The organism is Mycobacterium sp. DHQP2018-32-09, assembly GCF_058148405.1.
This window is the reverse complement of sequence record NZ_JBYVYK010000042.1, coordinates 1-52,784: the sequence shown is the minus strand read 5'-3', so window position 1 is coordinate 52,784 and position 52,784 is coordinate 1. Positions and strand designations below refer to the sequence as shown.

Below are 52,784 nucleotides of genomic sequence, written 5' to 3'. Positions count from 1 at the left end.
GCCGCGTGGTCAACTCCCGCGGATCCCGCCGCCCCGACGACGACAGACAATGCACACACGACAAATTGCACGCATACGTCAACTCCCACGTCAGACAGATCGGCGCGTCGAGACCACGCTCGAACTGCTCGACCAGGGTCATGACGCCCGCACCAGCATCGCGGAGTCGGCGAGCGTCGCCAGCGCGGTGACGTAGACCGCGGACGCTGCGCCGCAGCGGTCCAGCGCGGCCCTGGCCGAGGGCGCCTCGGGCAGGGCGCGCACCACGTCGACCACGGTGCGGTTCCGCAGGAACGACAGCTTGCGGGTACCGAAGTGATACAGCAGCGCTCCGAACGGTTCTGGGCGCAACTCGACCTGCGGGTGCAGGTGCCAGCGGGCGTCGAGGTCGAACACGTCAGTAGACCCCACACATCCCGTCGATCGACACCTCTTCGACGAGCGTCTCCTCGACGAGATCGGCGGCGGTGGACTGGTGCTGCTGATCGGACATGTGACTACCTCCTGGTGTGACGGACCCCACCCACGCTAATTCGCCGACGCCCGAGGGACACCCGCCGAATGGACGGTGACCGACCCGTCTGGACGGGTCGAAGGATGTGCCCGATCGGTGCGCGCGGCAGCGGTGTCACGCGTCCTAGCGTCGAGTCATGCTCGACCAGATCACCGTGCGGGTACGACGGCGCGAGGGCGCATGCGCCCACCACGGGTGTCGAGATCGACCGTGCACCAGCAGGTTCTGCGCCGCACGGATCGGCGGCGTCCTCGACGTCGTCCACGACGTCACCGCCGACGAGGTCTCCGACGACCTCGCCGAACTGCTCGTCGCCGAACTCGGTGGGATGCTGCGGGACCAGGACGAGTTCGAGGCCGCCTTCGTGGGTGTCGTGGAGTCGTTGGCCGGCGATCGCGAGACGGCCTGGTGGCAGTTCTACGCGAACTCGCTGCGCCGCCTCGAGTCCGGCACCGCGGCCTTCGCGCCGGTGCACGCGCATGCCGCGGCGCTGGTGGTGGGCCGCGAGATCCTGGACCTCGGATCGTGTTTCGGCTTCTTCCCGTTGCGGCTGACCGCGGCCGGCCACGACGTCACCGCCACCGACCTGTGCGCCGCCACCATGACGCTGTTGGAACGCACCGCCGTCCTCGTCGGCCGGCCGCTGCGCACGCTGGCGTGCGACGCCGCCGACACGCGGCTACCCGACGGCAGCGCCGACACGGTGACGGTGCTGCACCTGCTGGAACACCTCGACCCCGCGACGGGCGCCGCCGTGATCGGCGAGGCGGTGCGACTGGCCCGCCGTCGCGTCGTCGTCGCGGTGCCCTTCGAGGACGTCGCATGCGCGCACTACGGGCACGTGCAGCGCTTCGACGCGGCCGCGCTCACCGTCATCGCCGACGAGTGGCGCCGTCGCGGCGTCACCGCCACCGTCGGCGAGTTCCACGGCGGCTGGCTGATCCTCGACCACCAACCGCCCCGCGACCAGACGTGAATGTCCGTCGCCACCTGGCACTTTCGGGACATTTGCGGCTGCTCGCGGTCAGATGAGGCCGCGCTTGGAGGCGGCGTAGACCGCCTCGGCACGCCGCGTGACCTCGAGCTTGCGCATGATGTTGCTGACGTGGAACTTGGCGGTGGTGGCGGAGATGAACAGCGCTTCCCCGATCTGGATGTTCGACGCGCCGGTGGCCAGCAGCCGTAGCACCTCCACCTCGCGGTCGGTGAGCTGCTGACGGGGTTCGGTGCGGCCGTTGAGCGAGCGGACCACGGCTGCCGCACTGCGGGCGTCGAAGGCGCTCTCGCCCGCCGAGATCGCGCGGATGGCGCGCACCAGCTCGGTGGTGTCGACGTCCTTGACGACGTAGCCGCGGGCACCGGCGTGCACGGCCCGCACCACCAGGTCCTCGTCGAGGAAGGTGGTGAGCACCAGCAGCCCGATACCGGGATGGGCGGCAGACAGCTTGGCGCACAGCGAGAGTCCCTCGAAGTCCGAGCCCGCGGACAACTTGAGGTCCAGCAGGACGACGTCGGGGGTCGCCATCCGCACTACCGCCTCGGCCTCGCCCTCCGAGGAGGCCTCGCCGACGACCACCAGGTCCGCCTCGCGTTCCAGCAGCGAGCGCAGCCCCTGCCGCAAGATGGCGTGATCGTCCACCAGGACCAGGCGGATGGTGCGCGTGCCGACGTCAGCACCCATGACCGTGCCCGCCTTGCCCGCCGCGGTCGTGGTCGTCGGATTCATCGCGGTCATCGGGGTCATCGGGGTCATCGCGGCCTTCCCGGCTGATCGGAATGGTGGTGACGACGCGGACGCCACCGATGCGCGACCGCGTCACCTCGAACGTGCCGCCGTGTTCGCGGGCCCTGGCCCGCATGTTGGCCAGCCCGCGGTGGTGCCCGTCGACGTCGGTGGCCTCGGCGACCCGCAGCGCGATGCGCAACTCGTCGGGGTTGCCGATGCCGTCGTCGGAGATCGCTAGGCTGACCGCGCGTGGCCGATAGGTCAGCCGCACCAGCGCCCGGTTCGCCCGCCCGTGCATCGCGGTGTTGAACAACGCCTCCCCCGCGATGCGCAGCAACGCATGCTCCACCTCGCTGGGCAGTTCGACCACCGTCCCCGTCACGCGCAGCGACACCCGTAGGTCCTCCGGCATGTGCACGGTCGCCAGCTGGTCGAGCATCTCGGGCAGTCCCGAACGGCCCGACCGGTCGGGATGGTCGAGGGCGTAGATCGCCGAGCGCAACTGCTCGACGGCCGACCGCGTCAACTGCTTGGCCAGGTCCAGCCGCGCCGCGAGCCCATCGCCTGTGTTCCCGCCAGTGTTCCCGCCTGTGGTCGCGCCGGCGCTCCCCAGCTCGCTGCGCGCCACCTCGATCTGCATGCCCGCCGACAGCACGCACTGGGTCACGCTGTCGTGCAGTTCGCGGGCGATGCGGTGACGTTCGGAGTCCAGCACCTGATGCCGTTGCGCGGCATCGAGTTCCCGCTGCGTGGCCAACAGTTCGGCATACCGCAACCGCGACTCGGCCAGCAGCGCCTGGGACGCCTGGAATAGCGCACAGTTCTGCAGCGCGACCGCGGTTTGGCTGCTCAGGATCCGCATCACGGTCTCGTCGGTGCCGTCGAGCGTGCGATGCGGCGGCGTCCACGCCGCGAACGCCCCGATGACGCCGCCGTCCAGTTCGATCGGGACGTGCGCGTGGTGGCTCTCGATGACGGGCAGCCGGAACTGCGCCAGCTGACCGCGCAGCACGTCGTTGAGCCGGTTCAGCACGGCGTCGGGCAGATGCGGTCCCGGACTCCTCGCCCCCGCGAGGCCTTCGAACGAGTACGCCACGCCCGCGGCGTCCAGGATGAGGTGTCGCGGCCGCGCCTCGGGCAGGGCGCCGTCGGCGAGGGCCAGCAGCACCCAATCGGCGCCGAGATGGGTGCGGGCGGCCTCGGCGACCGCGCGCACCAGCGGTTCTGGACCGTGCGTCGTCTGGACCAGCGCCCGCGATATCGCGTCGAGTGCGGCCACGACGCGTTCGGTGCGCTGCGCGGCCACCCGGAACTCGGGATAGAACGTGCCCTTGCCAGAGCGCACGCCGGTGAGCCGCTCCAGGTCGGGTGCGCTGACGCGGCGGGAGGCGCCGATCTCACTGGTCACATCGCCGCCCGGAACACGGCTTCCAGCTGGGCCGCGTCGGCCGGGCGGGGATTGGTGGTGATGCAGGCGTCTTGCAGCGCGTTGGCCGCCAGCACCGGGAGGTCCTCGTCCCCCACGCCGAGTTCGCGCAGCCCGCGGGGACCGCCGACGTCGGCGGCGAGCCGCTGCACGCGGTCGGCAAGGGCGCCCGCGGCCTCCGCGGCGGGGACGCGGTCGTCCGCCAGTCGCAGACAGCGGGCGATCGTCGCGTACGGAGCGGGATCGGCCTCGGCGTTGAACCGGATGACGTGGGGCAGCAGCACACCGTTGATGACGCCGTGCGGCAGGTCCAACAGCCCGCCGACCTGATGGCTCATGGCATGCGCCGCGCCCAGGATTGCGTTGGTGAACGCCAGCCCGGCCTCGAGGCTGGCCTGTGCCATCAGCACGCGGGCACTCATCTCGGTGGGGCGCTCGATGGTGCGCACCAGGTTGTCGGTGACCATGACGACGGCCCGCAGTGCATGGTGGTCGGTCAGCTGGTTGTGCCCCAGGGACACGAAGGCCTCGATGCCGTGGGTCAACGCATCCAAACCGGTTGCGGCATTGAGCCATTCGGGCATGGTGGTGAGCACGCGTGGATCGATGACCGTGATGTCGGGCACCAGTGCCCGCCCGAGGATGGTGATCTTGGTGTTGCGCGTCGTGTCGGTGACGATGCAGAACTGCGACACGTCGGCGCCGGTGCCGCTGGTGGTGGGCACCACGACCAACGGGGGGATGGGCATGGCGGCGCGGTCGACGCCCGCGTAGTCCAGGATGTCGCCACCGTTGGCGGCCAGGATCGCCACGCCCTTGGCCGCGTCGATCACCGATCCGCCGCCCAGCGCGACGAGCACGTCGCACCCGTGCTCCCGGTAGTACGCGTGGCCGGCGGCGATCTCGTGGTCCTTCGGGTTGGGGGTCAACCCGCTCCACACCACCGCATCGACGGCCTCGGCCCGCAGATGACCGACGAGTTCGTCGACCCAGCCGGCCTCGATCAGACCCGGATCGGTGACCAGCATCGGCCGCAGAGCGCCGAGCCGCAGCGCGGCGTGGGCCGCCTCTGCCATCGACTCGATGCCGAACACGATCTCGGGGGCGTGGAACTTGAGTAGTCGGGTGGGCGGCGCCGAATGCCCACATCGGTCCCCCGCCGCACCTGCCGGGCGCCCCCGGTCGTACTCCGGGACCAGCGCCGCGGTCAGCGCGGTGTCCATCGCGCGCCCGGTCGTCGCCTGATCGATCACTGTGACCCACCTAACATCCGCTCCCACGATACTGGGCGTGGGGTGGGCCACAACGTGCGATCGGACGGGGGGACCACCTACCCGACCGGGCAGGTGGGTGGGCTCACGACAGCGCCCGCGCCAGCTGCGCGGCCCGGGCGGCGAGCTGGTCGGCGTCGCGGGCCACGATCACCTCGTCGCAGACCTCGGCGTACTGCGGCATCGCGCACGTGGCCTGTGTCCAGTAGCGCTGCGGCTCTGGCGTGATCCACGCCAGCCGATGCACCCGGCGACGCAAGGCCCGCAGCCGCTCCACGTTGGGCGGCAACCCGCCGGAGCGGCCGTCGCCGACGATCAGCACCGCCGTGCGCCCGTCCAACGCATCGGCGTGGCCCGTCACCATGTCGTCCAGCATCCGCCCGTAGTCGCTGCTGGCCTCCAGATCCAGACCACCGTCGGCGAGCACGGCGGCCAACGCGTCGTCGCCACTGCCCCGCAGCAGCACCTCGGTGACGTCGACGGCGCGGTCCACGAACGCCATCACCCGGCAGCGGTCGGCCCGGCGGTGCATCGCCTGGGCGAGCCGCAACGTGAAGGCGGTCACCGGCCGCACCGACAGCGAGACGTCGGCGATCACCAACAGTCGCACCCGGTCCGGCAGCGGCGTGCGCACCACCAGGCGGAACGGCACCCCGTCGGTGCGCAGGCTCGCGCGGATGGTGCGGCGCATGTCGAGCCTGCCCCGTCCGGTGTCGCGCGAACGCACCCGCGGGGCGCCCCGCATGCGGCGCAGCACCTCGTGGCACGCCAGGTCGACGTCGGCGGTGACCGGGGTCGCCACCTCCGTCGGCGCGTCGGCCGCCGCCGTCAACCCGGCACGCTCGGCGAGCACGCCCACGAAGTCCTCGACGGCCTTGGTCAGCCGCGCCAGCTGCTCGGCGGACAGGGGCACGCCCGTGCCGTCGTCACCGTACGTCCGGTCCGGGTCGTAGGCGTCCAGCCACGCCAGGATGGCGGCGGGATCGTCGAACCGCAGGGCGCCCGCGACGACGGGGCTCACCGCATCGGCCAGGTCACCGACCGTCGTCGAGGCGGCGCGGTCCACCTCGAGCGTGTAGCGCACCCCGCGCCTGCCCTCGTCGGCCTCGGCGGACACCGACAGTTCCGAGTCCGCGCCGCCGACGCTCACGTCGTCGTCGTCCTTGTGGGGGTTGAAGCCGCGCTCGGCGTCCGGGGTGTCGAAGAACTCCCCCACCTCGGCGGCGCGTTCGTTGTACTCCGCGTACCGGCCCACCTCTTGGTCCTCGGACACCTCGAGGTCCTCCGGTAATCCGGCGGCCGCGTGCGCGCGCGTCGCGTCGCGCGGGGCCGCAGCGGCGACGGCGAGGTGGTCGCCGAACACGACGTCGAAGGCACGGTCGAAACCGGCCTGCTCCCTGGCGTACTTCGCGCACGTCGCCCGCAACGCCGCCCGCAGCCGGGTGCGGTCGCGGGCGCCCAGCAGGCCGAGGACCCGGCGCACCTCGATCATCTCGGCGGGCGAGGCGCCGACCCCCGCGGTGCGCAGCACCCTGCCGAACGCGGCCGAGACCACGTCCAGCAGGTCGCCGGGGTCACGCACCTCGGGCACTGCGCCGTCCGCCGCGGCCGTGGAACACCGCCGTCGTCGTGTTGGCCGGCCGCGACGCCACCGTCACGGGCTCGGCGTCCCGTTGCTCCCGAACGCCGGCAGGTGGTGGGGCGCCGAAGTGACCCGCCACCACCTCGCGGTCGCTGGTGAACTTCACCAGCGCCGACATCAGCACGTCGCGCTCGACCGTACTTCCGATTCCGTTGCGCCGCAGGATGTCCGCGGCCCGAGCCGCGTCCACCACCTCGGAGATCGACGGGCTCTTGCGCAGCGGCAGCTCGCGCAAGGTGCGGGCCAGGTCCACGACGTCGGCCACCACCTCCACCTCGACGTGCGGGGCACGCCGCGCCACGATCTCGCGCTCGCGCTCCGCCGACGGGAACCCGAGGTGGTAGTGCAGGCAGCGCCGCTTCAACGCGGCCGACAACTCGCGAGTGTCGTTGGAGGTCAACACCACCCACGGCACCGAACGCGCCGTGAACGTCCCGATCTCGGGGATGGTCACCTGCCGTTCGGCGAGCACCTCGAGCAGCAGCGCCTCCATCGCCTCCTCGGTCCGGTCGACCTCGTCGATCAGCAGCACGACGGGTTCCTCGGACCGCACGGCGTCCAACAGGGGCCGTGCGGACAGGAATTCCTCGGTGTACAAGCCGAAGTCGCGCGACGCCAGATACCGCGACGCCTCGTCGATGTCGGTCAGGTGCGCCGTCGACGCGGTGATGCGGTCACGCAGCATCTGCACGTGCAGCAGCTGCTTGGCGTAGTCCCACTCGTAGAGCACTCGGTTGTCGTCGAGACCCTCGTAACACTGCAGCCGGATCAGGCGGCGGCCCGATGCCGCCGCCAGCGACTTGGCCAGCTCGGTCTTGCCCACCCCGGCCGGCCCCTCCAGGAGGAGGGGCCGGTCGAGGGCGGTGGCCAGGTGCACCACGGTGGCCAGGTCGGCATCGGCGACGTAGTCCCATGCCGCCAGGCGGGCGACGAGGTCGTCGGCGTCGGCGAAGCCGCCGGTGTCAGTACTTCTCGTTGATGGCATGCCCCACGACCGGAATCATCGATGCGACGGTCACCTCGCGCGGATTGCCCGGGGTGCACCAGTCGTCCTGGATGTGCTCCGAGATGGCGAGCACGGTCTTGTCGTCGCCCTTGATGGTCTCGCCACGACCGGAGTACTTGCCGGTGTTCATCCGGTTCTTGTCGTAGGAGTCGGTGCGCACCTGCCCGAAGTTGTCCGGGATGCCCACGTCCTGCGACAGCCGGATCGCGGCCTCCACGGCGGCGTCGGCGGCCTGCACCGTGGTCATGTTGCGGGTGTCGACGCCCAGCGCCGTCGCCAGCTGGGCGTAGCGTTCGTAGCGGGCGGGCAGGTTGTACTCCCACACCCGCGGCAGCGCGATGGCGTTGTTCAGGCCGTGGTGGCTGTCGAAGAACGCGCTGACGGCGTGGCTGATCGAGTGCACGATGCCGAGGCCGCCGGAGTTGAACGCCTGCCCGGCGATGTACTGGGCGTTCATCATGCCCTCGCGCGCCTTGAGGTTGTTGGGCTCGAACACCGCCTCCCGCAGGTGCTTGGCAACGAGTTCGACGGAGTACAGCGCATTTCCGAGCGACGGCGCGAAGTCGAGACGTGACACGAACGGCTCGCTGCCGTGCGCCAGGACGTCGAAGCCGCAGTAGGCCGTGAAGTGCTGCGGGCAGCTGTAGTACAGCAGCGGGTCGTCGATGGCGAGCGTGACGATGGTGGCCTCGTCGAAGCCCACCCACTTGTGCGGGTGCTCCATGTCGGAGGTGTCGGTGATGACGTAGGCCCAGGAGGTCTCCGAACCCGTTCCCGCCGTGGTGGATACGGCGATATGGGGAGGGTTTTGCTTGTTGGTCGACTTGGCGAAGCCCTCGAACTCGTTGATGTTGCGGCCATCGTGCGCGATGACGACGCGGGCACCCTTGGCGGCGTCGTGGCTGGAACCACCGCCCACGGAGATGATGCTGTCGCACTTCTCCTGCTGGTAGAGCGCGGCGGCCTCCATGACGTTGTAGTCCTTGGGGTTGGACTCCACCTTGTCGTAGAGCACCACCTCGACGCCCTGGTACTCGATCTTGCCGGTGAGTTCCTCGATGATGCCGGAACCGCGCAGGCCGGTGGTGATCAGCAGGGCGCGCTTGAAGCCGAGGTTCTTTGCCTCGACCCCGATGATGTCGTGCGCGCCGACGCCGAGCAGGGCGCGCGGGAACGGATGGAATTCCTTGATCGGGAACTCCCAGATCTGGTTCAGCTCAATGGCCATGGGATCGGTCTTTCGTGGTCGGTGGTCAACGAGACCACCGTGGACCGCCTGTGGTGGTGGTCACAATGGTTCCCGGGGCCAACCGACCGTCCGGAACCGCAGAACCGTCCGATCGGGCAGGAGCCGGAACTAGCCGGTCAGGGTGGACAGTGCCCGCACGGCTGCCTGCAGGTCGGCGTCGGTGACGTCGACGTGCGGCGACAACCGCAGCACCGGCGCCGTCAGTTCGCCGGGCGCCCTGGCGACGCCGGCGCACGTCGTCACCACCTGGTGTTCGGCGATGAGGCGGGCCCGGATCTCGAACGGGTCGACGCCCTCGGGTGGCGCCAGCGTGGTGATGGCGCTGGGTTCGTCGACGGCCTCCACGACGCGCCAACCCGCGACGTCCGCCAGCGCCGTGCGCGTGCGCGCGCCGACCTCCACCAGGCGGGCCACAACCGCGGCGGGCCCCTCGGCGACGTATGCGCCGAGCGCCACCGAAAGCGCCACGTGCAGGCCCACGTTCGCCTCGGCGTTCGCCAGGCGCGTGACGCACTGCTCGGACAGCACCCCCGGCCGGGTGGCCAGGATGCCGACCCCGCGCGGGCCGGTGGTCCACTTCCGGCCCGCCGTGTAGAGCGCATCGGCGCCGAAGTCGGCACAGTCCAGGTGCGCGAAGCCCTGCGCCGCGTCGACGTAGAGCGGGATGCCGAGGTCGCGGCACGCACCCGCCAGCGTCGTCACGGGGTGCACGGTGCCGCGGTGACTGCCCAGCACCGTCAGGTGCACGAGGCCGGGTGGGTCGGCGGCCAGCGCCGCCGCGGCGGCATCCGGGTCCAGCCTGCCGTCACCGTCGACGGGGAGGTGACGCACCTGGAAACCGCGGCGCGCCATGGTCTCCAGGTTGTTTCCGAACTCACCGGGCAGGCATGCCAGGGTGCGGTCACCCGACCAGTCGTCGAGCAGGACGTCCAGCGCGTGTCCGGCGCCGGTGGTGAACGTGACGTCGGACAGACCCGTCAGTGCGTGCACCGCGGCCCGGCCCGCCGCCAGCGTCGGTGCCGCCGCCTCGGCGGCGACGTAGCCGCCCAGTTCGGCCTCGTGCCGCGCGTGCTGGGCCGCGGCATCGATGACCGCGTGGCTCTGGCGCGAACATGCGGCACTGTCGAGGTGCACTCCCGCCACCGGCGGGCGTGCCGCTCGCCAGCGGTCGGCGAGGGTCACGCGAGCGTGGACAGGGACAGGCCGAAGTCGCCGGCCTCGTCGGTCCACCAGTGGGTGCGGCGCAGGCCTGCCGCGGCAAGTTCCTCGACGACGCCGTCGGGGCGGAACTTGCACGACACCTCGGTGAGCATCTCCTCGCCCGCCGCGAAGTCCACGTCCATGTCGAGCGCTCCGATCCGGATGCGCTGCGCCACGGTCGATCTGAGCCACATCTCGATGCGCTCCTGTTCGGCGTTCCACCTGGCCACGTGCTCGAAGGCGGTGACGTCGGCGTTCGCGTCCAGCTCGCGGTTCACCACGCGCAGGACGTTGAGGTTGAACCGCGCCGTGACGCCTGCCGCGTCGTCGTAGGCTCGCTGCAACCTGCCGACGTCCTTGACCAAGTCGGTGCCGAGCAGCAGGGTGTCGCCCGGGGCCAACGTCTCGGCCAGCGCGGCGAGGAACGCGGCGCGCGGCTGCGGGGTCAGGTTGCCGATGGTCGAGCCCAGGAACACGACCAGCCGTCGACCACCGGTCGGGATCTTGCCCAGGTGTTCCTCGAAGTCGCCGCACACCGCGTCGACGTCGACTCCGGGGTATTCGGCGGCCACGGCCTCGCCCGCCGAGGTGAGCACGCTCGCGTCGACGTCGAATGGGACGAAGCGGCGCAGGCTGCCGGCATCGCGCATGGCGTTCAACAGGATCCGGGTCTTCTCCGACGTCCCGCTGCCGAGTTCGACGAGCGTGTCCGCACCCGCGGCCGCCGCGATCTCGGCCGCGCGCGAGCGCAGGATCGCGGCCTCGGCGCGGGTGGGGTAGTACTCCGGCAACCGGGTGATCTGGTCGAACAGATCGCTCCCGGCGGCGTCGTAGAACCACTTGGGCGGCAACGACTTCGGCGTTCCCGCCAACCCGGCGCGGACGTCGCTGCGCAACGCCTGGGCGGCGGCGTCGGCGGCGAGGTAGTTGGACAGCGTGATCGACATCAGCTTCCCTTCAGTTCGGTGAGGCGCACGTCCCCGTCGACCACCTCGACGAGGTGCCGATCGGGGACGTCGCGCCAGCCGGGATCATCGTCGTAGGGCTCGCTGGCCACCACGACGCCGTCGGGCCGGCGCAAGGTCGCCAGCGTATCCCCCCACGTGGTGGCGAGCAGACGCTTCCCGTTGCCCGCCAGCACGTTCAGGCGCGCCTTCGGATCTCGGCCGCCGATCTCGGCGACCGTGTCCCCCAGCACGTCGAGCCCCCGCTCGAAGATCAGGGCGGCCAGCAGCGCGCTGTCGACGGTGGATTCGGCCGCCGCCGACGGGGGCAGCACCGCACGGTCCACCACGCCGTTGTGCGACAGCAGCCACGTGCCGTCGGTGAAGGGCGCCGACGCCGACGCCTCGATGGGCATGCCGACGGTCGCCGAGCGCACGGCAGCCACCACGCTCGGACTGCGCAGCGCGGGCGCCACCGAGGCGAACGACGCGTCACCCCACAGGGGTGCGGCACTGCGCCACCGGCGAGGCTCCCCGGTGAGTTCGTCGAAGAAGCCGACGCCCCAGCCGTCGGCGTTCATCAACCCGTTGCGCTGCCTACGCGGTCGGTAGGACTGCACCAGCAGCGCGTGCGGTGGCTCCGTCACCAGCGAGGCCACCGACACCGGTGCGCCCAGCCAGCCCAGGTGTCTACACATCCCACGCCAGTCGGACGCCGGAGAAGATCTGACGGCGGATGGGGTGATCCCAGTTGCGGAAGCTGGGCCGGATGATGCTGGGGGCCACCGCCCACGAGCCACCGCGCAGCACCCGGTAGTCCCCGTCGAAGAACGGCTGTGAGTACTGCTCGTACAGCATGGGCGTGAAACCCGGCCACGGCCGCAGCGGCGACGTGGTCCACTCCCACACGTCGCCGAGCATCTGTTCGGCGCCGTAGGCCGACGCCCCGGCCGGGTAGGCGCCCACCGGCGCCGGGCGCAGCGCCTCGCCGCCCAGGTTGGCCAGCGCCGAGGTGGGTTCGCTGGCCCCCCAGGGGAAGCGCCGCCGGGCCCCGGCGGCCGGATCCCATGCGCACGCCTTCTCCCACTCCTGCTCGGTGGGCAGGCGGGCACCCGCCCAGGCGGCGTAGGCCTCGGCCTCGAAGAACGTGACGTGCTGGACGGGCTCGTCGTCGGGGATGGCCTCGACGTGGCCAAACCGCGTGCGGCCGTCCGCCCGCACGTCCCAGAACCCGGGCGCGCGCAGATCGGCCGCTTCGCGGTGCGCCCAGCCGCGATCGGACCACCATCGCCGCTCCCGGTACCCGCCGTCGTCGACGAAGCGGCGCCACTCGGCGTTGGTGACCGGGACGCGCCCGATCCGGAACGGCGGCAGCTCCACCACGTGCGCGCGGCGCTCGTTGTCGAGCGACATCGGCTCGGTCGCGGCGTCGACCCCCAGGACGAACTCGCCGCCGGGCACCAGCACCGAGGTCCCCGCCACGCCCGTCCGCCCCGACGGCAGCGGTGCGCCGCGGTCCAGCAGCGCGGGGCCCGATCGCAGGTTCAACGCCTGCAGCATGGTCTCGTCGTGCTGGTTCTCGTGGCTGACCACCAACCCGAAGGTGAAGTCGTCGGCGTCCTCGGGCAGGGCGGCCAGGAGGGCGAACACCTCGTCGCGCACGTTCGCGCAGTAGGCGCGGGCATCGTTGGGCGGCAACAGGGGCAGGTCGACGCGACTGGCCCGGGTGTTGAGGAACGCGTCGTAGCAGCGTTCCACGGTGGGATCGAGCATGCCGGGCCTGCGCGGGTCGTTGCCGCGCAGCAGCCACATCTCCTCCTGCCACCCGATGTGGGCCAGGTCCCACACCAGCGGGCTCATCAACGGGTCGTACTGACGGTGCAGCTCGGCGTCGTCGTGGTCGACGAGCGCCAGGGTGCGCGCCCTGGCGGTCTCGAGGTCGCGAACCATCGCGGCTCGGGTGTTCACGCGTCCTCCTTGGCGAATTCGACGACGGCCGCGGCGATGCCGTGTTCGACGGCCAGGTCGGAGACGTCGTCGGCCGCACACCGACCCTCCTGCACCCGGTCCACCAGCCAGCCCATGGCCGACGCCAGTTCCGCGGGCGCACGCTCGGCGGCGGCCCGCACGCACGTGATGGCCGCCTTCTGGACGCCCCGATCGGCGAGCCCGTGCTGCGCGGCGCGGTCCCACGCCGTGGCGACGGGTCGGGTGGCCTCGGCCGCGACGGCCGCCGCCTCCGGATCGTCGAGCAGCGTGACGAGGGTGAACACCACGGCCGGCCACAGCACGTCGGGAAGGCTGTCCAGGTAGCGGATCTCGAGGAAGCCGCGGGGGCGCACCGGCGGGAACAGCGTGGTGAGGTGATAGTCGGCGTCGGCCGCGGTGGGGCGGCGGCCTGCCAGCAGCGTCGTCCCGTCGGCCCAATCGGCGAACGGCACCCACTCGGTGACGGCGCGGGGTTCGGGACCGTGCACCAGCATCACCGGCGCCTTGAGCGCGTACCGGGCCCAGTCGTTGGCCGGTTCGTCGTCGCTGGCGCCCAGGATGGGGCCGCAGCGGCGCTCGTCGAGGCGGCTCCACACGCGTTGCCGCGCACTGCGCCACCCGGTGAACTCGCCGCCCAGCAGCGGTGAGTTGGCGGCGATCGCGATCATCACCGGACCCAGCGCATGCGCCAGGCGCACGCGCTCGCCCCATCCGCTCTGCGGTCCGGCGTCGACGTTGACCTGGATCGAGGCCGTCGACGTCATCATGGCCGCGCCCGCGTCGCCGGTGCCGCTGGCCGCGAAGAAGCGTTCCATGGCCTCGTACCGGCCTCCCGGGTTCACCCGCCGGGGCGGGCGCAACGGGTCCGCGCCCAACAGCACCAGCCCCAGGCCGCGGTCGTGGAACGCCCGACCCAACACCAGGCGGTCGGTGAGCATGGCGTCGGTGGCGGCCGCCGCACCGGCCAGCGGCGGGCCCGACAGTTCCACCGCACCGCCGGGTTCGAGGGTGATCCTGCTGCCGCCGGGAAGCGGCGGCACGGACTCGACGGCCTCGGTCAGCTCCGCCCACGACGGCCGGCGGGTGGGATCGGTGACGTCGAAGCAGTGCGCCTCGATCTCCAGCCCCACCATCCCCACCGGACCGTCCCGCAGACAGGCCTCGGCGACGTGGCGCGCCGCGTCTTCGGCGTCGGCGAACTCCCGGTCCTGCTGCTGCGCCGGGTCGGCATGCGTCACGGTCACGTCCCCCATCCCCTCCACGACACCATGGCGTCCATCTTGGAGTGCGACACCGACAACGTCGCCGGAATTCCCGTCGCGCGGAGTCCGTCGCCCGCTGGCCGCGCGTCGACGGTTACTGGCCCAACGCGTTCTGCATGGCTCCCGCCAGCACGTTCACCGCCGGACCTCCGTTGCCCGGCTGACACACTTTCGCCTGTAGCAGAACGTTCTCCCGCAGCCGGGTCTGGACGAAGCATCGGCGGTCTGTACCCGCTTCCTGCTTCACCCACACCGCGTCGGTGGCCGTCGGCGCATCGCCGCTGAAGGTCCAGACCTGGGTGCGCAGGTCTTCGAGGTGCATCGCGGTGGTCTGGCCGGCGCAGCCGCGGGTGCGATCGGTCAGACGGTGGAACGCCCGGGTCGCGGCGTCGGTGGTGGCGAACACGCCGACGGCCTGTTTCACCAGGTTCGTGTCGTCGTCGGCCGCACGCTGCGCCACGGCGCCGGCGAAGGACGCCAGATCGGGGTCGGCGTAGACGTCGGGCAGGCCGACGTCGGCCCAGTCGTTGCACTCCGCGGCGTCGACCCAGAAGCCCTGGAACGGCGCGGTGAACCGCGATTCCCATCCCATGGGTGCGCCGACGACGTTGCCCACCGATCCCTTGCCGAGGACCGCGTAGTTGACGACGCCGGGATCCGACGGCCGCGCCGCCGCGGGGGCGGCCAGAGCCAGAGCCAGCGCCAGCACGCTCGCCACGGCCATGCCGGCACCGCGGGTGGCGCGCACGCCTAGACCTTCGCCGTCAGCTTGACGTCGACGTTGCCACGGGTGGCCTTGGAGTAGGGGCACACCTGGTGCGCCTTCTCCATCAGATCGTCGGCCGCGTCCTGCTCCAATCCGGGCAGGTAGCCGACGAGGTGCGCGGTGAACCCGAACCCGCCGTCGGAGTCCTTGCCGAACCCGATCTGGGCGGTGATGCCGCTGGCGTCGTCGATCGCGACCTTCTCGTTGCGGGCGACGAGGCGCAGGGCGCCGAGGAAACACGCCGACCACCCGGCCGAGAACAACAGCTCCGGGTTGATGCCCTCGCCGCTACCACCCATCTCCTTGGGCGGGCGCGTGTCCAGGTCGATCTTGCCGTCGGTGGACTTGACGTGGCCGTCGCGACCTCCGCCGGTCGCCGTGGATTCTGCGGTGTAGACGACGTCGATGCTCATGTCGGCCATCCTGCCAGGGGCGGCCGGACGCTAGAAGACCGTGAGCGTGCAGTACGTCCGGGCCGGCGACGGATACGGCCACGCGAAGTGCCCCGCCGCCGACGGGCAGGCCTGCTGGTCCCGCTTGTCGAGCCGCTGGGTGACCTGCACCAGCAGGCCGTCCTGGCCGCGTGCGGCGCAGTCGGCGCTCTGCATCACGCCGATGGGCATGTCCAGGACGTAGCAGTGCTGGGCCACCAGGTTGGGGACCAGGCACAGCCGCGACGTGGTCGGGTCCACGAAGGTGGCGGAGACCTGCTGGTACTCCTTGGACGGGCAGACACCGGAGTCGTCGGCGGTGGCACCCACGGTGTAGCTGGCGTCCACGCTGCACGGCGCCTTCTGCGCGCGCATCGACCCCGGGTCGTCCGCCTGGCCGACGGGAATGGTGACGCAATCGCCCACCTGGAACACGTCCATGCTGGCCCGTGGGGACGGTTCGGTTCGCAGGCCACAACCCGCGGTGGTGGCCATCAGCGCCGCCGCCACGGCCAGGATCAGCCATCGTGCTCGCGTCATGGGTAGAGAGAGTGTCACGAACCGGGCTAGATCGCCACACGATCACCAAAGTTCTCAATAGTCCCACAGACCCCACGCGAATTACAAGAGTGCGATTCCTCGGCGTGTCGCGAGTGGGATGCACCTGCCCTCGCGGGGCTCGTGCGGTGTCGCGGGGCCGTCGCGGGCGGTGCCGTCGGCGAATGGCGAGGAGTACGTCCCCGGCGGTGAGGGCCGACGCGCCGTCCAACCACGAGTCGCCATGCCCACCCCTTAGCGACAACGAGCGACAACGCGCCGTAGCGAGCCTTGACCCCCCACGCACCACTCGACGCCACCGACTTCTGCGCCAGGGCCGCGATCCGCCGCACGCCCACGCCCTCACGCAGAACTGGGGATCCGTGCGCCGAAAGCTGGGCAGGGTCGTCGCCCCGGGGTGGGCACGGCTACCCGCACACCGCCGCCGGCGTCCACGCTCAGACCCCGCGCGCAGCACCAACCCGACGCCATGTCCGCGACTTCTGCGCCAGGGCTGCGATCCGCCGCACGCTCGCGCCCTCACGCAGAACTGGGCGAGGCGGGCCCCAGCTCGTTGGCTGGGACCCACCCCGTCGCGTCACGTGGTCACTGCTGCGAGCGCACGCCCTCTTCGACCTTCTTGCCGAGGTCGGGGTCGACGTTGCGCCAGTACTCGAAGACCCGCGACAGCACGGGCTCCTTCACGCCATCGGATACGTGACCGATGATGTTGTGCGCCAACCGCTCTCGCTGCGCGTCGTCGAGGACGTCGCGCACCAGCGTGCCGGCCTGGCTCCAGTCGTCGTCCTCGGGGCGCAGCGTGTAGGCCGTGCGCACCATGTCGCCGTCGGACGCCCAGTGCGCCTCGGCGACGCGCCGGGGATCGTCGGCGACCGGACCGCCCATCGAGTTGGGCGCGTACACCGGGTCGGTGGACAGCCGCATCCGCATGGCACCGTCCTTGGCGTATGCGTTGACCTCCACCTTCGGCTCGTTGACCGGGATCTGCTTGTAGTTCACGCCCAGCCGCGCCCGGTGGGCGTCGCTGTAGGAGAAGCCCCTCGCCAGCAGCATCTTGTCGGGGCTCAGCCCCGTGCCCGGCACCACGTTGTTCGGTTCGAAGGCCGCCTGCTCGATCTGCGAGTGATAGTCGACGACGTTGCGGTTGAGCGTCATGGTGCCGACGTCGACGAGCGGGTAGTCGGCGTGCGGCCACACCTTGGTCAGGTCGAACGGGTTGATCCGGTAGGTCTTGGCATCCTCGAACGGCATGATCTGCATCTTCAGCGACCAACTCGGGAAGTCGCCGTTCTCGATGGAGTCGAACAGGTCGCGCTGGTGATAGTCGGCGTCCTGACCGGCGATCCGATCGGCGTCCTCCTGGGTGAGGAAGTCGATGCCCTGGTCGGTCTTGAAGTGGTACTTCACCCAGAACAGCTCACCCGCCTCGTTGATCCAGCTGTAGGTGTGGCTGGAGTAGCCGTTCATGTGCCGCCACGACTTCGGGATGCCGCGATCGCCCATCAGCCACGTGACCTGGTGGGCCGATTCGGGCACCAGCGTCCAGAAGTCCCACTGCATGTTGTGGTCGCGCAGGTTGTTGGCCGCCATCCGCTTCTGGCTGCGGATGAAGTGCTGGAACTTCATCGGGTCGCGCACGAAGAACACCGGGGTGTTGTTGCCGACCATGTCGAAGTTGCCCTCGGACGTGTAGAACTTCAGCGAGAACCCACGCGGGTCGCGCCACGTGTCCGGGCTGCCGCGCTCGCCGGCGACCGTGGAGAACCGCGCGAGCATCTCGGTCTTGACGCCGGGTTGCAGGAACGCCGCCTTGGTGTACCGGCTGACGTCCCCGGTCACCTCGAAGGTGCCGAAGGCGCCACCGCCCTTGGCGTGCGGTTGCCGCTCCGGGATGCGCTCCCGGTTGAAGTTGGCCATCTGCTCGATCAGGTAGGAGTCCTGCAGCAGCAATGGGCCGTCGGGTCCGACGGAGAGCGAGTGTTCGAGGCTCGGCGCCGGGGCGCCACTGTCGGTGGTCGCGATCTTGTCTGTCATGTTTCCCTCCTGTTGCGGTGCAGGGGCTGCCGCGCCGCGAACCTGGCATACCCGCCGCGCCTCGCAGGTAAGCCGAGATCGCGGGGTCAGCGGGGCATCTGGCCCGGACTCTGCTGGCCGGGCGCTCCCGGGTTGTCGCCGCCACCGGGACCGAACGGGTTGCCGGGGCCGAACGGGTTGCCGGGGCCGAACCCGCCGCCGGGGCCGCTCGGGAAGACGAAGCCGGGGCCGGGCCGCACCATGGGACCCATGGGGAACACCGCGGCGGGCGGACCGTCGCGGTGGTCGAACCCGGCACCGCGATCGGGACCACCGCGCCATCCGTTGGAGTGCGCGCCCACCATGAACCCGGTGCCGAAGATGACGGCGACGATGAAGACCGCGCCCGCGGCGATGCCGACCCAGGCCGCGGCCAACGTCACCCGACTGCGTTTCCGATCACGTTGCTCACCCGGGTACGTGCCCGGGTACACCGGCGCGGCCACCGGCTGCCCCTGCGGCGGCAGGTAGCCGATCGGCCCGGTCGCCGGCTCGGATGACGGCGGCTGATGCTGCTGCGGGGGTATCGGAGCGGTCTGGCCTGCGGGCTCCGTCAGCGGGGAGGGCTGTGGGGAGGGCTGCGCGGACGACTGCGCGGACGACTGCTCCGATGACGCTGGGTTGTCACTCATGGATTCGATGGTCGTCGCGATGTCCAAGTCGGGGTTCTGAACGCCCTTTGAATCTGCTGTGAGAACGCTCAGGCCGCGGGTCCGCCCGGTTTCAGGGGTGGACGGACCGGGCATCCGACTCGCGAGGCGGCACTGGGTCGCCGCATCGGAGGTGAATGGCATGAGCTTCGCGGACAAGGCCAAGAACAAGGTCGAGGACCTGGGCGGTCAGGCCAAGGAAGCAGCTGGCAAGGCCAGTGGCGACAAGGACACCGAGAACGAGGGCAAGGTCGACCAGGTGAAGGCGAACCTGAAGGACGCGGGCGAGAAGGTCAAGGACGCGTTCAAGTAACCAGCCTGACGCAGCGGCCCGCCAATTCTTGGCGGGCCGCTGTCGTGTTCGGGCTCGATGGTGCTCTCAGGAGACTCCCCTCGCGCACCCGCGCTGCTTAGATTCTCACTTCTCGCTCGACTTCCCACCTGAGGTTCCGGAGCCGCCCTTGGCACCCGAATCGGACTTCTCCGGCCCCTTCGAGGAACCACCCTCGGAGGAACCACCCTTCGGGGACGCCGCCTGCGCGCCGCTGCCGGCGCTCTTTGCCGTACCAGCTCGACTCACCGACGACGCCTCGCTGGACGAGGACCCTGTCGCACCACCGGCACCGGCACCCTTGGTCGTCGACGCCGGCGAAGCACCCGCCGTCGAACCTCCCGACGTCGTCGTGCCCGTCGCCGACGACGTCGTCGAGGAAGACGAAGAGGACGACGACGACGAGGACGAGGAGGACGGCGAGGACGAGGACGGCTTCACGGCGTCGGCCGGCTTGGTCTCCTCCGATGGCGTGCCGGCCGCCGTGGCGGTTGCGGCGTTCGTCGTCGTCGCAGCCTGCTCGGAGGTCGGCTCGGCCTCCGGCGACGTGGCTGCCGACGTGCCCGCGGTTTCCGCGGACGCGGTCCGTGCCGAGATCGCCTTCGAGACCTCGGTGGCGCCGGCGGTTCCCTCTCCGGCGGTTCCCTCTGAGGAAGCCGTGTCCGTAGCCGGCACGGATTCGACGGACGCCGCCAAGGCCGTTGCGGTAGGGGCGGATTCGGCCGTATCGCTGATGACCGGGAAGTGCAGTCCGGCCAGCGGGGGCAGCTGAGAGGCGCCCTTGCCATCCCAACCGCTACCGAGCAAGACGCCAATGGTCTGCGACAGACCCTCCAGCGCGCCGAGCGGGCCGACGGCCTGACCAGGGATGGGCAGGGTGACCGTGGCGCCGCCGATGGTGGCAGTCACGTTCATCCCGACGCTGTTCAGGATGGAGCCGCCGGGAACGTTGATCGAGGTGTCGCCGGGCCCCTTGTAGGGGCCGGCCTGGACGCCACCGGTCGAGAGCAGACCTCCGAACGAGACGTCGAGTGAGTTCAGGGTCGTGTTCTGGAATATCCCCGAGGAGTTCAGCAGCGGGGTCAGTCCCGAGATGTCCAATGTCGCACCGTTGAAGAACGAACCCACGATGTGCGCGGGTGCGTCGACGAGATCCTGGATCGCCGTGGTCATGTCACCCACGCGGAGCGCACTGACGATGGCCGTCACGCTGTTGACGAGGGCCACCACGGGACTGATGACGGGACCGGCGACGCCGACCAGCACCCCGGTGAGCGGCGACGCAGCGACCTTCAGGAGGTTGCTCACCACGGTGGGGTCGATGCTTGGGTTCAAGAACTGCGGGAGCAGGTTGATCATCAACCCATGCAGGCCGTCGATCGTGTGTGCGGTCGCCGCACTGAAGGTCGGGTCGTCGGCGTTGAACAGGGTGAGCCCGGAGCCGACCGTCCCGACGTTACTGGCGATCTTCCCCAGCACCTCACCGATGGTCGACGGATCGTTCAAGATTTCGCTGAGATAGCCCACTTGATTCTTGATGGCTTGCTGCAGTCCCACCCCGGGCGCCAAGAAGAAGTTGTTTGCCAGAGTCGATGCATTCGTCGAGGAGGTGTTGAACGCCTCCCGCCACGCCGACAGCGGATCCCATCCGGCGCTCAGACGCACCGCGGCGGTCTCCACCGTGCGGTCGAGTCCCGAGACGACCTCGGGAACCCCGGGCGCGGCTACGAGCGCTCCAACGGTGGCCGCGGCGATGCCCGCTCCCAGCCATGGGCGGATGGCTGACGACAACCGTTGGTCAGCATTGACGAACGACTCCCCGACTAATGGCACGACGACTCCTTGACACGACGGAAAATTTTGCGGATGCCGAGATCGTATCCACCAAGCGACGTTCTTCGACGCACTTTGACGAACCTCCCAGCGACATACCTGCACGTCAAAGCCACTAGTTACATCTGGAAACAACTTTCCCGCTGTTCAGCCCGACGATAGCCAGGTGCGAGCAAAGCAAAGCTGATCGGCGCCACGGCACGCGTTGCCGGCATTCTCCTTACTCGCGAGTCAGTTGTGACTTACTCTGGAGTCAGGTGGAGGACTCGCCGAGACCCGTTCGAGAGGTCCCGGCCGCCGCCTGCTCGGCCCAGGCGGCTCTGATCCTCTCGGCGGCGACCATCGCCACCTCCAAGGTTCGTGCTCGAGCCAAGTCATCGGGCGCCGTCGGCTCATCCCACACGAACACGGGGTCCAGCTGACCAGCCAGGAAGCGTTCTCGACACAATCCGCGCTGAACTTTGCCGCTCGACGTGGTGGGCAGCGTCGAGCGGTCGACGATCACCACCGAGTGGACCGCCAGTGCGTAGTGCTTGGAGATTGCCGTGCGGATGCCCGACGTCACGCCCTCGAAGTCTGAGTCGAGAATTCGGCTACGGTCCACCTCTTGCAGCACGACGAGCCGTTCGAGTTCGCCCTGCCCAGGCGTGAATGCGAACGCCGCACCGCGACCGAGTACCAGAGCCGGATGACACGCCTGGACGACGGCCTCGATGTCGTTGGGATAGTGATTGACGCCTCCGATGACCACGAGGTCCTTGCATCGCCCCGTGATGAACAGGTCACCCGACCGCAGGAAGCCCAGGTCTCCGGTTCGCAGGAATGGCCCTCGTGACCCGTCGGCGAGAAACGCGGCGAAGGTCTCGGCGCTCTGTTCGGGACGCGCCCAAAAACCTTGCGCAACCGACGGTCCGGCCACCCAGACCTCCCCGACCTCGTCTGCGGCGCACGGTTGCCGCGTGACGGGGTTGACGATCGCCACGCGTTGACCACCTCGAACGCGGCCGCAACCAACCACTTCGACCGCTGCCGGGTCGTCCGGTGCGATGTCGACGACACGCCCTTCACCGAGTTCGTGCCGATCGAGGCGGTGCACGACGGGTAGGGGACCGTCGGATCCGCCGGACACCAGCAACGTGGCCTCGGCAAGCCCATACACCGGCATGAACGCGTCGGGGCGAAACCCCGCCGATGCAAACGCCGCCGAGAAGGCACGCATCGTTGCCGCCAGCACTGGCTCTGCACCGTTCATCGCCGTCGTCAGACTCGACAAGTCCAGGGCCGCACGCTCTTCGGGGACGCTGCGTTGCACACAGGCGTCGTACGCGAAGTTGGGGGCGACGGTGTAGGTGGCACGGTGCCGCGAGATGGCCTGCAACCATCGCATCGGATTCCTGATGAACGCCGTGGGCGACATGAGGTGGGTCGTACATCCGATGTCGATCATCGACAGGTTGGCGCCGATGAGGCCCATGTCGTGATGTGATGGCAACCAGAAGACGCCGACGGACGTGTCGTCCCCAGGCCAAGAGGTCCGAATCGCGGCCAGGTTGTGCAGCAGATTGCGGTGCGACACCATCACCCCCTTGGGTGCTGCAGTCGAGCCGGAGGTGTACTGGATCATCGCGATGGCCTCCGGGTCACCGGCTCCCGGGGCCCAGGCAGTGGCTCGGTCGTCGTCGATCTCGTCGGTGAGCAGCCAGTGCAGCCCTCGCCCCTCGTTCACGGAGTCGAGCGCGGCGACGATCTCGTGGTGGGTTGCGCTGATACCCAGGGCAAATCGCGCATTCGCATCGGGCACCACCGACGACAATCGCGGGGCCAGGCGCTCGTGAACGGGAACGGCGACGGCACCTGCATACAGACACCCGAAGTATCCGGCGATGTGGTCCAACCCGGGCCGGCACAGCACCAGTACGCGCTCTCCCGCAGCGCCACGACTCTGCAGTTCCGCAGCGATGCTGCGAGCCTTGAGGTCGAGATCTCGATATGACACCTGAGTCCGGTTCGCGTCATCACCTTCGTAGGAGAAGCTGAACGCGATCTTGTCCTGATACGTCTGCGCCCGTCGACGCAGCATGTCGACCAGCGTGGCGGCGGCCGAGAGTTCGCTATGTGGCATGCGCTGACAACTTTCGTCGATGGTCGGCATGGCTGATGAGCTTCGACCACGCCATGATTGGGCCTCGCTGCACCCGGGCACAGCCGACTGGCGAGGTTACCGAAAGCCGGGGGGACCCGACGCGAGATCGGCCGATGCCGTGGCGATGCCCCAGGGTCCCCGGCGCGGTCACCGAGGCTTGACGGGATTCACCGCGAACTGGATGACGCGGTAGGGCGCGTTGTCACCGCCGGGCCCGGTGTTCCACTGGCTGACGAACACCCGGACCTCGTCGCTGGTGGATCCCGGCGAGATGTAGCCGCCGTAGGGCTGGGCCATTCGGTTGTCGCCGGGCGCGGGCAGCTCGTCGGCCACGTCGGGCCACGGTGCGGCCACCACCACCGTGGTCACCGGCGCGGTACCCAGCTGCGTCGGGTCGCGGGCCACCCGCATCTCCATGTTGCCGGTGGTGGCGTTGAAGTAGGACAGCACCACCAGGCCGTCGATCTCCCGGATGCTCATCTCCCCCACCGCGTCGGGCCACAGCGGCGTGGGGGGCCGCCCCCAGCCGCCGTCGGCGGACCAGGCCTGCCAGGAACCGCGATCGGTGAAGTCCTGCGGTGTCGCCCGGTACAGCTCCACGGGGCTGCTGCGGTCGAAGTCGTTGGCCACCACGTAGACCCAACCCCGCTCGGAATCCGGTCGCGGGATCGGATCGTAGTATCCGCTGATCTGCGACTGTCGGCCCCTGGCCCACGCGTCGTCGCGCACCGAGCCGGGCACGGTCTGCCAATTTCCTTGAGCAGCAACGGCTTTCACCAGCCGTGACGACTGAGGCACCAGATTCTTCGTCGTGGTGACCAGCAGGTAGTTCTCCCGGTTGATCGACACGATGCCCGCAGGAAGCTGCGACGTACCCGGCGCCGCCCGGTCGGCCAGCAGCGGCCGGTCCACACCCGTCACGCCGTCGTAGCGAACACCGCCCGGGTCGTCGATGGAATCGGTCTCGACGTGCAGGGCGATGGGCGAGTACCACCCGCCGAAGCCGACGCCCTGACCGGCGAAGCTGTCCCCACAGACCTGCAGGATCCCACTGGGGAACTCCATGAACTCGCAGAGATCCGTGGCACCGATGCCGTAATCCCTGGTCGGCGTCCCCGTCCCGGCCGTCGGTCCGATGCGCACCACCTGCCCGGGCGCCAGCGGACCCAGCACGGGCGCGGGCTCGGGAGCCGGGTCGGCCACCGCGGAGGGGGCCAGCGCCAGCAGTACGCCCATGACCGCCGGCCATGGTCGTCCGCGCATCGGTGCGCCTAGAGCTGAGCGGCCAGCAGTTCGGCGATCTGGATGGTGTTCAGTGCGGCACCCTTGCGCAGGTTGTCACCGGAGACGAAGAGCGCGAGCCCGCGACCGTCGGGTACCCCCGGGTCCTGCCGGATGCGCCCCACCAGCGAGTCGTCGGTACCCGCGGCCGCCAGCGGCGTCGGGACGTCGACGTAGGTGACACCCGGCGCACCCGTGAGCAGTGCACGCGCCCGCTCCGGTGAGATGGGCTGGGCGAACTCCACGTTGAGCGACAGTGAGTGGCCCGTGTACACGGGGACGCGCACGCACGTACCGCTGACCGCGAGATCCGGGATGCCGAGGATCTTGCGGCTCTCGTTGCGCAGCTTCTGGTCCTCGTCGGTCTCGCCCGAGCCGTCGTCCACCAGCGATCCGGCGAGCGGGACGACGTTGAACGCGATGGGCGCGACGTACTTGACCGGGGCGGGGAAGTCCGCCGCCCCGCCGTCGTGCACCAGGTCGCGGCTGCCGGACACGACCGCGCTGGCCTGGCCGTACAGCTCGTCGACACCGGCCAGCCCGCTACCGGAGACGGCCTGGTACGTCGAGGCGATCATGCGGGTCAGCCCGGCCTCGTCGTGCAGCACCTTGAGCACCGGCATGGCGGCCATGGTGGTGCAGTTTGGGTTGGCGATGATGCCCTTCGGACGGTTGCCCGCGTCGCGGTCGAAGTTCACCTCGGAGACCACCAGCGGGACGTCGGGGTCCTTGCGCCACGCCGACGAGTTGTCGACCACCACCGCGCCCGCTGCGGCGAACCGCGGCGCCTGCACGCGCGACATCGTCGCGCCCGCCGAGAACAGCGCGATGTCGATGCCGGAGGGATCGGCGGTCTCGGAGTCCTCGACCTCGATCTCCTGGCCGCGGAAGCTCAGCTTCTTGCCCGCCGAGCGCGCCGACGCGAAGAAGCGCACGTCGGTGGTGGGAAAGTCGCGTTCTTCCAACAACCTTCGCATGACCTGGCCGACCTGGCCGGTGGCACCGACCACACCAATCGAGACCATCACGCACCCCGTCGCTTCGCTCGCCCCGGCACTAGATCCCACTCCCCGCGTAGACGACCGCCTCTTCGTCGCCACCGAGTTCGAACGCCTCGTGCAGCGCGGCCACGGCCTTGTCGAGTTCGGTGTCCTTGACCAGCACCGAGATCCGGATCTCGGAGGTGGAGATCAAGTCGATGTTGACGCCGACGGCGGCCAGCGCCTCGCAGAACGTCGCCGTCACGCCGGGATGGCTGCGCATGCCCGCGCCGATCAGCGACACCTTGCCGATGTGGTCGTCGTACAGCACGGCCGAGAAGCCGATCTCGTCCTTGAGCGCGGTGAGCTTCTCCACTGCACCGGGCCCGCTCTCGCGCGAGCAGGTGAACGTGATGTCGGTCTTGCCGTCCTCGACCTTCGAGATGTTCTGCAGCACCATGTCGATGTTGACGTCGGCGTCGGCGACGGCGCGGAACACCTTGGCGGCGTAGCCGGGCACGTCGGGCAGCCCCACCACGGTCACCTTCGCCTCGCTGCGGTCGTGGGCTACCCCGGTGAGAATGGCGTCTTCCATCGCGATGTCCTCCATCGATCCCTTGACGAGCGTGCCCGGCTTGTCGGAGTACGACGAGCGGACGTGAATCGGAACGTCGTAGCGGCGGGCGTATTCCACGCAGCGCAGCATCAGCACCTTGGCGCCCGCGGCCGCCATCTCCAGCATCTCCTCGAAGCTGACGGTGTCGAGGTGGCGCGCGTTGGGCACGATGCGCGGGTCGGCGGTGAAGATGCCGTCGACGTCGGTGTAGATCTCGCAGACGTCGGCGCCGAGCGCGGCGGCCAGCGCCACCGCGGTGGTGTCCGATCCGCCGCGACCGAGCGTGGTGACGTCCTTGCTGTCCTGGCTGACGCCCTGGAATCCGGCGACCAGCACGATGAGCCCCTCGGCCAGCGCGTCCTGCAGCCTGCCGGGCGTGACGTCGATGATCTTGGCGTTGCCGTGCGTCCCGGTGGTGATCACGCCGGCTTGCGAGCCGGTGAACGAGCGGGCCTGGGCCCCCAGGGAGTGGATGGCCATCGCGACCAGCGCGTTGGAGATGCGCTCCCCCGAGGTCAGCAGCATGTCCATCTCGCGCGGTGGCGGGGCGGGGCTCACCTGGCGGGCCAGGTCCAACAGGTCGTCGGTGGTGTCGCCCATGGCGGACACGACCACGACGACGTCGTTGCCGGCCTTCTTGGTCTCGACGATCCGCTCGGCAACGCGCCGGATGCGGTCGGCGTCGGACACCGAGGATCCGCCGTACTTCTGGACGACGAGCGCCACTTGTCAGCCCTTTCTGGGGTCACACCAAAATCCCACCAAGGATAAGGGGTCCGAGCACCTGAGTTTCCCCCTCGTCGCCCGCCACCGCCCGACGGTAGGTTGGGCACCCATGAACGAGGTTCGGAGGACGCCGTGACCGAGCGCCTGACCAACCGGTTGGCCACCACCGCGGTGCCCATCCATCCCGACATCGCCGCACGCTGGAGTCCGCGCGCCTTCGATCCCGCGGCCACGATCTCGGCGACCGCGGTGACGGCACTGCTGGAGGCCGCCCGCTGGTCGGCGACGTGGGGGCGACGGCAGCCGGTGCGCTTCGTGGTGGGGTGCCGTTCCCGCAGCTCAGACTTGGGGGATCAGGCCGACGACACCTTCGCCGGGCTGTCGGCCACGCTGGCGCGCGGTAACGCCTACGCCACGTCGGCGGCGGCCCTGATCCTGGTGTGCGCCGACGAGGGAGACGACGAGAACGTCGCCCGCTATGCGGCGCTGGACGCCGGGGCCGCCATCGCGAACCTCAGCGTGGAGGCGGTGTCGCGGGGTCTGGTGACGCATCCGATGGCAGGCTTCGACGCCGACGCCGCCCGCACGACGTTCGGCATCCCGGAGGGCGTGCGACCGCTGGCGATCGTCGCGGTCGGCCGCCTCGGCGACTACGCCGACGCGGATGCCGCGATCATCGAGCGCGACTCCGCGCCGCGCGAGCGCAAGCCGCTGACCGACGTCGCCTTCGCGGGCACCTGGGGCACGCCGTTCAGGCCGGACACTCCTTCGCCAACTGACTGACCTGCGCCTCGAACTGGCTGTTGAAGGCCGAGACCACCATCGCCAGTGCGGGCGGTTGCGCCCCGGGCGCGACGGTCTCGTGCTGTGCGTCGTAGTCGATCTTCGCGTCGACGAGGTGCTCGACGGTCTTGCTGAGATCGCTCGCCTTGTCCTTGAGCCCCTCCCCGGTCACCCGCGCGGCCCGGTCCTCGATGCCCTGTTCCCACGCGCGGTAGTCCAGCGCGCTCGGCTGCGAGGCGGTCTCGCCGGAGCCGGGCTCGGGGATCTTGGTCTTGGCGTTGAGCGCGTCGATCTGCGCCTTGTTGAACGCCAGCAACTCCTTGACCGGCGCGCAGTCGGCCGACGAATGACCGTTGCCGAAGAACGCCCACCAGATGCCGCCGCCGATCAGCACCACGGCCAACGCCACGATGGTGCCCACGGGCCTCACTCGTCTCACCCTTCGATGCTGACACACTCCCCGGCCATCCCGTTACGTGCGCGCAACGCACCGACACCTCCGGCGTAACAGAAACATCGGTTACTGCCAGTGAACGGCTGGACTGACCGGCCGCGGCACTTTCAGGAGAAGCAAGCGATGGACGTAGTGGATACGGGCACCACGGCTTTCATGCTGTGTTGCATCATCGGGCTCACGTTGATGATCCCCGGCCTGGCGCTGTTCTACGGCGGCATGGTCTCGGTCAAGAGTTCGACCAACATGATGATGATGACGTTCGGCGCGGTCGCCGTCGTCGGATTGCTGTGGGTGTTGTTCGGGTTCTCGATGGTGTTCGGCACCAGCTACGGCGGCTTCGTCGGCGACCTGTTCGAGTTCGCGGGCATGAAGGATCTGCTCGAGACGCAGACCACGATCTCGGGGCTGCCGGTCAGCCTGTTCGCGTTGTTCCAGGCACTGTTCGCGGCGATCACGGTGGCGCTCATCTCCGGCGCGGTGGCCGATCGCATGAAGTTCGGCGCCTGGATGCTGTTCGCGACGCTGTGGGCCGTGCTGGTGTACTTCCCCGTCGCGCACTGGGTGTTCGCGTTCGACGGCGTGGTCACCGAGAACTCGGTGGGCGGCTGGATCGCGAACTCGCTGCACGCCATCGACTTCGCGGGCGGCACCGCGGTGCACATCAACGCCGGCGCGGCGGCGCTGGCGGTCGCGATCGTGCTGGGCAAGTCGGCGATGTTCGGGCAACTGCGCAAGCCGCACAACGTGCCGCTGACGCTGCTGGGCGCCGGCCTGCTGTGGGCCGGCTGGTACGCCTTCAACGGCGGATCGGCTCTGGCGGCGGGTAATTCGGCGTCGATCGTCATGGTGACCACGTTCGTCGCGACGTGCGCGGCGACGCTGGCGTGGCTGGGGGTGGAGAAGCTGAAGGACGGTCACGTCACCGGCGTGGGCGCGGCATCGGGTGCCATCACGGGCCTGGTGGCCATCACCCCGGCATGTGGCGCGGTGACGCCCGTGGGCGCGATCTTCGTGGGCGGCATCGCCGGGGCGATCTGCGTGTACGCCGTGGGTCTGAAGTCCCGCTTCGGCTACGACGACTCGCTCGACGTGGTGGGCGTGCACCTGGTCGGCGGTGTCGTCGGCACGCTGCTCATCGGCTTCTTCGCCAGCGCGGGCATGCCGAACGCGGTCGACGGCCTGTTCTACGGCGGCGGCCTGGATCAGCTGTGGCGGCAGGCCGTCGCCGCGGCGGCGGTGATGGCGTACTCGTTCGTCGTCGCCTACGTCATCGCGTTCGCGTTGAAGAAGACGATGGGCATCCGCATCTCGCCCGACGAGGAGGAGGCGGGCATCGACGCCACGGTCCACCGTGAGTCGTCCTACGACATGGTCTCGGCCTAGTTCGACGATCCCCGGCCGGCGCGACGCACACGTGCCGGCCGGGGATTTTCGCGCTGCGCGCTGTTTCCTATCGTGATACTTTGATTCACATCAAGAGACAAGGATTCGTGATGACCCCCGATCTCCGCACCCTCGCCGAGGATTCGAACACGTCGTTCCTGCTCGCCCTGTTCGTCGACCTCCGCGGAAAGCCCTGCGCCAAGCTGGTTCCCGTCGAGGCCGTCGACCAACTCGCCACCGAGGGCGTCGGCTTCGCCGGCTATGCCGTCGGCGCCATGGGCCAGGAACCCAAGGACCCCGACCTCATCGCCATGCCCGATCCGGCGTCGTTCACCCCCGTGCCCTTCGTCAAGGACGGCCTGGCGATCGTGCACTGCGACCCGCACGTCGACGGGACGCCGTGGCCGTTCGCGCCGCGCGTCATCCTCAAGAACCTGATCGCGCTCGCCGGCGACGCCGGGTTCGAGCCATGGGTGGGCGCCGAGGTCGAGTACTTCCTGCTCAAGCGTTCCGCCGACGGCAGCCTGGTCACGGCCGACGACGACGACACCGCCGCCCAACCGTGTTACGACGCCCGCGGCGTGACGCGCATGTACGACCACCTCACCACGGTGTCGACGGCGATGAACTCCCTGGGCTGGGCCAACTACGCCAACGACCACGAGGACGGCAACGGCCAGTTCGAGCAGAACTTCCAGTTCTCCGACGCACTGACCACCGCCGACCGCGTGGTGACGCTGCGGTACCTGCTCTCGGTGCTGGCCGCCCAGCGGGGCATGATCGCCACGTTCATGCCCAAGCCGTTCGGCGATCGCACGGGAAGTGGCCTGCACCTGCACATCTCGCTCACCAGCGCCGGACGCCCGGTGTTTCCCGACGCGGGAGACGAGCGCGGCCTCGGCCTGTCGCCCACCGCCTACGCGTTCATCGGCGGAATCCTCGACCATGCGTGCGCGCTGCAGGCGCTGGTGGGGCCAACGGTCAACTCCTACAAGCGAACCGGGGCACTGACCACCGCCTCGGGTGCGTCCTGGGCGCCGCGCACGCCGACCTAAGGCGGCAACGACCGCACGCACTACATCCGAGTCCCCGACGATCAGCGCGTCGAGATGCGCGGCGGCGACGGTTCGGCCAACCCCTACCTGGCCATCGCCGCGGCGCTGGGCGCGGGCATCGACGGCGTCAAGCGCAGCCTGGACCCCGGTGCGCTGGGCAGCGGATCGGGACGCACGCTGCCGCCGACGCTGCTGCACGCCGTCGAGGACTTCGAGGCCGATCCCGTGATCACCGGCGTGCTCGACACCGCAGGCGAGGGCGTGGCCGCCTACTTCGCCAAGCTCAAGCGCGACGAGTTCTTCGCCTACCACAGCGCCGTCAGCGCGTGGGAGGTCGAGCAGTACCTCACCGCTTTCTAGCTATTCAGCCACGTTGGTCCGCGCTCGGCGCGGGTGCCGATCACCGAACCGAAGGAGACATCAGCCATGTGCGGGATCATCGGCCTGCATCTGCGACACCCCGACCTGTACCCCAGGCTCGGCGAACTGCTCACCGGCATGCTGTGCGAGATGGCCGACCGCGGCAGCGACTCGGCGGGCGTGGCGGTCTACGGCGATCCGACGTGGACGCCGCCGGGGCGCGCGGCGGTCTCGGTGCTGGGCGTCGACGCACCGCCCGCCGAGGTCGCCACGACGCTGGGCGCCGACGTCAGGGCCCTCGGCGACACCCTGCTGGTGACGGCCGACCGGCCCGTCGACGACCTGCGCGCCGCCGTACTCGCCGCCCATCCCGACGCCCTCATCGCCGGGTTCGGCAACGATCTCGCCGTCCTCAAGGGCGTGGGACATCCGCGCGCGCTTGCCGATTCGTGGAACTTGTCGGCGGCCACCGGGTGGCAGGGCGTCGGCCACACCCGCATGGCCACCGAGTCGGCGGTGACGCCGGCGGGGGCGCACCCGTACGCCGTGGGACCCGAGCAGTGCCTGGTGCACAACGGGTCCTTCGCCAACCACGCGACCATCCGGCGGGACCTGCGCGCCAAGGGCGTGCACTTCGACAGCGAGAACGACACCGAGGTGGGTGCTCGCTTCGTCGCCGATCAACTGGCCGCGGGCCGCGACGTCGAGACCGCCCTCAAGGAGTTGTGCGCGACGTTCGACGGCTTCTACACGCTGCTGGTGTCCCACCGCGATTCGTTCGCCGTGGTGCGCGACGCCATCGCCTGCAAGCCCGCGGTCATCGCCGAGACCCCCGACTGGGTGGCGATGGCCAGCGAGTACCGGGCGCTGGCCGGGCTGCCCGGCGTCGAGCGCGCCGCCATCTGGGAACCCGAACCCGAGAGGATCTACGCATGGACGCGGTGACCACGTTCGACCTGTCCGCCACGCCGCTGCGCGACGTCAACGCCGCACTGCACGCACCGGACGTCATGGGCCACTTCGTGATCCAGCATCCCGCAGGTGCGCACAACGTGGCCGTCGGCGTCAACGCCCCGGTCAAGGTGACCGTCGAGGGACACGTCGGCTACTACGCCGCGGGCATGAACCAGCGCGCCGAGGTGACCATCGAGGGCAATGCCGGCACCGGCGTCGCCGAGAACATGATGAGCGGCACGGTGTGGGTGCGGGGCAACGCCTCCCAGTCCGCAGGCGCCACCGCCCACGGTGGGCTGCTCGTCATCGAGGGCGACGCCGCCGCCCGGTGCGGCATCTCCATGAAGGGCGTCGACATCGTGGTGGGCGGCAACGTGGGGCACAACAGCGCGTTCATGGCGCAGGCCGGCACGCTGGTGATCCGCGGCGATGCCGGTGAGGCACTGGGTGACTCGATCTACGAGGCCCGCCTCTACGTCCGCGGTGAGATCGCGTCGCTGGGAGCCGACTGCGTCGCCAAACCCATGACCGACGAACACCACGAGGAGTTGGGCCGCCTGCTCAAGGCCGCCGGCTTCGGCGACGACGACACCGCCGCCTACACCCGCTACGGCTCCGCCAGGAACCTCTATCACTTCCACGTCGACCATGCGAGCGCCTACTGATGACCACCCCAGAAGACCGGGCCCGCCTGGGCCTGCGCGAATCCGCCACCTTCGACCGCGGCACCATCGCGGCCATCCAACGGGCCGCCGAGACCGGCATCTACGACATCCGCGGGTGGGGCGCCAAGCGCGCGCTGCCACACTTCGACGACCTGCTGTTCCTGGGCGCGTCGATGTCGCGCTATCCGCTGGAGGGCTACCGCGAACGCTGCGGCACCGACGTGGTGCTGGGAGGCAGGCACGCCAAACACCCGCTGCACCTCGACATCCCGGTGACCATCGCGGGGATGAGCTTCGGCGCACTGTCCGGGCCCGCCAAGGAGGCCCTGGGCCGCGGCGCCAGCGAGGTGGGGACGTCGACCACCACGGGTGACGGCGGCATGACGCCCGAGGAGCGCGGCCAGAGCAAGTACCTGGTGTACCAGTACCTGCCGTCGCGCTACGGCATGAACCCCGACGACCTGCGCAAGGCCGACGCCATCGAGGTGGTGCTGGGCCAGGGCGCCAAACCCGGCGGTGGCGGGATGCTGCTGGGGCAGAAGATCTCCGACCGCGTGGCGGGCATGCGGACGCTGCCCGCGGGCATCGACCAGCGCAGCGCGTGCCGTCATCCCGACTGGACCGGACCCGACGACCTCACCATCAAGATCGCCGAGCTGCGGGAGATCACCGACTGGGAGAAGCCCATCTACGTCAAGGTCGGTGCCACGCGCACCTACTACGACGTCAAGCTCGCCGTCCACGCGGGCGCCGACGTCGTGGTGGTCGACGGCATGCAGGGCGGTACCGCCGCCACCCAGGAGGTGTTCATCGAGCACGTCGGGGTGCCGACGCTGGCCGCGGTGCCGCAGGCCGCCCAGGCGCTGCGCGAACTCGGCGTGCACCGCAAGGGCGGTGCCGACGGCGTCCAGCTGATCGTGTCCGGCGGCATCCGCTCCGGGGCCGACGTCGCCAAGGCGATGGCCCTGGGCGCCGACGCCGTCGCGATCGGCACCGCAGCGCTCATCGCGCTGGGCGACAACCACCCGCGGTACGCCGCACAGTACGAGAAGCTCGGCAGCGCAGCGGGTTTCTACGACGACTTCCAGGATGGCCGCGACCCCGCGGGCATCACCACCCAGGATCCGGAGCTGGCGGCGCGCTTCGATCCCGTCGAGGGCGGACGCCGCCTGGCCAACTACCTGCGCGTGCTCACCATGGAGGCCCAGACCATCGCGCGGGCGTGCGGCAAGGCCCATGTACGCCACCTCGAGCCCGAGGACCTGGTGGCCGTCAGCATCGAGGCCGCCGCGATGGCCCGGGTGCCGCTGGCGGGAACCGAGTGGATCCCCGGGAGCCGGCCGTGACCGAGACCGCGGACGTCGTGATCGTCGGTGGTGGCCTCGAGGGCACGGCGGCCGCCTGGGCGCTGGCCGAGCGCGGCGTCACGAACGTCGTGGTGGCCGAACGGCATACGGTCGGTTCCGGGATGACCGGCAAGTCGTCGGGCATCGTGCGCTGTCACTACGGCGTCAGCTCCCTGGCCGCCATGGCCACCGTGGGCCTGGAGGTGTTCGAGCACGCCGCGGACGTGTTCGGTGACGACATCGGATTCCGCCAACCCGGCTACGTCGTGGGCGTCGGCGAACCCAACGTCGACGCGCTGCGCCGCAGCCTGGCCGCCCAGCGGGCCGTCGGCGTCCAGACCGAGGAGATCGACGCGAGCGACGTCGCCGCCATGTGGCCCACCGCCGACCTGACACCGTTCGCCGCGTTCGCGTGGGAGGCCAGGGGCGGCTACGGCGACGCCTACCAGACCGCGCAGGCGTTCGCGGCGACGGCGCGACGCGCCGGGGTGCGCGTGCGGCAGGGGTGCGCCGTGGCCGAGTTGCTCGTCGACGGTGATCGCGTCCGCGGTGTGCGGACGGTCGACGGCACCGAGATCGCCACCCCCACCGTCGTCGTCGCCACGGGGGTGTGGACGGCACCGCTGCTGGCGCGCCACGGCGTCGACGTGCCCATCGCGGTACACCGCGAGCAGATCGTGCTGATCAAGCCCGGCGTCGACGTGGCGGGCGCCCCGGTGTTCTCCGACCTGGTGTCGCTGCAGTACGTCCGCACCGAACCCACCGGCGAGCTGCTGTTCGGCAACTCCGATCTGCTGGAGTTGGAGATCGCCGACCCGGATCGCTACCTCAACCGTGCCGACGACGCGTTCGTCGACCTCGTCGTCGACAAGACGAGCACCCGGTTCCCGGGCCTGGCCGACGCCGCGATCGCCAGCAGCTACGCCGGCTGCTACGACGTCACCCCGGACTGGAACCCCGTGATCTCGGCCACCGGCATCGACGGGCTGCTGGTGGCCGCCGGGTTCAGCGGACACGGGTTCAAGATCGCCCCGGCCGTGGGCCGCCTGGTCGCCGACCTGGTGATCGACGGTGCCAGCCGGGATCCGCGCATCCCCGCGCGCGACTTCCGGCTGTCCCGCTTCGCCGAGGACGACCTGCTGCGGAGTCCCTTTCCGTACGTCGGCGCGGGAGAGATGCGCTAGACGGTGCTAGACACTGGGGTCGTGAGCCCCGACGATCAGGTTCCGCTTCTCCGCAACAAGTCCGGAAGCGCCCGCGACCGCTCCCCCGACGTCTCGGTCGACGAACTCGAACTCGAGACCGCCATCGGGCAGAACGTGCGGCAGCTGCGCCAGCAGCACGGTCTGACCGTGGCCGACATGGCGACGCGCGTCGGCATCTCCAAGGCCATGCTGTCGAAGATCGAGAACGCGCAGACGTCCTGCAGCCTGTCGACGCTGGCGCTGCTGGCGAAGGGCTTCGACGTGCCGGTGACCAGCTTGTTCCGCGGCGCCGACGTGGAACGGCCCGCCGCGTTCACCAAGGCGGGCACGGGCGCGCAGATCGTGCGCGAGGGCACCCGCGAAGGGCACGAATACCAGCTCCTGGGGTCGTTGCGCGGCGAACACAAGCGCCTGGAGTGCCTGCACGTCACGCTGTCGGAGAAGAGCCAGACCTACCCCCTGTTCCAGCACCCCGGCACCGAGTTCATCTACGTGCTCGAAGGCGTCATGGACTACGGCCACAGCCGGTCGGTCTACCGGCTGCACCCCGGGGACTCGCTGCAGCTCGACGGCGAGGGCGCCCACGGCCCCGTCGACCTGGTCGAGGTGCCCATCCGGTTCCTCTCGGTCATCGCGTTCCCCGACACCCAGGTGTAGTCGCCGGGCCGCTTCGGCCCCGGCCGCGGCCGGGGCGCTTTCGCCGCTGCCGCGGCCGGGGGCGCTTTCGCCGCTGCCGCGGCCGGGGGCGCTTTTGCCGCTGCCGCGGCCGGGGGCGCTTTTGCCGCTGCCGCGGCCGGGAGTATCGTGTCCAGCGTGCAGCGGGTGCTCCTCCTCGGACGCCGCGACGGAGTCTGATCCAGACTGGCTCTCCGTCGCGGGTGTTCGCGATGCGCCGGTCTGAAGTCACACCAGACGAAACCGGGAGCCACCCATCATGACCACGTTCACGTCATCCTTCTCCGCCCAAGAGCCGTCCAAGGACGCCTTCACCTCCGGGCGCGCGATCTCCACCCCCGCCGGTCCGCCGCATCCCGGCCAGCCGGCATGGAACACCCAGCGCACCACCCAGATGCCGGTGAACCGGTATCGCAGCTTCGCCGACGAGGTGGAGCCCATCCGCCTGCCCGACCGCACCTGGCCCGACAAGGTCATCGACACCGCCCCCATGTGGTGTGCCGTCGACCTGCGCGACGGCAACCAGGCGCTGATCGACCCGATGAGCCCGCAGCGCAAGCGACGCATGTTCGACCTGCTGGTCCGCATGGGCTACAAGGAGATCGAGGTCGGCTTCCCGTCGGCCAGCCAGACCGACTTCGACTTCGTCCGCGAGATCATCACCGAGGGCGCCATCCCCGACGACGTCACCATCCAGGTGCTGACGCAGTGCCGCCGCGAGCTGATCGAGCGCACGTTCCTGGCGTGTGAGGGTGCGCCGCGGGTCATCGTGCACTTCTACAACTCGACGTCGATCCTGCAGCGGCGCGTGGTGTTCCGCGCCGACCGCGACGCCGTCAAGAAGATCGCCACCGACGGCGCCCGCATGTGCGTCGAGGAGGCGAAGAAGTACCCGGGGACGCACTGGCGCTTCGAGTACTCCCCCGAGTCCTACACCGGCACCGAGCTGGAGTACGCCGTCGAGGTGTGCAACGCGGTCGCCGAGATCGTGGCGCCCACCGTCGACGCGCCGCTGATCGTGAACCTGCCCGCCACCGTCGAGATGGCCACGCCCAACGTCTACGCCGACTCCATCGAGTGGATGCACCGCCACCTGGTGCCGCGCGAGGGCATCATCCTGAGCCTGCACCCGCACAACGATCGCGGAACCGCCGTCGCCGCAGCCGAATTGGGCTATGCCGCCGGAGCCGACCGCATCGAGGGCTGCCTGTTCGGCAACGGCGAGCGCACCGGCAACGTCTGCCTGGTGACACTGGGACTCAACATGTTCACCCGCGGCGTCGACCCGCAGATCGACTTCTCCAACATCGACGAGATCCGCCGCACCGTCGAATACTGCAACCAGCTGCCCGTACACGAGCGCCACCCCTACGGCGGGGACCTGGTGTACACCGCGTTCTCCGGCAGCCACCAGGACGCCATCAACAAGGGTCTGGACGCGATGAAGATCGCTGCCGACGAGGCGGATTCGGACGTGGACGACATCCTGTGGCAGGTGCCGTACCTGCCGATCGACCCCAAGGACGTCGGCCGCACCTACGAGGCCGTGATCCGCGTCAACTCGCAGTCCGGCAAGGGCGGCGTGGCCTACATCATGAAGGCCGACCACGGCCTGGTGCTGCCGCGCCGGCTGCAGATCGAGTTCAGCCAGGCCATCCAGGCCATCACCGACGGTGAGGGCGGCGAGGTGTCGCCCAAGGAGATCTGGGACGTCTTCGCCGAGGAGTACCTGACGCCCATCAGCCCGCTGGAGCGCATCCGGCAGAAGGTCGACGCGGCCGAGGTCGACGGCGGCACCGACACCATCACCGCGGTGGTGAAGGTCAACGGCGAGGAACGCGAGATCGTCGGCGCGGGCAACGGCCCGCTGGCCGCGTTCGTCGACGCCGTCGGCGCCATCGGGTTCGACGTCTCGGTGCTGGACTACTCCGAGCACGCGCTGTCGGCGGGCGAGGAGGCGCAGGCCGCGGCCTACGTGGAGGCGTCGATCGGCGGCAAGACGGTGTGGGGCGTGGGCATCGCGACGTCGATCACCACGGCGTCGCTGCGCGCGGTCGTCTCGGCCGTCAACCGCGCGGCCCGCATCCGCTGACGCCGCTTTAGAACAGCGCGTACTGGTCGCCCGCGGGCGTGGCGTCGGTGAAGGGTTCGACGTCACGTCCGCCGACCACCCGGTCCAGCAGCGCCAGGAAGTCGGCGGTCGACACCAGCGGGATGCCCATCTCGCCGGCCTGATAGCCCTTGCCCTGCTCGGGTTCGGGGTCGTCGCACAGCACCAGCGACGTCTGCTGGTCGACGGTCTCGGTGAACGCCAGCCCGGCGGCCAGGACTCGTTCGATCAGTTCCTCGTAGGTGCGCCCCACCCGGTCCGAGAGCGCCACGCGCATGCCCTGCACCAGGGGACGTCCCGGCACGAAGCGCCCCGGGTTCTGGTACTCGCACGGCAGCCGGGCGGCCACCGTCTTCAGCGGCAGCAACTCGTCGTGGGTGACCCGGCCGCTGGGCCACGTCCGCCGCGACACCGACCGGACCGGCAGCCAGGCGCCACGCTCGCGGGCGCCCGCCAGCGTGGGCTTGAGGATCTGGGCCAGCACCAGCGCATCGTCCAGCGCATCGTGGGGACGCAATTGGGTGACGCCCCAGTGCGCCGCCAGCGTCTCCAGCCGCAGGTTCGCCGTGCCCAGCCCCAGCCGCCGCGACAGCTCGACGGTGCACATCACGGTCTCGACGGGCAGCTGCGCGCGGACCATCTCGGCCTCGGCCGCCAGGAACGAGTAGTCGAAGCCGACGTTGTGGGCGACCAGCGTGCGGCCGTGCAGGATCGCGGCGACGTCGGCCAGGACGTCGCCGAACGTCGGCTGCCCGGCCAGCATGTCGGCGGTGAGGCCGTGCACGTGGGTGGGCCCGGGATCGACGCCCGGATCCAGCAGCGAGGAGAAGCTGGCCTCCACGTTGCCGTCGTCGCCCACCGCGAGCGCGGCGATGCTGACGATCCGCGCCTGCCCGGGCCGGAACCCCGACGTCTCCACGTCGACGACCGCCCACCCCGTACCGGGGGCGTCGGCCGGCCGACCGCAGACGTTGCTCACGAATTCGAGGATGGCACGGCCCGCCGACAAGCCCGGCTCGCACCGCCGCGTGTCGCGCACTCGATCGCCGCTTCCTAGACTGCCGATGATGCCGACGACACGGTCACTGAACGCCCGGGGGCGTCTCGCGCTGCGCGCGGGCGCCGCCGCCCGCTGGGCGTCGCGGGTCACCGGCCGCGGCGCCGGCGCCATGATCGGCGGTCTCGTCGCCATGACGCTGGACCGGTCGATCCTCGCCCAGCTGGGCAGCGGCCGCCGCGCGGTGGTCGTGACCGGCACGAACGGCAAGTCCACGACCACGCGGATGGCGGCCGCGGCGCTCGCCACGATGGGCCCGGTGGCCACCAACGCCGAGGGCGCGAACATGGACGCGGGTCTGATCGCGGCACTGGCCGCCGCCCGCGACGCCGACCTCGCGGCCCTCGAGGTCGACGAGATGCACGTCCCGCACGTCGCCGACGCCATCGATCCCGCCGTGCTCGTCCTGCTCAACCTGTCGCGCGATCAGCTCGACCGCGTGGGTGAGATCAACCACATCGAGCGCACGCTGCGGGCGGGCCTCGCGCGGCACCCCAGCGCGGTCGTCGTCGCCAACTGCGACGACGTGCTGATGACGTCGGCGGCGTACGACAGCCCCCACGTGGTGTGGGTGGCCGCCGGCGGCGGCTGGGCCAACGACTCGGTGAGCTGCCCGCGCAGCGGCGAGGTGATCGTCCGCGACGGCGCCGACTGGTACTCCACGGGCGCCGACTTCCGGCGCCCTGCGCCGCAGTGGTGGTACGACGACACCCACGTCTACGGCCCCGACGGCCTGCGGCTGCCGATGACCCTGGCCCTGCCGGGTGCGGTCAACCGGGGCAACGCCACGCAGGCGGTGGCCGCCGCCGTCGCGCTCGGCGCCGATCCCGTGGCGGCGGTGCGCGCCGTCGAGGGCGTCGACGAGGTGGCCGGTCGGTACTCCACGGTGCGGCTCGGCAAACACACCGTGCGCATGCTGCTGGCGAAGAATCCCGCGGGCTGGCAGGAGGCGCTCTCGATGGTCGACACCTCGGCGGGGTCGGTGGTGATCGCCGTCAACGGGCAGGTGCCCGACGGCGAGGACCTGTCCTGGCTGTGGGACGTCGACTTCGAACACTTCGAGCAGCATCCGGTGGTCGCGGCCGGCGAGCGCGGCACCGACCTCGCCGTGCGCCTGGGTTACGCCGGCGTCCGGCACACGCTGGTCCACGACACCGTCGCCGCCATCGCGTCGTGCCCACCGGGACACGTCGAGGTGGTCGCCAACTACACCGCATTCCTCGCGCTGCACCGGCAGGTCCGATGACGCGCGAGTCGACGGTCCGGATCGGGCTGGTGCTACCCGACGTCATGGGGACCTACGGTGACGGCGGCAACTCGGTGGTCCTGCGAAAGCGGTTGCAGTTGCGCGGGATCGACGCCGAGGTCGTCGAGATCACGCTGGCCGACCCGGTGCCCGCCGAGCTGGACCTGTACACCCTCGGCGGCGCCGAGGACTTCGCGCAGCGCCTGGCCACCAAACACCTGCTGCGTCATCCCGGCCTGCAGCAGGCCGCCTCCCGCGGAGCGCCGGTGCTGGCGATCTGCGCCGCCATCCAGGTGCTCGGACACTGGTACGAGACGTCGTCGGGCGAGCGGGTGGACGGGGTCGGCCTCCTCGACGTCACCACCTCGCCGCAACCCGAGCGCACCATCGGCGAGGTGGTCTCCCAGCCGCTACTCCCCGGGTTGACCGAACGCCTCACCGGATTCGAGAACCACCGCGGCGGAACGGTTCTCGGTCCCGACGCCGCGCCGCTGGCCACGGTGCTCTCCGGCGCGGGCAACCGCGCCGGAGACGGCTTCGACGGCGTGGTGCAGGGCAGCGTGGTCGCGACCTACCTGCACGGGCCGTGTCTGGCCCGCAATCCGCAACTGGCCGACCACCTGTTGGCTCAGGTGGTCGGCCAGCTGGCTCCGCTGGACCTGCCGGAGGTGGACCGGCTGCGGCGCGAACGGTTGGCCGCGCCGCGCCGCGTCTAGGGCTTGGGAACGTGTGACTCCAGCGCACCGTCGGAGACGGCCTCGCCGCGCTTCTCGTCGCTGTACACCATGAGTGTCGAACCGACGAGGGCCAGCACCATGCCGATGGCACCGAACGGCGACGGCAGTGTCTGGTAGGCGATCAGCGACACGATGATCGTGAGCGTCGGGGCGAGCGCGTTGGTGGTGGGCGCCACGATGCTGGCCTTGCCGCGACTGAGCGCCATCACCAGGAACAGTGCGCCGATGGCGTTGAGCACCTGCGTGCCCGCCGTCAACGCCGGTGCCTGCCAAGGGAATCCGGTGGGGAAGCCGCCCATCGAGATGATGGCGACCGGGATCAGCAGCAGACCGCTGATGGTCATCCAGCCGAACGTGGTGGCGTCGTTGACGCCGATCACCGCGGTCTTGCGCATGAAGTAGGCCTGCACGCCCCACGCCACGCACACCACGACGGCCAGCAGCAGCCACGGACCCGACGATCCGTCGTCACTGCCGCTGCTGATGCTGAACAGCACGATCGCGGCGAGCGCGGCGACGAGCCCCACCGTCGCCAGACCCGAGATGCGTTCGCGCAGCAGCACCATCGCCATCAGCACGGTGATCGCCGGCGAGATCGAGACGATCGGGAAGATCAGGTACGCCGGTCCCATCGTGAGCGCCTGGAACAGCAGCAGCTGTCCACCCGCACCGGTGAGCCCGATCAGCAGGCCGTAGATGGTGGCCTGCGGGCGACGGTCCCAGCGCTGACCGCGCAGGACCACCGCGGCGGGGATGATCATCGTGAGCGCCCACACGCAGTAGATCATCTCGTCGGGATAGCCGTACTTGGTGGCAGGCAGTGCCGAGAAGGCACCCCACACGCCCCAGAAGAGCACCAGCAGTGCGGCATAGAAGATCCAGCTGCGCGACGGCGTGGTTGCCGACGTGGCGTCGTTGGACACGGTCTTGGCGGTCGGGTCGGGCATGGCACTTACCTCTTGTCGGTTGACGGGGCCGCGAGCGCGGCCAGGGCATCGGGGTGCAGCGGGGTTCCGCTGCGCTTCGCCGCGTAGATCGCGGCCCCAAGCGCCGGGTCCAGCACCGGCCGACGCAGGTCGAACGTGGCGGCGCGGCGGCCGAGCGCCGCGCGAAAGCGGTCGAAGAACCCGTCGGCGGCGAACATTCCGCCCGAATAGGACACCGGCACCGGCTCCCCGTCGCCGAAGCCGACCGCCACGCGGGTGGCGTCGACCAGGGTCGCCAACTCGTCGGTGGCGTCGTCGAGGATGGCACCGGCGTGGGCGTCGCCGGCGGCCGCGGCCGCACACACGGTCTTGGCCAGGTCCGCGATCTTGCCGCGGTTGCCGCCCCACTTCTCGATGACCAAGCTCACCACGTCGAGGTCGCTGGTCACCGAAAGTCGTTCGCGCACGTGCTCGTAGAGGGGCCCGCGGGTGGTGCGGCCGTCGCTCATCCGGCTGAAGACGTTGAGCCCCCGGGTGGCGATCCAGTAGGCCGAGCCCTCGTCACCGAACAGTTCCCCCCAGCCGCCGACGCGGCTGCCGACACCGTCGCGCTCACCGTAGGTCATGGACCCGGTGCCCGCGATGACGTTGATGCCGTCCTCGCCCAGCAGGGACCCCGCCCAGCCGCAGACCATGTCGTTGTCCGCCCAGTACCGGCCGTGACCCAGCACCGTGCCGGGCACCGCGTCGAGGCGGGCCTGGTCTGCACTGGACTCCCCGTAACCGGGGATCCCGAAGAAGGCGGCGTCTACGTCGGCGGTGGTGATGCCTGCGGCGCGGCAGATCTCGCCGACCCCCTCGGTCAGCGTCCGCTCGACGACGTCGAATCCCTCGCTGAAGTAGTACGAGGTCGCCGTGTTGGCGCGCGCGAGGACCGTGCCGGTGTCGTCGATGAGCGCGAAGGCGGTCTTCGACCCGCCGCCGTCGACCCCCAGGAACCGCGTCACGGCCGGCTCCCCGCGGTGGGATAGATCGTCACGCCCTTGACCACGCGGGACACCTCCCCGCCGGGGAAGGGGTTGTCCGGCGTCTTGCCCCACTGCAGCGAGGTGTAGAGCGCGAGGTACTGCGCCACCACGAGATAGGCCAGTGCGACGTGCGAGTCGTCCACACCGGTCAGTCCCGGCAACACCGTCGCGTCGGTGTCGACGGTCTCGGTGGACAGCACCACCACGTGGTCGTCACCCAACTGCTCACGGATCTCGGCCACGATGTCCAGGTCGTAGCGCCGCGTGTGCGGGTCGGTGGACAGGTACACCAGCACCAGCGTGTCGGCGTCCAGCACGGACTTCGGACCGTGCCGGAATCCCAGCGGCGAGTCAAAGTACGTCACCACCTCACCCGCGGTGAGTTCCAGGAGCTTGAGGGCGGACTCGCGGGCCAGCCCCTCCAGCGCACCGGCGCCCAGGTACACGAAGCGATTGCGCTTCGCCGCGGCCAGTGCCCGGATGTCGTCGCGGCGTGCGATGACGTGCTCTGCGGCCGTGGCCAGCGCCTCGGCGGTCGCCGCGTCACCGGGCCCCAGCAGCGTCAGCGCGCTCAGCATCATCGACGTCAGGCTCGAGGTCATCGCGAAGCCGGTGTCGTTGGTGCGCTCGGGCATCAGCACCACCCGTGAGCGCTCACGCCCTTCGTGGGCACGCGCCAGCGCCCCCGTGGCGTCGCACGTCAGCACCAGATGCCATGCCTGCGAGACCAACTCGTCGACGGCGTCGGTGGCCGCCAGGCTCTCGGGGCTGTTGCCCGAACGCCCGAAGGACACCACGAGCGTCGGGGTGTCCGCCTCGAGGTGGTCGGCCGGGTTGGCGATGATGCTGGTGGTGGGGATGGCGTCGACGCGCCCGCCGAGGTGCCTGCGCACCGCGGGGGCCACGATCTGGCCGGCGAATGCCGAACTGCCTGCGCCGGTGAGGATCACGCGCAATCCGTCGACGTCGCGCAGCCGGGCCAGGAACTCGTCGACGCCGGCGGTGTCGGTGTCGGCGGTGGCGGCCACCTCGCGCCACGCGTCGGGCTGCTGCCCGATCTCGAGGATCGTCGCACCACCCTCGGACTGCGGCGGGATGGTCGAGGCGTCAGCCATGATCTACTCCTGGTGCGGGGTGGGGGGTGCAGGCCTGCGCGTAGGTGCGCAGGACGTCGCGGACACGGTCGATGGCGAGCGCGGCCGCGGTGGGTTCGAGGGTCCCGGCGCGCAGCCGGGCGTACTGGTCGGGCAGGTATTGGCTGATCAACGGTTCCGGAATGGTCACGCCGTCGAGGTTGGCGTACAGCGTCTCTCGCGCCTGCTCGACGTCCGGGTCCGGCCAGTAGTAGCGCATCCGGTCGCTGTAGCTGTAGCGGCGGGCGAGCCGCTGGGCGTCGGCGTCGCCGTCGTAGTAGGCGCGCCAGTACGTCGGCTCGGCGAGCATGCGCTGCTCCACGACGTCGGGCAGGTGCGAACGCCGCGCCGCGGGGATCAGTTCCGCCTCGATGGCGGCCAGCGCGAACAGCGCCTCGCGCAACGCGAACGTCAACCCGGGGCCCACCTTCAGGATGGCCCAGTGGTCCTCGACCAGTTCCCGAAGTCGCTGCGGGACTTGGTAATCGGTGGAGTGCGCCTCGAACAGCAGCGTCGGTTCGGCGTCGAGCACGCGGCGCAGCTCGACGGTGCCGGCGCGGCGGTAGTCCACCACCTTGAGATGGTCGAACTCGACCCCGGGCTGCACCACCAGCGCCACGACGCGCGGCCACACGTGGGCCAGTCCGTGCGCTGCGAAGGCCTCCCGGTGGGCGGCGATGGTGCGTCGGGCCGCCTCGGGTGACGTGGGCGCCACGCCGTCGAGCGTCTCGTGGGCGCCACCCGGCACCGGTACCTCCGTGCCGATGACGTAGCAGATCTCGGCCCCTTCCGGGCCCGCCGCGTCTTCTGCCACTCGCATCAGGCGCGCCGAACGCCGCGCCACCACCTCGTCGCCCAGCACCGCCGGATCGTCCGCGCACGACATGCTGCAGTCGAGGTGGATCTTCGTGTACCCCGCCCGGACGTAGGCGGCGATCAGCACGTCGGCGTGGGCCATGGCCTCGTCGGCGGGCAGGCCCTGCCAGCGGTTGGGCCCCAGGTGATCACCGCCCAGCACCACGCGCTCGCGCGGCAGCTCGCACGCGTCGGCGATGCGCCACACCAGGTCGCGAAAGTCGCCGGGCCGCATGCCGGTGTAGCCGCCGAACTGGTCCACCTGGTTCGACGTCGCCTCGACGAGCACCCACGCGTCGTCGTCGCGGGCCTGGATCATGGCGGCCTCGATGACGATGGGGTGCGCCGAGCACACCGAGTAGACGCCCACGGGTTCGCCGGCCTTGTGCCTGCGCACCAGGTCGAGCAGGCCCACGCCGGTCACCGTCGCGCTCATCGGACGGCCTGCGGGTCGAGGGCGGCCACGCGCGCCGCGACGGTCCGTGCCACCGCTGCCCGGCCCAACTCGAGGCATCCGCGCGGATCGTGAGCGTCGGGCCGTTCGGCGAGGCCCTCCCGCACGGCCGCCGTGAACGCGACGTTGAGCGCGGTGCCGACGTTGAGCTTGCGCATGCCGGCGCGCACGGCGGCACGCAGCACGTCGTCGGACACCCCGGACCCCCCGTGCAGCACCAGCGGCACCGGCACCGCCTCGGACAGCGCGGCCACCAGGTCGACGTCGATGCCGGCGTCGCGCGTCGTCATGGCGTGCGAGCTGCCCACCGCGACGGCGAGCGCGTCGACGCCGGTGTGGGCCACGAAGTCGGTGGCCTCGGCCGGATCGGTGCGCACGCCTGCCGCGTGCGCGCCGAGCTTGCCGCCGATCTCGCCCAGTTCGGCCTCGACCCACAGCCCGGCGGCGCGGGCGCGGGCCCCGAGATCCCGCGTGCGGGAGACGTTCTCGTCGTAAGGCAGGTGGGCGGCGTCGATCATGAGGGAGCTGACGCCGTACCCGGGGGCGTCGGCGATCGCCGCCTCGATGAGTTCGAGATCCTGAAAGTGGTCGAGGTGCAGGGCGATCGGCGTCGACGCGTGAGCGGCCAGCGCGGCGCATGCGGCCAGCAGCGGGGCCATGTCGCCACGGTGGAAGCGCACGGAGTTCTCGCTGAGCTGCAGGATGGCGCCGTGGCGCCCACCGGCGTCGGCCAGTCCGTCGACGATGCCCTCGGCGTGCTCCAGGGTGACGACGTTGAACGCCAGCACCGCGCGGCCGTCGTGGTCTGCGGCCGCCACCAACTCGGCGGTGGTGATGAGCGTCATGGCTCGATGATCGAAACTCCGCTCAAAACGCGCAATAGAAGACGACGAAGCGATCATTTAAATTGAGCGCATGTCGACGAGGCGGACCGACCGCATGCGCCGGGTGTTGTCGCTGTTGCGCGAGCACGGGCAGATGACGTCGACGGCGATGTGCGCGGCGCTGGACGTCTCCCCGGCCACCCTGCGACGCGACCTCACCGAACTCGAGGACCAGGGCGTGTTGATCCGCACCCACGGCGGGGCACGCACCACCGACCCCACCGACAGCGAGATCCCGGTGCGGCTGCGCGACCACCGGTTGGTGGCCATCAAGCGCCGCATCGCGCAGCGTGCCGCGGCGCTGGTGCCGTCGGGCCCGCAGGCGGTGGCGCTCACCGGCGGGGTCACGACGGCCGAGGCGGCCAAGGCGCTCAAGGGCAGGCCGGATCTGACGATCGTCACCAGTTCGCTGACCATAGCCGCGGACTGCGCCGTCGACGTGCACGTCAAGGTGTTCATCACCGGCGGTCGGGTTCGGGCCAACACGCTGGAGGCCGTCGGCCCCATGTCGGAGTACGCGTTTCAGGCGTTGACGGTGGGCACCGCGATCCTGGGTGCCGACGGCATGTCCGCCGAACGCGGGGCCACCACCTACGACGAGTCCGAGGCGCGCACCGCCATCGCGATGGCCTCCAACGCCCAGCGGGTGGTGGTCGCCGTCGACGGCAGCAAGATCGGCAAGATCACGTTGGCGAAGATGGTGGGACTCAACCAGATCCACCACCTGGTGACCGACCGGAGCGCCGACCCCGCCCAACTCGAGCGCATCTCGGCGGCCGGGGTGCACGTGCACGTGGTGGACACGGAATAGCCGGACACCAGCCGGAGCCGGCGGGTGATCGTCCGGCTACAACCCCAGGTCGCGCAGGAACTCCGGCTTGTACGCCTCGAGGATCACGTAGCTGGGGTCGGGCGCGGGAGTCTCGGGGGCATCGTCGGCGACGGTGTGCCCGCTGGCCGGATCGACCCACTCCTGCGTGGCCGCATCCCAGCGGGCGATGGCGTACTCCGCGCTCACCTCGTCGTCGGCCACCAGCTGCCGAACCGTGCGCAGCGCCTCCTGCGCGTCGGCCAACGTGCGGGTGTAGAGCTGGATGAAGTTGCCATCGCGCGTCACCGTCACCCGGGAGCCCAGCCGCGTGCGCGCGTCGTCGTCGAGGTCGAGCGTCTTCAGCCGCTCCCAGAACGAGAGGTGGTGCTGCTCGTCTCCGAGTTCCACCTCGACCTTGAACTCGTCTGCGAACTGATCATCGGCCACGGCACCACATTAGGCCCATCAGGCCATGGCGCGGCGCCCGGCCAACGCGCGGCCCAGTGTCAGCTCGTCGGCGAACTCCAGGTCGCCACCCATGGGCAGCCCGGAGGCGATGCGCGTCACGGTGAGGCCCGGGATGTCGCGGAGCATGCGCACCAGATAGGTGGCCGTCGCCTCGCCCTCGGTGTTGGGGTCGGTGGCGATGATGACCTCCGCGACGTCGACGCCGTCGACCCGTTCACCGATGCGGTTGAGCAGTTCGCGGATGCGCAGCTGGTCCGGCCCCACCCCCGACAGCGGGTCCAGCGCGCCGCCCAGCACGTGGTAGCGGCCCCGGAATTCGCGCGTGCGCTCGACGGCCTGCACGTCCTTGGGCTCCTCGACGACGCACACCAGCGTGCCGTCGCGCCGCGGATCGCTGCAGATCCGGCACCGTTGTTCGTCGGAGACGTTGCCGCACACCTCGCAGAACGTGACCCCGTCACGCACCCGCCCGAGCGCCGACGTCAGGCGGTCGATGTCGGGAGGTTCGACCGACAGCAAGTGGAACGCGATGCGCTGCGCGCTCTTCGGGCCGATGCCGGGCAGCTTGCCCAGCTCGTCGATCAGGTCCTGGACGGGCCCCTCAAACATTGCGGCTCAAGCGTCAGGCCCCCGGAATGCCCAGGCCGCCGAGGCCACCGGCCAGCGGTCCGAGCTTCGACTGCGCCAACAGCGTCACCTGCGCCGCGGCGTCCTTGATGGCGCCGACGACGAGGTCCTGCAGCGTCTCGACGTCGTCGGGGTCCACGACCTTGGGATCGATCGCCACGCCGATCACCTCGCCGCTGCCCTTCATCGTGACCTGGACCAGACCGCCGCCGGCCTGACCCTGCACCTCGGCGTTGCCCAGTGCCTCCTGCGCCTCCATCAGCTGCTGCTGCACCTGCTGGGCCTGCGCCAGGAGGGCCGACATGTCGGGTGCTTGACCGGGCTGCATCGTGGTGTCCCCTTAACGTGTGAATCGCGTCTTGGTCTCGACTTGGTTGCGCATGTCCGCTCGAGGCGATTTGGGGTTCAAGCGTAGTCGTCGTCCGGGCTAGCGTGGCGTGGTGCCACTACCAGCCTGCCTGCGTGTCGGCGCCGTCGCTCTTCTGCTGGCCGCCACCACCGTCGCCGCCCCCACCGTCACCGCGCCCGTCGCCGACGCCGCACCCGGCTCCCTCGCCGGCAAGATCGTGTTCCTCGATCCCGGCCATCAGGGGTCCAACGACCCGGCGTACCTCTCCAAGCAGGTGCCGACGGGTCGCGGCGGCACCAAGGACTGCCAGGCCAGTGGCACGTCGTCGAACAGCGGCTACCCCGAGCACGCGTTCACCTGGGAGACCACGCTGCGCATCCGGCAGGCGCTGTCCGCGCTCGGCGTGCGCACGGCGATGTCCCGCGGCGACGACACCGGGCAGGGACCGTGCGTCGACCAGCGCGCGGCGATGGCGAACTCGATCCGCCCCGACGCCATCGTGGCGATCCACGCCGACGGTGGCCCCGCGACCGGCCGCGGGTTCCACGTGCTCTACTCCGCGCCGCCGCTCAACCAGGTGCAGGCCGGCCCGTCGCTGCAATTCGCCAAGGCGATGCGCGACCAGCTGCAGGCGTCGGGTCTGCTGCCCGCCAACTACATCGGCCAGGGCGGCGTGATGGGTCGCGACGACATCGCCGGGCTCAACCTCGCCCAGTACCCGTCGGTGCTGGTGGAGTTGGGCAACATGAAGAACCCGGCGGACGCCGCGCTCATCGAGAGCCCCGAGGGCAGGCAGAAGTACGCCGACGCCGTCGTACGCGGCATCGCCGCCTTCCTCGGGACGCAGCCGCAGCGCCTGAGTTAGCGCTCGACCTCGGTCTTCAAGTTCTCCAGGACCTCGGCCTGGATCTTGCGCAGGCCCAACGGGGCGAACGTCTTCTCGAAGAAGCCACCGATGCCGCCGGCACCCTGCCACGACGTCTTGAGGGTGACCGTGGACCCGGTGCCCGCGGGCGCGACCGTCCAGTTGGTGACCATCGAGGAGTTGGCGTCCTTCTCGATGACGGCGTGCCCGGCGACGTCGACGTGGGCCGTGACGTCCCGGCTACGAGATTTCGTGGCCTGCAGCTTCCAGGTGGCGACGGTGCCGGCGCCCTGGCCACCCTCGAGCACGCGGTACCCGCTGTAGTGCGACGACAAGATCTTCGGCCGCACGGTCTGGTAGTCGGCGACCGCGGCGAGCACGGCGTCGGGGGCGGCGTTGATCAAGACGGTGCTGGACGCACTGACCTGTGCCATCGGTTGCTGTCTCCTCGTGAACTCGGGTCGCGGACGGTGGTCCGCGTCAGGTGCTGTCGCATGCGATGCGACCTGGGACTAGCGTATATGCGTGTCCGCAGTCGCGACTGACGCACGGGTTGCCCACGCCGCAGGCGTGGAGCGCCTCCTCGCCAGTTACCGAAACATCCCAGCCAATGCCACGGTGCGCCTGGCAAAGCCGACCTCCAACCTGTTCCGTGCACGGGCCAAGACCGACGTGCCCGGCCTCGACGTGTCGGGGCTGACGGGGGTGATCTCGGTCGACGAACGTGCCCGGACGGCCGACGTCGCCGGCATGTGCACCTACGAGGACCTGGTGGCGGCGACGTTGCCGTACGGCTTGTCGCCGCTGGTGGTACCGCAGCTCAAGACCATCACGCTCGGCGGCGCGGTCACCGGGCTCGGCATCGAGTCGGCATCGTTCCGCAACGGCCTGCCGCACGAGTCGGTGCTGGAGATGGACGTCCTGACCGGTGCCGGCGAGGTGGTGACGGCCTCACGCCACCAGCACGCCGACCTGTTCCGCGCCTTCCCGAACTCCTATGGCACGCTTGGCTACTCGGTGCGGCTGCGCATCGAGCTGGAGGAGGTCAAGCCGTTCGTGGCGCTGCGGCACCTGCGGTTCACGTCGGTGGCCGCCCTGGTGGAGACCATGGGCCGCATCATCGACACCGGGGGGCACGACGGCACCCCCGTCGACTACCTCGACGGCGTCGTGTTCAGCGCCGACGAGGGCTACCTGTGCCTCGGCTTCCGTACGGCGGCGCCCGGACCGGTGAGCGACTACACCGGCGCCGACGTGTACTACCGGTCCATCCAGCACCCCGGCGGCAACGGGGCGGTCAAGACCGACCGTCTCACCATCCACGACTACCTGTGGCGCTGGGACACCGATTGGTTCTGGTGCTCACGGGCATTCGGCACGCAGAATCCCACCATCCGGCGGTTCTGGCCGCGACGCTACCGGCGCAGCAGCTTCTACTGGAAGCTGGTGGCCCTTGACCGCAAGTTCGAAGTCGCCGACCGCATCGAGAAGCGCAACGGCAGGCCGCCGCGCGAGCGCGTGGTGCAGGACGTGGAGCTGCCCATCGAGCGCACCACGGAATTCGTCGACTGGTTCCTGGACACCGTGCCCATCGAACCGATATGGCTGTGCCCGTTGCGATTGCGCGACGACGGTGGCTGGCCGCTGTATCCGATCCGTGCCCACCACACCTATGTCAACGTCGGCTTCTGGTCGTCGGTGCCGGTCGGTCCCACCGAGGGTCACACGAACCGGCTGATCGAACGCAAGGTCAGCGACCTCGAAGGGCATAAGTCCCTGTATTCCGACGCTTATTACTCCAAGGATGAGTTCGACGAACTCTACGGTGGGGAGGCCTACCGGACGGCCAAGTCGGTCTACGACCCCGATTCGCGATTGTTGGACCTGTATGGGAAGGCGGTGCTGAGACGATGACGACACACCAGTCCAATTCGGCGGTGGGCAAGCTCACGTTGGCGGAGATCCTCGAGATCTTCACGGCCGGCGACGAACTGCCCCTGAAGTTCACCGCCTACGACGGCAGCACGTCGGGTCCGCAGGACGCCGAGTTGGGCCTGGACCTGCGGACGCCCCGTGGCACCACGTATCTGGCGACCGCGCCGGGAGACCTCGGCCTGGCCCGGGCGTACGTGGCCGGCGACCTGGAGGCGCAGGGGGTGCATCCCGGCGATCCGTACGAGCTGCTGCGGGCACTGTCGAACAAGCTCGACTTCAAGCGGCCGCCGGCCCGCGTGCTCGCCAACGTCGTGCGTTCGATCGGACTGGAGCGGCTGGTGCCCATCGCACCGCCGCCGCAGGAGGCTTTGCCCCGATGGCGACGCATCGCAGAGGGGCTGCGGCACAGCAAGACTCGCGACGCCGACGCCATCCACCACCACTACGACGTGTCGAACACGTTCTACGAGTGGGTGTTGGGGCCGTCGATGACCTATACCTGCGCCTGCTATCCCAGCGTGGACGCCACGCTGGAGGAGGCGCAGGAGAACAAGTACCGGTTGGTGTTCGAGAAGCTGCGGCTGCAGCCCGGTGACCGCCTGCTCGACGTCGGCTGCGGGTGGGGTGGCATGGTGCGGTACGCGGCCCGCCACGGAGTCAAGGCGTTGGGTGTCACGCTGTCCAAGCAACAGGCCGAGTGGGCGCAGCGGGCCATCGCCGAGGAGGGGTTGGGCGATCTGGCCGAGGTGCGCCACACCGACTATCGCGACGTCCGCGAGTCCGGGTTCGACGCCGTGTCGTCGATCGGCCTCACCGAGCACATCGGCGTGCACAACTACCCGTCCTACTTCCGGTTCCTCAAGTCCAAGCTGCGCACCGGCGGACTGCTGCTCAACCACTGCATCACGCGTCCCGAGAACCGATCCGGGCCCGCGGCAGGCGGTTTCATCGACCGTTACGTCTTCCCCGACGGGGAACTGACCGGGTCGGGCCGCATCATCACCGAGGCACAGGACGCCGGGTTGGAGGTGGTGCACGAGGAGAACCTGCGGCACCACTACGCCATGACGTTGCGCGACTGGTGCCGCAACCTGGTGGAGCACTGGGACGAGGCGGTTGCCGAGGTGGGCCTGCCCACCGCGAAGGTGTGGGGCCTCTACATGGCGGGTTCGCGGTTGGGCTTCGACACCAACGTGGTGCAGCTGCACCAGGTCCTGGCCGTCAAGCTGGACGCCAAGGGACGTGACGGCGGGCTGCCCCTGCGACCGTGGTGGACGCCCTAGCGCCTCACCGGTTCTCGATGGGCCGCGCGCCCAGCTCGCTCTGCAGCAGCTCCAAGGCGACCTCCTCGGGGTCGCGGCGGGGCGCCGGGTCTTCGCGCTGGGCCTCGGCCAGCATGCTTTCCTCGTCCTCGACGTCGGGCGGCGGTTCGTCCATGGCGGCCGAACGCGACTGCTGACGCTGCGGTGTCGCGTCAACGGGAGCGCCTGCCTCGCAACGGATGTTCCAGTCGACGCCGAAGACGTCCTTGAGCGAATCCCGGATGATCTCGACGTTGCGGGGCTCGTTGATGCGCTTGGCCAGGGGCGCGGAACCGTGGCTGAGCACCAGGACGTCCGACTCGACGGCAACGACGATGGCACCGTCGAGCATGACGTCGGTGGGCCTGCGGCGTTCACGCACCTTCTCTCGCACGGTGCTCCACAGTCCACGCACGGCGGTGGCGTCGGGCTGACCGGCCGCGGCAGCGGGCGCCGCCGGTGCGGCCCGTGGCGGCAGGGGCGGCGGTTCGGGTGCGC

The 52,784-nt window shown here is 70.1% G+C and carries 51 protein-coding genes and 3 pseudogenes; 17 read left to right on the top strand and 37 right to left on the bottom strand.

Annotated features, from left to right (window positions below):
- The 3 genes and pseudogenes from AC30CM_RS19760 to mftA all read right to left on the bottom strand — a co-directional run.
- Positions 1-142: pseudogene (locus AC30CM_RS19760) on the bottom strand (mycofactocin radical SAM maturase); the annotation flags it as partial.
- Positions 139-411 (bottom strand): mycofactocin biosynthesis chaperone MftB, encoded by a 273-nt coding sequence (mftB, locus tag AC30CM_RS19755; protein WP_490118598.1) that lies wholly within the window; start codon positions 409-411, stop codon positions 139-141. The pseudogene AC30CM_RS19760 and the gene mftB, both read right to left, overlap by 4 nt.
- Entirely contained in the window at positions 398-493 is a 96-nt protein-coding gene (gene mftA, locus AC30CM_RS19750) for a mycofactocin precursor MftA (RefSeq protein ID WP_490118597.1), read from the bottom strand. The genes mftB and mftA overlap by 14 nt, the downstream gene beginning before the upstream one ends.
- 157 nt (positions 494-650) lie before the next feature.
- On the opposite strand from mftA, the gene mftM reads away from it, so the two are divergent.
- Positions 651-1,490 (top strand): mycofactocin oligosaccharide methyltransferase MftM, encoded by an 840-nt coding sequence (gene mftM, locus AC30CM_RS19745; RefSeq protein ID WP_490118596.1) that lies wholly within the window; start codon positions 651-653, stop codon positions 1,488-1,490.
- A 48-nt stretch (positions 1,491-1,538) separates the two neighbouring features.
- Here the strand turns inward: mftM and AC30CM_RS19740 are convergent, their stop codons facing one another.
- The 16 genes from AC30CM_RS19740 to AC30CM_RS19665 form a co-directional block, all read right to left on the bottom strand.
- Positions 1,539-2,195 (bottom strand): MadR family response regulator transcription factor, encoded by a 657-nt coding sequence (locus AC30CM_RS19740; protein WP_490118595.1) that lies wholly within the window; start codon positions 2,193-2,195, stop codon positions 1,539-1,541.
- Positions 2,185-3,648, bottom strand: a complete 1,464-nt coding sequence (locus AC30CM_RS19735; protein WP_490118594.1) for a MadS family sensor histidine kinase — start codon at positions 3,646-3,648, stop codon at positions 2,185-2,187. Before AC30CM_RS19735 ends, AC30CM_RS19740 begins: the two co-directional genes overlap by 11 nt.
- Positions 3,645-4,889 carry an iron-containing alcohol dehydrogenase gene (locus AC30CM_RS19730; protein WP_490118605.1) on the bottom strand — a complete coding sequence of 415 codons (1,245 nt, stop codon included), beginning with the start codon at positions 4,887-4,889 and terminating at the stop codon, positions 3,645-3,647. Before AC30CM_RS19730 ends, AC30CM_RS19735 begins: the two co-directional genes overlap by 4 nt.
- Positions 4,890-5,022: 133 nt before the next feature.
- Positions 5,023-6,528, bottom strand: a complete 1,506-nt coding sequence (madC, locus tag AC30CM_RS19725) for a MadC family VWA domain-containing protein (RefSeq protein WP_490118593.1) — start codon at positions 6,526-6,528, stop codon at positions 5,023-5,025.
- On the bottom strand, positions 6,512-7,564 hold the full coding sequence (locus AC30CM_RS19720) for a MadB family AAA-type ATPase (protein WP_490118592.1): 1,053 nt from the start codon (positions 7,562-7,564) through the stop codon (positions 6,512-6,514). The genes madC and AC30CM_RS19720 overlap by 17 nt, the downstream gene beginning before the upstream one ends.
- Positions 7,542-8,813 carry an NDMA-dependent methanol dehydrogenase gene (gene mdo, locus AC30CM_RS19715; RefSeq protein ID WP_490118591.1) on the bottom strand — a complete coding sequence of 424 codons (1,272 nt, stop codon included), beginning with the start codon at positions 8,811-8,813 and terminating at the stop codon, positions 7,542-7,544. Before mdo ends, AC30CM_RS19720 begins: the two co-directional genes overlap by 23 nt.
- Positions 8,814-8,942: 129 nt before the next feature.
- Positions 8,943-10,016, bottom strand: a complete 1,074-nt coding sequence (gene egtE / locus AC30CM_RS19710) for an ergothioneine biosynthesis PLP-dependent enzyme EgtE (RefSeq protein ID WP_490118590.1) — start codon at positions 10,014-10,016, stop codon at positions 8,943-8,945.
- Entirely contained in the window at positions 10,013-10,981 is a 969-nt protein-coding gene (gene egtD / locus AC30CM_RS19705; protein ID WP_490118589.1) for an L-histidine N(alpha)-methyltransferase, read from the bottom strand. Before egtD ends, egtE begins: the two co-directional genes overlap by 4 nt.
- A complete protein-coding gene (gene egtC / locus AC30CM_RS19700; RefSeq protein WP_490118588.1) occupies positions 10,981-11,676 on the bottom strand; it encodes an ergothioneine biosynthesis protein EgtC in 696 nt (231 codons plus the stop codon). The genes egtD and egtC overlap by 1 nt, the downstream gene beginning before the upstream one ends.
- Positions 11,669-12,928, bottom strand: coding sequence for an ergothioneine biosynthesis protein EgtB (egtB, locus tag AC30CM_RS19695; protein WP_490118604.1), 1,260 nt, complete (start codon positions 12,926-12,928; stop codon positions 11,669-11,671). Before egtB ends, egtC begins: the two co-directional genes overlap by 8 nt.
- A 14-nt stretch (positions 12,929-12,942) precedes the next feature.
- A complete protein-coding gene (egtA, locus tag AC30CM_RS19690; RefSeq protein ID WP_490118587.1) occupies positions 12,943-14,211 on the bottom strand; it encodes an ergothioneine biosynthesis glutamate--cysteine ligase EgtA in 1,269 nt (422 codons plus the stop codon).
- Between the two features lie 112 nt (positions 14,212-14,323).
- Positions 14,324-14,953, bottom strand: a complete 630-nt coding sequence (locus AC30CM_RS19685) for a sensor domain-containing protein (protein ID WP_490118603.1) — start codon at positions 14,951-14,953, stop codon at positions 14,324-14,326.
- Positions 14,954-14,979: 26 nt separating this feature from the next.
- Positions 14,980-15,408 carry an organic hydroperoxide resistance protein gene (locus tag AC30CM_RS19680; protein WP_490118586.1) on the bottom strand — a complete coding sequence of 143 codons (429 nt, stop codon included), beginning with the start codon at positions 15,406-15,408 and terminating at the stop codon, positions 14,980-14,982.
- A 30-nt stretch (positions 15,409-15,438) separates the two neighbouring features.
- Positions 15,439-15,966: a hypothetical protein gene (locus tag AC30CM_RS19675; RefSeq protein ID WP_490118585.1), complete on the bottom strand. Its 528-nt coding sequence runs from the start codon at positions 15,964-15,966 to the stop codon at positions 15,439-15,441.
- 603 nt (positions 15,967-16,569) lie between these two features.
- A complete protein-coding gene (locus AC30CM_RS19670) occupies positions 16,570-18,018 on the bottom strand; it encodes a catalase (RefSeq protein ID WP_490118584.1) in 1,449 nt (482 codons plus the stop codon).
- 86 nt (positions 18,019-18,104) lie between these two features.
- Positions 18,105-18,689 (bottom strand): hypothetical protein, encoded by a 585-nt coding sequence (locus AC30CM_RS19665; protein WP_490118583.1) that lies wholly within the window; start codon positions 18,687-18,689, stop codon positions 18,105-18,107.
- Positions 18,690-18,849: 160 nt separating this feature from the next.
- Here AC30CM_RS19665 and AC30CM_RS19660 point away from each other — a divergent pair, with 160 nt between their 5' ends.
- A complete protein-coding gene (locus tag AC30CM_RS19660; protein WP_490118582.1) occupies positions 18,850-19,020 on the top strand; it encodes a CsbD family protein in 171 nt (56 codons plus the stop codon).
- Positions 19,021-19,125: 105 nt separating this feature from the next.
- Here AC30CM_RS19660 and gjpA read toward each other — a convergent pair whose 3' ends face one another.
- From gjpA to AC30CM_RS19635, 5 genes are all read right to left on the bottom strand, one after another.
- Entirely contained in the window at positions 19,126-20,871 is a 1,746-nt protein-coding gene (gene gjpA, locus AC30CM_RS19655) for an outer membrane porin GjpA (protein ID WP_490118602.1), read from the bottom strand.
- Positions 20,872-21,124: 253 nt separating this feature from the next.
- Positions 21,125-22,993 (bottom strand): fatty acyl-AMP ligase, encoded by a 1,869-nt coding sequence (locus AC30CM_RS19650; protein ID WP_490118581.1) that lies wholly within the window; start codon positions 22,991-22,993, stop codon positions 21,125-21,127.
- Between the two features lie 168 nt (positions 22,994-23,161).
- The gene (locus AC30CM_RS19645; protein WP_490118601.1) at positions 23,162-24,250 is read right to left on the bottom strand and encodes a DUF4185 domain-containing protein; all 1,089 of its coding nucleotides are present in this window, start codon (positions 24,248-24,250) and stop codon (positions 23,162-23,164) included.
- Between the two features lie 35 nt (positions 24,251-24,285).
- Entirely contained in the window at positions 24,286-25,323 is a 1,038-nt protein-coding gene (locus AC30CM_RS19640) for an aspartate-semialdehyde dehydrogenase (protein ID WP_490118580.1), read from the bottom strand.
- A 28-nt stretch (positions 25,324-25,351) separates the two neighbouring features.
- Positions 25,352-26,617 carry an aspartate kinase gene (locus AC30CM_RS19635; RefSeq protein WP_490118579.1) on the bottom strand — a complete coding sequence of 422 codons (1,266 nt, stop codon included), beginning with the start codon at positions 26,615-26,617 and terminating at the stop codon, positions 25,352-25,354.
- A 132-nt stretch (positions 26,618-26,749) separates the two neighbouring features.
- Between AC30CM_RS19635 and AC30CM_RS19630 the strand changes: the two genes are divergently transcribed.
- Entirely contained in the window at positions 26,750-27,400 is a 651-nt protein-coding gene (locus AC30CM_RS19630) for a nitroreductase family protein (RefSeq protein WP_490118578.1), read from the top strand.
- On the opposite strand, the gene AC30CM_RS19625 is transcribed toward AC30CM_RS19630, so the two are convergent.
- Positions 27,369-27,821, bottom strand: a complete 453-nt coding sequence (locus AC30CM_RS19625) for a hypothetical protein (protein WP_490118577.1) — start codon at positions 27,819-27,821, stop codon at positions 27,369-27,371. The two genes, AC30CM_RS19630 and AC30CM_RS19625, sit on opposite strands and share 32 nt — an antisense overlap.
- Positions 27,822-27,986: 165 nt before the next feature.
- Between AC30CM_RS19625 and AC30CM_RS19620 the strand changes: the two genes are divergently transcribed.
- Positions 27,987-29,240 carry an ammonium transporter gene (locus AC30CM_RS19620; RefSeq protein WP_490118600.1) on the top strand — a complete coding sequence of 418 codons (1,254 nt, stop codon included), beginning with the start codon at positions 27,987-27,989 and terminating at the stop codon, positions 29,238-29,240.
- Between the two features lie 110 nt (positions 29,241-29,350).
- Positions 29,351-30,655 (top strand): annotated as a pseudogene (gene glnT / locus AC30CM_RS19615) (type III glutamate--ammonia ligase).
- On the opposite strand, the gene AC30CM_RS19610 reads toward glnT, so the two are convergent.
- Positions 30,652-30,735 (bottom strand): hypothetical protein, encoded by an 84-nt coding sequence (locus tag AC30CM_RS19610; RefSeq protein WP_490118599.1) that lies wholly within the window; start codon positions 30,733-30,735, stop codon positions 30,652-30,654. The pseudogene glnT and the gene AC30CM_RS19610 sit on opposite strands and share 4 nt — an antisense overlap.
- On the opposite strand from AC30CM_RS19610, the gene AC30CM_RS19605 reads away from it, so the two are divergent.
- From AC30CM_RS19605 to leuA, 6 genes are all read left to right on the top strand, one after another.
- Positions 30,722-31,600, top strand: coding sequence for a class II glutamine amidotransferase domain-containing protein (locus AC30CM_RS19605; RefSeq protein WP_490118576.1), 879 nt, complete (start codon positions 30,722-30,724; stop codon positions 31,598-31,600). The genes AC30CM_RS19610 and AC30CM_RS19605 overlap by 14 nt on opposite strands.
- Positions 31,588-32,274, top strand: a complete 687-nt coding sequence (locus tag AC30CM_RS19600; protein WP_490118575.1) for a protein glxC — start codon at positions 31,588-31,590, stop codon at positions 32,272-32,274. The genes AC30CM_RS19605 and AC30CM_RS19600 overlap by 13 nt, the downstream gene beginning before the upstream one ends.
- Complete coding sequence (locus tag AC30CM_RS19595; RefSeq protein ID WP_490118574.1) at positions 32,274-33,620, top strand: FMN-binding glutamate synthase family protein; 1,347 nt, start codon at positions 32,274-32,276, stop codon at positions 33,618-33,620. The genes AC30CM_RS19600 and AC30CM_RS19595 overlap by 1 nt, the downstream gene beginning before the upstream one ends.
- Positions 33,617-34,804, top strand: coding sequence for an NAD(P)/FAD-dependent oxidoreductase (locus tag AC30CM_RS19590; RefSeq protein ID WP_490118573.1), 1,188 nt, complete (start codon positions 33,617-33,619; stop codon positions 34,802-34,804). The genes AC30CM_RS19595 and AC30CM_RS19590 overlap by 4 nt, the downstream gene beginning before the upstream one ends.
- 21 nt (positions 34,805-34,825) lie before the next feature.
- Positions 34,826-35,482, top strand: a complete 657-nt coding sequence (locus tag AC30CM_RS19585; RefSeq protein WP_490118572.1) for a helix-turn-helix domain-containing protein — start codon at positions 34,826-34,828, stop codon at positions 35,480-35,482.
- Positions 35,483-35,759: 277 nt separating this feature from the next.
- Entirely contained in the window at positions 35,760-37,592 is a 1,833-nt protein-coding gene (gene leuA / locus AC30CM_RS19580) for a 2-isopropylmalate synthase (RefSeq protein WP_490118571.1), read from the top strand.
- A gap of 7 nt (positions 37,593-37,599) precedes the next feature.
- Here leuA and AC30CM_RS19575 read toward each other — a convergent pair whose 3' ends face one another.
- Positions 37,600-38,589 carry a DEDDh family exonuclease gene (locus tag AC30CM_RS19575; RefSeq protein WP_490118570.1) on the bottom strand — a complete coding sequence of 330 codons (990 nt, stop codon included), beginning with the start codon at positions 38,587-38,589 and terminating at the stop codon, positions 37,600-37,602.
- An 88-nt stretch (positions 38,590-38,677) separates the two neighbouring features.
- On the opposite strand from AC30CM_RS19575, the gene AC30CM_RS19570 reads away from it, so the two are divergent.
- A complete protein-coding gene (locus AC30CM_RS19570) occupies positions 38,678-39,913 on the top strand; it encodes a Mur ligase family protein (protein WP_490118569.1) in 1,236 nt (411 codons plus the stop codon).
- Positions 39,910-40,629 (top strand): type 1 glutamine amidotransferase, encoded by a 720-nt coding sequence (locus AC30CM_RS19565; protein ID WP_490118568.1) that lies wholly within the window; start codon positions 39,910-39,912, stop codon positions 40,627-40,629. The genes AC30CM_RS19570 and AC30CM_RS19565 overlap by 4 nt, the downstream gene beginning before the upstream one ends.
- Here the strand turns inward: AC30CM_RS19565 and AC30CM_RS19560 are convergent.
- From AC30CM_RS19560 to AC30CM_RS19540, 5 genes are read right to left on the bottom strand one after another with little or no spacing between them, the layout of a single operon-like run.
- Positions 40,626-41,597 (bottom strand): DMT family transporter, encoded by a 972-nt coding sequence (locus AC30CM_RS19560; protein WP_490118567.1) that lies wholly within the window; start codon positions 41,595-41,597, stop codon positions 40,626-40,628. The genes AC30CM_RS19565 and AC30CM_RS19560 overlap by 4 nt on opposite strands.
- Before the next feature lie 5 nt (positions 41,598-41,602).
- On the bottom strand, positions 41,603-42,583 hold the full coding sequence (locus AC30CM_RS19555) for a BadF/BadG/BcrA/BcrD ATPase family protein (RefSeq protein ID WP_490118566.1): 981 nt from the start codon (positions 42,581-42,583) through the stop codon (positions 41,603-41,605).
- Positions 42,580-43,719: an SIS domain-containing protein gene (locus tag AC30CM_RS19550; protein ID WP_490118565.1), complete on the bottom strand. Its 1,140-nt coding sequence runs from the start codon at positions 43,717-43,719 to the stop codon at positions 42,580-42,582. The genes AC30CM_RS19555 and AC30CM_RS19550 overlap by 4 nt, the downstream gene beginning before the upstream one ends.
- The gene (locus tag AC30CM_RS19545; protein ID WP_490118564.1) at positions 43,712-45,028 is read right to left on the bottom strand and encodes a D-tagatose-bisphosphate aldolase, class II, non-catalytic subunit; all 1,317 of its coding nucleotides are present in this window, start codon (positions 45,026-45,028) and stop codon (positions 43,712-43,714) included. The genes AC30CM_RS19550 and AC30CM_RS19545 overlap by 8 nt, the downstream gene beginning before the upstream one ends.
- Positions 45,025-45,891, bottom strand: coding sequence for a class II fructose-bisphosphate aldolase (locus tag AC30CM_RS19540; protein ID WP_490118563.1), 867 nt, complete (start codon positions 45,889-45,891; stop codon positions 45,025-45,027). The genes AC30CM_RS19545 and AC30CM_RS19540 overlap by 4 nt, the downstream gene beginning before the upstream one ends.
- Positions 45,892-45,961: 70 nt before the next feature.
- Here AC30CM_RS19540 and AC30CM_RS19535 point away from each other — a divergent pair, with 70 nt between their 5' ends.
- Positions 45,962-46,741 (top strand): DeoR/GlpR family DNA-binding transcription regulator, encoded by a 780-nt coding sequence (locus AC30CM_RS19535; protein WP_490118562.1) that lies wholly within the window; start codon positions 45,962-45,964, stop codon positions 46,739-46,741.
- Positions 46,742-46,777: 36 nt separating this feature from the next.
- Here AC30CM_RS19535 and AC30CM_RS19530 read toward each other — a convergent pair whose 3' ends face one another.
- From AC30CM_RS19530 to AC30CM_RS19520, 3 genes are read right to left on the bottom strand one after another with little or no spacing between them, the layout of a single operon-like run.
- Positions 46,778-47,188 carry a hypothetical protein gene (locus AC30CM_RS19530; protein ID WP_490118561.1) on the bottom strand — a complete coding sequence of 137 codons (411 nt, stop codon included), beginning with the start codon at positions 47,186-47,188 and terminating at the stop codon, positions 46,778-46,780.
- A gap of 18 nt (positions 47,189-47,206) precedes the next feature.
- Positions 47,207-47,818 (bottom strand): recombination mediator RecR, encoded by a 612-nt coding sequence (recR, locus tag AC30CM_RS19525; protein WP_490118560.1) that lies wholly within the window; start codon positions 47,816-47,818, stop codon positions 47,207-47,209.
- 13 nt (positions 47,819-47,831) lie between these two features.
- Positions 47,832-48,164, bottom strand: a complete 333-nt coding sequence (locus AC30CM_RS19520) for a YbaB/EbfC family nucleoid-associated protein (RefSeq protein WP_490118559.1) — start codon at positions 48,162-48,164, stop codon at positions 47,832-47,834.
- Between the two features lie 112 nt (positions 48,165-48,276).
- Between AC30CM_RS19520 and AC30CM_RS19515 the strand changes: the two genes are divergently transcribed.
- Positions 48,277-49,050 carry an Rv3717 family N-acetylmuramoyl-L-alanine amidase gene (locus AC30CM_RS19515; RefSeq protein ID WP_490118558.1) on the top strand — a complete coding sequence of 258 codons (774 nt, stop codon included), beginning with the start codon at positions 48,277-48,279 and terminating at the stop codon, positions 49,048-49,050.
- On the opposite strand, the gene AC30CM_RS19510 is transcribed toward AC30CM_RS19515, so the two are convergent.
- A complete protein-coding gene (locus AC30CM_RS19510) occupies positions 49,047-49,484 on the bottom strand; it encodes an SRPBCC family protein (RefSeq protein ID WP_490118557.1) in 438 nt (145 codons plus the stop codon). The genes AC30CM_RS19515 and AC30CM_RS19510 overlap by 4 nt on opposite strands.
- Positions 49,485-49,575: 91 nt before the next feature.
- Here AC30CM_RS19510 and AC30CM_RS19505 point away from each other — a divergent pair, with 91 nt between their 5' ends.
- Together AC30CM_RS19505 and AC30CM_RS19500 are read left to right on the top strand one after the other, a co-directional pair.
- Complete coding sequence (locus tag AC30CM_RS19505) at positions 49,576-50,964, top strand: FAD-binding oxidoreductase (RefSeq protein ID WP_490118556.1); 1,389 nt, start codon at positions 49,576-49,578, stop codon at positions 50,962-50,964.
- On the top strand, positions 50,961-52,268 hold the full coding sequence (locus AC30CM_RS19500; RefSeq protein ID WP_490118555.1) for a class I SAM-dependent methyltransferase: 1,308 nt from the start codon (positions 50,961-50,963) through the stop codon (positions 52,266-52,268). The genes AC30CM_RS19505 and AC30CM_RS19500 overlap by 4 nt, the downstream gene beginning before the upstream one ends.
- 4 nt (positions 52,269-52,272) lie before the next feature.
- Here AC30CM_RS19500 and AC30CM_RS19495 read toward each other — a convergent pair.
- Positions 52,273-52,784: pseudogene (locus AC30CM_RS19495) on the bottom strand (DNA polymerase III subunit gamma/tau); the annotation flags it as partial.

Bases quoted from the DNA above. Each gene is read 5' to 3' on its own strand.
- mftA (WP_490118597.1), bottom strand. From the start codon at position 493: ATGTCCGATCAGCAGCACCAGTCCACCGCCGCCGATCTCGTCGAGGAG.
- mftM (WP_490118596.1), top strand. From the start codon at position 651: ATGCTCGACCAGATCACCGTGCGGGTACGACGGCGCGAGGGCGCATGC.
- AC30CM_RS19740 (WP_490118595.1), bottom strand. From the start codon at position 2,195: ATGGGTGCTGACGTCGGCACGCGCACCATCCGCCTGGTCCTGGTGGAC.
- AC30CM_RS19730 (WP_490118605.1), bottom strand. From the start codon at position 4,889: ATGGACACCGCGCTGACCGCGGCGCTGGTCCCGGAGTACGACCGGGGG.
- AC30CM_RS19720 (WP_490118592.1), bottom strand. From the start codon at position 7,564: ATGCCATCAACGAGAAGTACTGACACCGGCGGCTTCGCCGACGCCGAC.
- mdo (WP_490118591.1), bottom strand. From the start codon at position 8,813: ATGGCCATTGAGCTGAACCAGATCTGGGAGTTCCCGATCAAGGAATTC.
- egtD (WP_490118589.1), bottom strand. From the start codon at position 10,981: ATGTCGATCACGCTGTCCAACTACCTCGCCGCCGACGCCGCCGCCCAG.
- egtC (WP_490118588.1), bottom strand. From the start codon at position 11,676: ATGTGTAGACACCTGGGCTGGCTGGGCGCACCGGTGTCGGTGGCCTCG.
- egtB (WP_490118604.1), bottom strand. From the start codon at position 12,928: ATGGTTCGCGACCTCGAGACCGCCAGGGCGCGCACCCTGGCGCTCGTC.
- AC30CM_RS19685 (WP_490118603.1), bottom strand. From the start codon at position 14,953: ATGGCCGTGGCGAGCGTGCTGGCGCTGGCTCTGGCTCTGGCCGCCCCC.
- AC30CM_RS19680 (WP_490118586.1), bottom strand. From the start codon at position 15,408: ATGAGCATCGACGTCGTCTACACCGCAGAATCCACGGCGACCGGCGGA.
- AC30CM_RS19675 (WP_490118585.1), bottom strand. From the start codon at position 15,966: ATGACGCGAGCACGATGGCTGATCCTGGCCGTGGCGGCGGCGCTGATG.
- AC30CM_RS19670 (WP_490118584.1), bottom strand. From the start codon at position 18,018: ATGACAGACAAGATCGCGACCACCGACAGTGGCGCCCCGGCGCCGAGC.
- AC30CM_RS19665 (WP_490118583.1), bottom strand. From the start codon at position 18,689: ATGAGTGACAACCCAGCGTCATCGGAGCAGTCGTCCGCGCAGTCGTCC.
- AC30CM_RS19660 (WP_490118582.1), top strand. From the start codon at position 18,850: ATGAGCTTCGCGGACAAGGCCAAGAACAAGGTCGAGGACCTGGGCGGT.
- AC30CM_RS19650 (WP_490118581.1), bottom strand. From the start codon at position 22,993: ATGCCACATAGCGAACTCTCGGCCGCCGCCACGCTGGTCGACATGCTG.
- AC30CM_RS19645 (WP_490118601.1), bottom strand. From the start codon at position 24,250: ATGGGCGTACTGCTGGCGCTGGCCCCCTCCGCGGTGGCCGACCCGGCT.
- AC30CM_RS19605 (WP_490118576.1), top strand. From the start codon at position 30,722: ATGTGCGGGATCATCGGCCTGCATCTGCGACACCCCGACCTGTACCCC.
- AC30CM_RS19610 (WP_490118599.1), bottom strand. From the start codon at position 30,735: ATGATCCCGCACATGGCTGATGTCTCCTTCGGTTCGGTGATCGGCACC.
- AC30CM_RS19600 (WP_490118575.1), top strand. From the start codon at position 31,588: ATGGACGCGGTGACCACGTTCGACCTGTCCGCCACGCCGCTGCGCGAC.
- AC30CM_RS19595 (WP_490118574.1), top strand. From the start codon at position 32,274: ATGACCACCCCAGAAGACCGGGCCCGCCTGGGCCTGCGCGAATCCGCC.
- leuA (WP_490118571.1), top strand. From the start codon at position 35,760: ATGACCACGTTCACGTCATCCTTCTCCGCCCAAGAGCCGTCCAAGGAC.
- AC30CM_RS19570 (WP_490118569.1), top strand. From the start codon at position 38,678: ATGCCGACGACACGGTCACTGAACGCCCGGGGGCGTCTCGCGCTGCGC.
- AC30CM_RS19565 (WP_490118568.1), top strand. From the start codon at position 39,910: ATGACGCGCGAGTCGACGGTCCGGATCGGGCTGGTGCTACCCGACGTC.
- AC30CM_RS19560 (WP_490118567.1), bottom strand. From the start codon at position 41,597: ATGCCCGACCCGACCGCCAAGACCGTGTCCAACGACGCCACGTCGGCA.
- AC30CM_RS19550 (WP_490118565.1), bottom strand. From the start codon at position 43,719: ATGGCTGACGCCTCGACCATCCCGCCGCAGTCCGAGGGTGGTGCGACG.
- AC30CM_RS19545 (WP_490118564.1), bottom strand. From the start codon at position 45,028: ATGAGCGCGACGGTGACCGGCGTGGGCCTGCTCGACCTGGTGCGCAGG.
- AC30CM_RS19540 (WP_490118563.1), bottom strand. From the start codon at position 45,891: ATGACGCTCATCACCACCGCCGAGTTGGTGGCGGCCGCAGACCACGAC.
- AC30CM_RS19535 (WP_490118562.1), top strand. From the start codon at position 45,962: ATGTCGACGAGGCGGACCGACCGCATGCGCCGGGTGTTGTCGCTGTTG.
- recR (WP_490118560.1), bottom strand. From the start codon at position 47,818: ATGTTTGAGGGGCCCGTCCAGGACCTGATCGACGAGCTGGGCAAGCTG.
- AC30CM_RS19520 (WP_490118559.1), bottom strand. From the start codon at position 48,164: ATGCAGCCCGGTCAAGCACCCGACATGTCGGCCCTCCTGGCGCAGGCC.
- AC30CM_RS19510 (WP_490118557.1), bottom strand. From the start codon at position 49,484: ATGGCACAGGTCAGTGCGTCCAGCACCGTCTTGATCAACGCCGCCCCC.
- AC30CM_RS19500 (WP_490118555.1), top strand. From the start codon at position 50,961: ATGACGACACACCAGTCCAATTCGGCGGTGGGCAAGCTCACGTTGGCG.